This is a genomic window from Pseudomonas sp. BF-B-26, from assembly GCF_019956495.1.
In the GTDB taxonomy this organism is placed as follows: Bacteria; Pseudomonadota; Gammaproteobacteria; order Pseudomonadales; family Pseudomonadaceae; genus Aquipseudomonas.
Genome location: NZ_JAHBDP010000063.1, coordinates 1 through 51,269, shown reverse-complemented (window position 1 = coordinate 51,269; position 51,269 = coordinate 1). Strand labels below are relative to the sequence as shown.

The following is a 51,269-nucleotide window of genomic DNA, read 5'->3' as shown; positions in this document are numbered from 1 at the left end:
CTAGGACCTGGATGTCACTGATCAGCGGCATGGGTGTTCCTTATGGCTGGAAAGCACGGTTAAAGGTAGCCGTGAGTTTGAATACGCCGCCGCCCACCGGAGTGGGAACGGGATTTTTGCAGGTGAACAGTCCGAGCTGGCCGAGCGGGGTTGTCCAGGCAAAAGCTTTTGCCCCCGCGTGCCGATCAAGGAACACCATGATTTCCAGAACTTTGGCCTTTGGGCCGCTGTAGGTAACCGGGTAAGCGTCCACCTTGTTGTTCGGACCGTCGCCAGACTCCTGCTTGTAACCGTCGCCAAACTGCGCGGTGCGCACCCGATAGGTAATTTCGGGTGCATCACCGTGCTGAGTTGGCCAGGTGAATGTCTCAATCGCCATCAGGCTCTCCCGTTAACGTTGCGGAAACTCACGCCGCCAGCACGCCACGACTCGGCCACGGCTCTCTCTGCTGCGGCCTTCATCTGCGTCTGGAGGTTTTGCGAAAGCGCCTGCTGGTCGAGCTGCATCCCTTCAGAGCTGCGATCTGGAATCGCTACGGTGACCGGTGCATTGATGCTGATGTTCGATCCGCTGCTGCCACCGCTCAGCGCACGCACGCCGAGATGACCGCCGGCAGTCCGGGTCAGCGGCATGATCGCCTCCGGCCCGGCCTCGCCCATCAGCCCTGCGCCCTTGGCGAACGGGAAAATGGTCGGAGAACTGACCACGCTATTCGAGTAGGCGCTCAGGCCTGGCGTGTCGAAGACATTACCTTTGGCACTGGCCACCGGCGTAAAGCCTGAAAGGTCGCCGCTGTAGCCAGCCTGAGTAGATCCCGCCGAAGCGGCGGTACCGCTGCCAGTGAAATAACTGGTGGCAGCCCCGACCAAGCTACCCAGCAGCGCCGAACTGGCCTGCCGTGTAGCTATGCGCGCCATGTCTGCGATGATCGACTTCGTGAAATCACCGAACGAGGCCTTCCCCGTCATGGCGAAGTTGACGATCGCGTCTTCCATCGAGCTGAAGGCGTTGCTGAACAAGCTTTTCGTCTGTCCGGCAACATCCCGCGCCGACTCCAGGTAGTTCTGCCACGCCGACGACGCGCCGGCGCTCCAGTTGCCCTGAGCGGCGGTCATCTCGTCGTAGTTGGATTGCACGGTGTCGTGCAGATCCTGCTGGGTGGTTTTCAGCGCCTCCAGCTTCTGGGTGTACTCGTCGAGGCTCATGCCGCGCGAGCCGTCGCCGTACTGGTTGGCCAGTTCAAGGCTCTGCTGGTTGAAGCGATCATCGATGCCGTTCTGCTGATCCGTCAGCCCGCGCTGGCGGTCACCCTGGCCAAGGCCAGAAGCCGCACGCAGTCCTTGCTGTCGAAGCGTCTCGACCTGCTGTTGCAGCGCGCTGGTGTACGTGCTGACAGCCAGAGTCTGCTTGCGCAGGCGACCTTCTTCGTTGGTGGCGATGATCGACAGTTCGCTGTCGCTATCCTGCTGCGCCTTGACCATGGCGCTGCGGGCATCGGCGATCTTCTGATCGATCTGGATGACCTGCGCCGCGGTTGTGCCCTTTTTTGCCTTGGCCGCTTCGAGTGCATCGATTTCCGACTGGTAACTCTGGGCAACCTCTTCCGACTGTTGCTTCAGCAGGCTGACGCGCTGCTCGGTGTAACTGGCCTGAGAGATCACCCCAGCCCGCTGCGATGCTTCGAGCTCCTTGTCCGCGTTTTTGTAGTAGGCCAGGGTTTCGGCCAATACATTCTTCGCGTTGTTGAAGCTGGTCAGGTCAGCACTGCCTGCGGCAGCCTTCGGGTCCTTAAATTTGTCGTTGAGGTTCGCCATGTTCTTGGCGACTGCTGCCGGATCAAGCCGAGAGTCTTTCGGGTCTACCTTCCGGATATCATCAAGGCTTTTCTTGTAATCCTTGATCGCCTCGGCGCGCTTCTGCTCATTGGTCAGCGAAGACTTGGTGATCGCGTCCACTTTGGACATCGCCACGACTGCGCTTTGCTGTGCCTTGGCCTGCTCGCCGTCGTACTTGGCAATGTCTGCTTCAGCGGCCTTCTGGTCCTCCAGCATATTCAGCCGGTTGCGGTAGAGGTCGATCATTTCCTGCTTGTTTTGAAACAGGCCAACATCCCCAGACTCGGCCCGGGTTAGATCACGTTGAGCCTGCTCAATATCGGAGCCGATGTTGCTGCGACCGATGTTTTTCAGGTTGTCAGCCGCACGCGCAACTGCGTTGTAACCCTTCTCCCAGAAGCTTAGGTTTTCGAGGATTCTCGGCGTGCGCTCGTTGATGGCATCCGCATATTGCTCGGTCGCCAGCTTCACAGCACCTGCGTGGTCGCCCTGCTCTTCCAGTGCTGCGATCTGTGAGTAAACCGAGGCGGTCAGGTAGTGGTACTGCTCGTTGAGTGCAGCAGATGCCTTCACCGGATCGTCGGCAAGCTTCGAGAACTCGGCGACGGTTTCGCTGACAGCCTTACCCGTCGCTTCCTGCATAGAAACGGCGGCCTGGGTGATGCCGGTGAAACTCTCGCCCGCGATCTTGCCGTTGTCAGCCAGCAGCGCGAGAACAGCAGCAGCTTGGCCAGTGGTACCCACCGTAGCGCTTACCTGTCGGGCCATTTCGCCCAGTTGACCAGCGCTAACACCGGCGAAACTACCGGTCATCACCAGCGACTTGTTGTAGGAATCCTGCTCTTCACTGCCCTTGTAATAGGCAACAGCCAGAGCGCCGACGGCGGCAGTGGCCAGTGCAATCGGCGCAAGGATGGCAAACAAGCCAGCAGCTGATGCGCCTGCACCTGCGCCCAGTTGAGCCACGGCACGAACACCGCTGCCCCAATCACCGGACGACAACGCGTTGCCCAGCTGAACGACGTTTTCCTGCGCCTGGCGGGTGCCAAGCTTCAGCCGGTCGAAACCGGTGGCGGTTTTCTCCAGCGCCGCATAGTTTCCGTCGATCTTGCTCAACGCCGCGTTGTACTGGTCCTGGCTGATCCGGCCTGCGTCGAGGTGCTTGCCCAACTGCTCGACTTGGGTGTCGAGCTTGCCCATGGCCGCGCGTGCCGGGTCGATCGCGCCGAGCAGACTATTCAGGGCCTTCTGCTCGTCCAGGGTGGACTTGGCCAGGGCCACTTGTTGTTTATCGAGCTGCGCGGTGATCTTGGTGAATTCGGCCTCGCCATAAGCGCCGGTCTTGGTGAGTTTCGCCAGACTCTCGCGCTGCTTGGCCAGTTCCTGCGTAGTGGTCGCGCCTTTCGACAACGACTTCTCCAGCGCTTCCATCTCTTTCATCAGGCCAACGGCGGATTGCTCTGCACGCTCACCGGACTTGGTCAGCTTATCGAGATCGGTCGCAGCCTGGGCAGCATCAGCCGAGTCGACCTTAATGCCGAGTTCTGCAATGTTCATCGACTCACCTTGAATAAGTGCCCGTTTTCACGGGCTGTTGTCGCGGGCTTGGGCCATGACCGCGATGGCTTCCGATTCCATTACGCGGATGTCCTGAAACACACCTGGGCGATCCTTCGCCGAAACACCGACAAGCCTCATCACGTTCGGAAGGACGCCGTAATCGAGTCCAGTTGCGCCGCATGCGCCTGTGCGCCACTGAGTCCCCATCGAATCCATGACGAGGAAGGCCTTCCAGTTGTCCGGCCAAACTTCGAAGGTTTCGTCGTAGTCCTCTGGCGAGAAGCCGAACATCGCCATTTGCTCGGGGTCGCCGTCGGCCTCGTAGAGCGCGCGGGCAGCGGCGGTCAGTTTCCCAGACGGGCCTTGCCGAAGGCTTCGCTGTAGGCCTTCACCACGGCATCTGAAACACCGACGCAGCTCTTCACTAGGGCTGTGATCGACTCATCGTTGAGCTTGTCGTCGAAACCCCAAGACAAAACCAGATCCTTGATCTGATCGGCTCCTTGCTCAACCTCGGCGGCAGTCACGTCTACCAGAGTCGGCTCCGTGCCCTTGAAGCGTTCGCCAATGGCTTCCGCTTTTGCCTTCCAGGCATCGAACAGTTCAGCCAGCGCCGTACGGTCGCGATATTTGAAGGTGAACGGCACCATTGCTGGTTTGCCGCCCACCTGCGGGATGGCCACATCGACGGTAAACGTCGGCTTAGGCGCGATGGAAAACTTTGCCATGGGAACCCCTTAGGCGTTGTAGCGAGTTGGGCGGGAGGCGAACGACAGCGTGATGGTCCGCGTCATGATGTTGTTGCGGCTCAGCGTCGGGGTCGCGGTGATCGACACGTAGGCGTAGTAGTAAATGGTCGCGCCGCCTGGGAGGTTCGCGCGCACCAGACGCGGCTCTTTGTCTTCGTCGGCAGCCTCGACCAGAGCCACATAGGCTTTAGATGGATCATCGGCAACCGGCAACGTCATGCTGCTGGCCGACTTGGTGGTGGGCAGTTGACGGTCATCATCGTCTTCGAGGAAGCCGTAAGTGAGGAATTGCTGTTCGCCGCCGTTGGCAGCTGGCTCAGTGATTTGCGCGATCTGCGTCCAGCCAGAAGCGGCACGGACAGAGCCTGCACCTGAACCGACCGGGTAGTTCTTCACGCTGGTGGTATCTACGCCTTCAGCCGCAAACTCGCCGATTTCGGAGTCGATGACGCGAGCCGGTCGACCGTTCAGCTTCGCCCAGGCGGAATCAATTACGATCACGTCGCCATCGGCCAGGCCGTGGGCGGCAGCGGTCAGCACCGCCGGTTTGGCGTTACTGATAGCGGTGAACGCTTTGGAAGTGCTCAGGATGGCTGCGATCTCGAACGTGGTGCCGTTGGGAATCTTGACGCTCATGGGTTTTCCTCTTTGCAGAAATGACAAAACCCGCTCAATGGCGGGTTCTGGGTTTGCCCAACGGGCTAATTCAGTTGGTGTCGGCTCGGTACAAGAACGAAACCGGCACCGTATAGGTGGTGTCGTCTGGAATGCCGGGGCCTGGGTCAACCGGCGTCATGGTCACGACGGTCAATGCGCCTTTCGTGTTTCGCTCGTACAGAGGGAACAGCGCGGCGATCTGATCAGCGATCACGCCCGCTGCACCGCGGTACTTGCCCGACGGCGTCACGATGCTGACCTGGAACACGCCCGTGTACAGCTTGTGGTCGCCGCCGAGCGTGTTGCTCGCGGTATCGGCCGGCAGCGTGAACGCCTTCAGGTAGGTCACGCCGTTCGCAGGCGTATACGCTTCATTCTCGACGACGACCTTCAGCGGCACCGGCAATGCTTTCGCCCAGTTGATCAGCTTGGCCTCGTAGATTGAGGCAATGATGTTGTGGCTCATATCTGGTTGTTCCTGATGGTCTCCTGCACGATCTGCTGGAAGCGGGCCACGGTGATGCGGACCATGCCGCCGGGTGCCTGGGTCGAATGCCCGAACTCAAGCGGAATGGCATACGGCAAGTTGTTGATCAGGTAGGCAGTCTGTCCGGCGGTGAAGTCGCTGACAGCCGAAACCAATGCAGCGATTGTTGCTTGCCCGCCTGGATCAACCTCGTCAAAGGTCACGCTCTCCACTACATCAATGGAGAGGTGCCAGTTCGCCCGGAACCGCCCGCCGACGTAGCCTTCAGGGGCCACGATATCCATGCTGTCGTTCAGCTTGCGCCCTGGCTTAAGTCGACCAGCCTTTGTCAGGTTGGCCGGATCGCTGCGCAGGTCACTGTTGTGATCATCCACGGCCTTGTTGTATTGGCTGGCCACTGCGTTCTGCGCCCATATCTCGGGATTACCCACGGGTGACATGCGGATAACGCTGCTGCCGACCTCGATGATGATCTCGCGCAAGCTTGCATCAATGGCTTCCGTGGCTTGGGCCGCGAACTCGGCGAGGCTCATGGCGAAGCTGCCGGACTGCCCGGAGCCAGCCCGGCTCACGATCGCACCTGCAGTTCGTACAGAATCGGCGTGCCGGCTGGGTTGATCTCTTTCAGCGGTGGGACAATTGACCAGGTGCGGCCTTGGACGACGACCTTGTTGAGCAGATCAGGCGCCCACGACAACCCCTTCGCGGCGATCTTGAGCTTCTTGTCGCCCTGCTTGATGAGGCTGTTGGTTTGGAATTCTTGGCCGGTGAAATCGAGCAGGATGCCTTGGGCGGTCTGCTCGGTGATGGTGTCAGGCGGTGCGCTACCGGTGTCGGGGTCGTACTCGCCGACGGTGATGGCCCGGATGGTCACGGGCTGGCCGAACTCTGTGATCATCTCCAGAGCCATCACGGCCATTTCGTCGTAGAAGGCCATGGGGGCTCCGTTTTAGCTATGCGCGGACAGCAAACAACCCGCGTCGTTGAAGGTAGTCGGCAAACTGCGTGGCGCTCGGCCGATCCGGGGCCGCCGGCAACAGCCGGCCACTGGTGTTCGAGATCGTCGCGTACTCGCGATCAACTGCGCCCTCGACGCGCTCCCGGGTGATCGCACCTTTGCGCTTCTCCACCGGATCGATGTCGTCCTGATGAATCTCGGCGGCCAAGGCCATCTGGCCGTACTGGATACGCGCGGGCAGGTAGTTGTCGGGCTTGATCTGGCAGTCCAGTTCAACCCCGCGGCGCGGCCAGGCCAGAGCCTGATCGCTGTCCGTCTTGCGCCCCTTCCAGGTCATGCCATCCATCGCCAAGGCGGCCCGGCGAAGCAACGCCTCTTGCGCGGGCTCGTCCGCAGGGATGGTCACGCCGAACTTGCCGGCGTACAGGACCAGGTCCGCGGCGCTCGCGTAGCTTTCGGCGTCTGGCTTGCCGGTGCCGTCCTCGATGATGAGTGTCATGGATCAACTCGCTGGATTGAGCTTTGAATGAATGGCCACCGGATTGCCGACAGCCAGCAGTATCACGCCTTGGGCAGGTCGGCGACGAGCTTTTCCAAGGATTCTTTCGAGGCGTTGGTCCGGTAGGTCACACCCGCAGCGTCAAGTTTGGCCTTCAGGGCTTCGGCTTCCACGCCGTCATCCACCTTCAACTCGGCGAGCTCGTTGCGCAGCGTCTCGTTTTCCGCTGCAAGATCGTCACGCACACCGACCAGATCGGCCATCTGTAGGCGAATGCCATCGAGCGCATGAAACAGCCGGATTGCGAGCTCACCGGTTTCTGGCTTTTCAATTTCGCCAGCGTCGAGCCCGTCGATTACAGCGCGGACCATATTGCTTTCGATCTGCAGTTTGCCGATCAGCTCTTGCAGTTCAGTCAAGTTATCAGCGGCTCCTACAACCAGTACCTGGCGCGATTCGGTCTCCTTCAGCGTCACTTCGACGCCGACACTCTCGTAGGCTTCAACCACCTTCGGCCATTCACCGACGACAACAACCCCGGTCACGTCCGCCTCTGGTCGGTCGAAGTGTTCCGGGTTGCGATAGCGCTTATCTGGATCAAAGCCGGAGCTTTGAGTGGAATATATGAGTTCCATGGAAATCTCCATAGCGGCCATCTCTGGCCGCTGTCTGGGGTAAGCGTTAAGGAGTGGTCGTCAGGGTGATCATCACACCGGCAGTGACCTTGTCGCTGTCGGAGTGCTTGACCCAGTTGGCTGCCGAACCAACGGCCGCCAAAGTTGGGTTCGCGCCGCCGACGGCGTCCTTCCAGCTGTAACCCAGCACGTCGATGTTGACGGTGCCCTCGGCGCGGTAGCCGATACCGAGGTTTTCCTCGTCGTCCACGTTGTACGAGCGGAAACCTGGGGCTTGGGATTCGGTGATCACCACGGCATTCGGCAGCAGGCCGAAGATCACGTCCGCCGGAGCGGTGTCGGTCACCAGTACCGGCTTGCCGAGGGTGCCCGGCAGGCCGCCGTAGATCACGACACCAGCTTCCTCGTAGACCTTGTTGGCAATGGCCTCGTCGACAATGTCGAAGTAAGCGCTGGAGTGCATGACCCACAGAGCAATGCGACCGAACTTGTCGCCGAACTTGCGCATGCCACGAGTCAGCGTCTTCTTGCCATCGGTTTCGATGTTGGCGGTGACCACCATGCCGGCGTTGGAGCTGATAGCGGCACGCAATGCGGCGGTGGCGTATTGGATGAAGCCTTCCAGGGTAGCGTCGGCCACATCAGCGCCGATGATCTGGGAGAACTCATCTACCGGACGACCGCGGCGTTTGAACGCCTCTTCGGTGGTCTGGTACGGGCCGTACTTCCACGGCGCTTTGACGCCGACAGCTTCGCCGGCGCCGATCTTCTTGGCGGTTACCTTGCCGACGGAGTTGACGTCGCGGTGTTCCAGCGAGCCGCCAATTTTGTAGAACGAACGCTTGCGGAAGTCGCCTTCGATCAGTTCGTTGTCGAGAACAATCGCCCCGTTGGACGAAGCGTTGAACACATCGAGGTTGTCCTGGACACGCTCCAGGTATGCGGTTTGCGCCTCATCGTTGTAGATGATCAGGTCGCTGTTAACGGTTGTAGCCATGTGTGAATCCCCTTACTTAGGCAATTGCAGGTATGCGGTTTGGCCGTGCTTGCGCTGGAAGTCGCGCTTTTGCTCGGAGGTCATTTCGGAGCGTTTGAATGCAGCCTGGCCGCTACCCCCGCCCGGGGCTTGTGTCCCTGAAGCCCTTGGCCACAGGTGAGGCGCGCTTTCGCGCAGTGATTCCGCCCATTCGAGCGGGGTCAGAGGGGTCTTGCCGTCTTTCCCGAGGATGGTCTGGCCAGACTCATCGACGGCGACCGCTTCGCCCTCTTCATTCAGTGAGAACACGCCCTTGGCGCGCAGGATGATGTCGTCGGTTGCTTCCGGCAGAGCGCCGGCTTTCAGTGCTGCGCCGCGCACAGAGTCGCCCAGGACTTTGCCTTGGAACTTGGCGGCGAATGCTTCGGCCTTTTCGGCCCGAGTGGTAATTGCTTTCAGTTGCTTGTCGGTATCAGCGCGCAGGCGTTCGGTCCGACGGTTGAAGACTTCGTCCACCTTGCCCTCGGTCAGCAACTTGGTTTCTTCGTCCTGGCCGGCCCGACTCAACAGGCCTTTGACGGCGTCGATATCGATTCCTTCAAACTGGGTTTCGAACTGGGTCAGCTTGCCGGTTGTGTCTTTCAGCTTACCCAGCAACTCGCTGTTTTTGGTTTTCAGCCCGGAGACGGATGCTTCAACGGCAGTCGCGATAGCGGCCTTGATTGCCGGATTTTCCAGGTCGATTTCGGTTTCTTCTGCCACGTTGATGCACCCCTTGGGTTTAGTCGGCCCGCTTTGCAGGCATAAAAAAGCCCCGACTAATGCCGAGGCTTATATGTGCGTCACGCTTCGCGACGACTGTAATTGTGACGCTCTAAAGGCTTACCACTCCAAAACCTTGCCTCCATCTGAAACCCAGAAAACGCTGATATTTTGTCGTTTAAAGAAAGTCTGTAGATGAGTTGTTCGCCCTCTGTACTCCGGGGTGTCTGGCAGAGCAATTGCTACTTTGTTCGTATTTTGAGGTGCCTCAACTTCATTCAAGGAGGTCAATATTGCACTGGCAACGTTACCCCAGGATCTAGCATGTTGACTGCCCGTCCCTGCCTCCCCTTTGCACTCAATGACTAGGCGCTCTCCACTGATGGGCTCAATACCCTCAACGTCATATCCTTGGCGGGTTCCCATCTTGGCATCGACAGACGTGTAGCCCATTGAAATAAGGTAATCCCGCATTGAGGCTTTAACGTCATCTTCAAGTATTGGCATGTTGATGCTTTGAATCCTTGGGCAAATGGATGTTGTTGTAACTGACTGGCATAACGAGCGTTTTATATCAGTCTCGATACTCGTCTAGCTATATTCCAGCCTTCTCAAATGCCAACGGCTCTAGCTCTTTCATCTGCGCGAGCGTCAACGGCTTGAAATTCCGATCAAGCTGCAGTTCGGAAAAGCGCTCGAGAGACAAGCCGCCTTCACGGAACAGCCTCGCCCGCATTGGTCCTATTGCCTGATCCTGGAATGCCGCTGGCTGCTGCTTGAGCCAGTCGTAATAGCTGAGGTCTGCGCTAACCTGCTTGCCACCGTCCACTCCAACCGAAGCCCGTGTAGCGCCTTTTGCGAACATATCGCTCAGCTTGGTCAGCAGAATGAACGTGGTGCGGCAGTTCGGGTGGAATGGTGGACGCGGCCCTGAGTCGACCGGGAACCGCTGCTTATCCATCGAGCGGCAGGTCTGACTGGTCTTGCTGTCCAGGGTGGCGACCATTTCAATTTCGGTCACCACGTCGGTATTGGTCTTGGCCACCTCCATGCGAGCCTGTGACGACACATGCTGAATGGCGGTGTGGACGACCGTGCTGGCGTTGCGGCTGGTCGTTGCTAGGACGCCGTCTTTGTACCTCGCAGCCTTGGTGCCGCGAATGTTGCGGATCACCTGGAAGTTCGTCTGCCCCTCGAAGAAGCCCTGCCGGATCGTGCCAGTGACGCGCTCACGCTCGGCAGTGGTCCAACCTTTGATGAAAGCCTTCAGCAGCTTCCCGCCGCCGGCGCCGCGTACGCTGAGCGGGTTCGTCAGCACTGCTGTTCTGATGGCCGCTGCTGTGGGAGCCGCGACATCGAGCGACACGCCGACCGGCGCCGACCTGGCCAAGCTCGTCGCCTCAAACTCAGCTTCGTAGTTGGCAATGTCGATCAGGTCGAGGTTCAGTTGCACGCTGTAGCGGTCGAAGATGCCCAGTAACAGGCTGTCGACTTCCTTCAGCAGCGTTTCCAGGCGCTTGACGTTGTACTCGGTCAGGTCCGACTGGGTGAGTCGGTCGCGGATCGAGCGGTCAATCTCCTTGAGGAAAGGTGCAAACTTGCCGACCTCCCCCGTCTTCAGCTTTTCGAGGAAGACCGCGTGCCGGATCGTGGCGTCAAGGATTGCTTGGTTTGCCGCCATTTGGTGTTACCTCATCATCCAGGCCCAAGCCATCGCTCTGCTCTTGAAGCTCGCCATCGATCTGCAGGTCTGTACGCTCCGGGGCAATCAAGCCCAGTTTGCGCAGGTAAGACCTTAGATCCGCCTTCGCGAACCCACCGTTCTGCCACAAGCCAACCAAGGCCGTGATCATCTGCGGATCAGCCGTCAGCTCGACGAACTCCTGATTAACCTGGTATGCGACCTTGTCGGTGATGCCCATGTAAAGGCCGCACCACATGATCGCCCGGGTGTATGCCTCGCTGACGTTTGCCACGCAGCCGGCGAGCACCGATGTCGACGCAGATTGATCGCCGCGAGATTCGGTAGCCGTTTTGGCCGCCAATGAAGCGACGACCATTCGTGCGCCCAGCTCGATCATCATCTGGTTCTTGTCGGCCATGGCCTCCTTCACCAGAGTGTTCGGCAGTGGTTGCGCGTACCCAAACTGGCCGCCAGCCGGAAGCAGCATCGGCGCCCGAGAGCCAACGTAAACGCCGTTTTTCTCCATATGGTCGCGCCACTGCTCATCCAGGCCGGATATCCATGGCTGAGCCTGACCGCACCAGAAGACGCTGTCTTCGTAGTCAGCGCTGTTGCGGTAATGCCCCAGGTTGATCATTGCGATGTCGTACAGCGGTGACTCGTCGATTGTTGGATCGTTGTTCTGTGCACCGACGAATGTGAACGGGATTTCTTTGAGGCGCCCGGTTATGCCCTCCGGAATAAATGTGTTCGTGACCTCAAGTGGGCCACCACCTCTCGGACCAGAGCGACGCCAAACTCGGCAGACAAAACCTTCAGGCTCAAGCGCAAGCTCACGAAACTGCTCGACCACCTTGAATCCGAAGCCGTCCTCAACCTCCGGCATCTCACGCAGCACGACCAACGTCAGCACGTTGTGGCCGTTCACCATGCCGGTGCGCCAGTTGATGATGTCCTCGGCGCAGTACGACAGGATCACCGAGTGACCACCAGCATCGTCATCTTGGTGGTAATCGACGTATAGGCCGTGGCGGCCCGCCTCAAGCACCTTTTCCAGCGTACCTTGCGAGTGTTGGTAGATGCTCACCCCGGAGCCGTTGGCGTTGTCCTGCAGGTACTCCAGCTTCTTCGGCGCGGTGAGCGTCGGGTCTTTATGGAAGGCCAGGCCCAGCAAGCCATTGCGTGTGTGGCCGGTGGCGTTTTTGAACACCGCCCGCTCGCGGTAGGACTTGTTCCGGTCGATGTTTTCCGGCGACTTGTCGTGTGCGTTGATGTACGGCAGCCGAGAAACAACCCGATGCTGGCCGGCGCAAATATCGCGCACGGTAGCCCAGCGCTCCAGCACTTCGATGTAGTCCGCCCGCTTGAAGGAGACGTCGTTGCTCATCGGGCGTATCCCATTTTGATAGCGGTGACCGGCTTGATAATCGGGTACTCGCGGTGAATGAAGTAACCACCCCCATCGTTGGCGTGGTCGTTGCCCTGGCTCTTGTCCGGCTCGCCGTTGGGCGCCCAGATCTGTTGCTCAAGGCCGTCGGCATAGGTCGGGCATGTGAACGGGTTGACCAGGTAACGCCGCTCACCCTGCGCGTTGCAGAACATGGCGTTCATGGCGTTGATCCGATCCTTGACTGGCGGGTTAGCCGCCGGCGCGATAACTGTGAAACCCGCCTGCTTGAGCATGGCGATATCGGTGACGCTGGCGTTGACCGACTTGCGCGAATCACCAGAGGCATCCGGGTAGATTCGGATCTCGCAGGTCTTCTTGTAGTCGTTGCCGGTGTGCTCCCAGTAGCGCTCCTTGATGCGACGGATCATGTCTGGCGTGTCGTAGCCATCCATCAACTCATCGACTGCACGGGGCAGACCCTGCTCCCGTTTGACGTGAGTAATCGCCGCCATCTTGCCGACGTTGAAGTCCATGCCGATGAACAGTGGTTCGCCCGCCTGCACGGTGTCGAAACACTGGTTCAGCTTGCGGTCATACGTGTGGTAGATCGAGCCGGACGTCAGGTTGACGAACTGGCCGTTCAGGTAGGCGAGGATCAGCTGCGGCGGATACGACTCCATCAACGATTCGATGTAGTCGCCTGGCAGATTCAGCTCGTTGTCGAACGTGCTCGCCTGCACCAGGCCGTACATCTCATTCAGCTTCGGCTTGTCGCGCAGCTGCTTCACGAACTGGAGGAAGACGAACTTGAAGCCTTCCGGCGTCGTGGTTACGTCAACACCGTTCTTCAGTCCGGGCAGGTTGTAACGCATCCGGGCAATGATCTTGCGCCAGGCCTGCTGCGCCTTGATCGACGTCAGCACGTCCAGCTCATCCACCAGCGCATGGCCGATCTTGAAGCCGACGATGGTCTGCGGCTTCTCCATCGACCGGCAAATGACAGTGCCGCGATACTGCCGGCCGCTGTAAATGTGAACCTCGTGGTTCGCCTGGTTGATCTTGGTCTTCAGTCCCCAGTCATGGGCCACCTCTTCCACCGTTGGATAGAAGATGTCCCGGATCTGCGGGTAAGTCGGTGCGAAGTAGCCAGCGTTCACGCCGGGCCACTCCATGAAGTGTTTGCACAGCGCCGAGCATCCCACCCAGGTCTTACCTGAGCCGAACCCTGCAACGAATGCGCGGAACTTGTGTGGCAGCGTGAGGAAGTGAGACTGCGGAACGTTAAGGCTCGGCATTCGGCTTCCTCGCATCCACTACGTCGACCTGGATACGGGTCGGAATTGCCGGCTCGTCGTCAGGCTCATCCTTGCGATTCCGGTTGACGTACATGTCACCAGTTTCTTTCGCAGCCTGTTCCAGAATCTGCATGGCCAAGCCGATGTTCTTCATCGTCTCGGCCTTCTCCACGAAGCGGTTCATAGCACGGAGGCGGAAGGCACGATTGGCGATCGGGATATCAGCTGTCTCTTCGCGGAAGCGCTTGCGGGTGTCGTGAAACAGCGTCACCCACTTCTTCGCCAGATCTCTTCCGGCGCGCTTGGTGGGGTCTTGGGCCTCGCACTGCTGACGAGTGACTTCAATGCCGAATTCTTCTCGGACAGCCGCTGCAACCTGCGAAGGAGTGTCGAAACACGCCAAGGCCTGAACCATGAAGCCTTTCACCTCATTGTTCAGGGCTGCCATAGGGTAAATTCCGTCTTAGGTCTGTCAGGGGTCAGGCCGATCTGAGCAGACAGGTTCCGCAGGCCCTCGATATATTCAATTTCCCCACCTCAGCAGGACTGTTTGCGGCATCCACCAACGCCTGAACGTCAGGGCTTGCACCGTAACGGCGGACGACACCGACGAACTCTTCTACGTCGTGTCCGCGCATCTCAAGCTTCGGCGCTCCCTCCTTGGTGAAGGCTGGTTGACCGTACTTATCGTTGGCGTGGGCGATGTGATAAAGCTCGTGCTCTATCAGGGCGCAGAAGTCAGCGTCGCTGCATGTCGAGCAGTAATCAGCAGCCAAGGTGATGATGAAGGCCGGCACATCCCCGAACCAATCACGCATCTGCTGTTCCATCCGGGCTTTCTGCCAACCACCGGCGCGGAACGCCACTTGCTCGGCCTGGCCCAAGACAGTGCGGCCTTGCTTGTTGAAGCTCGACGACGCCCACATAACTTGGATGTCTGCATCCAGTAGATGGGCATGGTCTTCGTTATGAATGCTGCCGGAGTCAGCCAGGATCTCGGTCTGGAGCCAATCCCAGACCTCAGGCGCTGGAGTTAGGCGAATATTGAGGTCGGACTTTTCGGAAAGGTCAATTGGCGAGGGGGATGGGTACGGCCTGTTCAATCGGCGCCCTCCATTCCAATCAATTCAATTTGTATTCAATCGCGTTTATAAGGTTCTATGCATGCGCATTAGGCTGGAGCCGGCGTGGAACACAAAGCCGCCAGAGCAAGCGTAGTTTTATGAATTTCGATAGCGCTGTTAGAGCTTTCAATTTTCACTGCGGATGTGGTTATTGATTTTGCGATAAGTGCACGCTGACTGGAATAGAAGCTTGTATCAAGCGGACCGTCTTTAGCATTTCCCAAGGTTGTGCTTGCAACGCCTGCAAGACCGGCAGCTACACCTCCGGCAATACCGCCTGTGCCAGCCGCAGCCAATATCGCTCCTGTGACTCCCAGCACCCCACCAGAGAGGCCGATCCCAAGTCTCCAGCTCTCAGCTCTTTTTGAGTTTTTTTCGTAGAGATTGTGAACATCTCGGCAGAACACGCTTACCTCTTTATAATCTTCTAACGCTGCATTCATCTGCTCATCAGTAGTGTTTTTATTCTCAAATGCGAGTTGGTACTTTGTGACTTTTGGGTAGCTGTCAGCGCCGGCTCCAAAAGTAGACTCGACAGACATAGAGCAGAGTACGGCAATCGCAAAATTCATTTTTTTGGGCATGGTATTAGCCTCTCCTTGACTTCGAAATCAAGCAGAGCCTAGCGATCTTTTCAGAACTTTCCACAGGCTGCGTATGTAATTTATTCAACTTAGTGGATAACTTCCGGTAACACATCGATCAGCTTCTGCTCACCCAACCGGAGTAATGCTAGCGACTGCATGTCGTCGGCCATCGGGTCGAACCCGTACACGTCGATGCGGCCGCTCTCTGTGAGCACGCCGATCACACCCACCGAGCAGGCTTCACGCTCACCCGACTCAAGGTCATCGGCAATCTTGCGCAGCGTACGGACAGCGTCTTGCCATCCTTCACGCTTAAACTCCAGAACCTTGACGGTCATTCAGCTCACCATGATGTTGGTCTGCATTAGGGCGTGCCCGTGCAGGAGCGATACGACCAATCCTTGAGGGAGGCCGGCGGCCTTGGCAGCGTCAATCGCTTTGGCAATCGTGCTATCCAGCTCAGTGATCGCTTGGTTGATGGCGGGACTCAGCGGCAGTGCGTGATGCAGGCGGGTTACGTTGGTCATGCTCACTCCAATGTCGCGACACAATTTACTGATTCGCGAAACGTGTCGCGGGCTACTTGATGCTCTGGGCGGCCGTGTAAGCAGCCTCACACGCGAACCCAGCTATTCGGCTTCGATCAAGCGCCTCTGCCAGTCTTCCCGCTGTTTCGTCAGCGCTTCTACGCAGGTCGGCGAGCAGAACGGTAAGGTCGACTCTTGCCTTGCTTCCGCTGGCAACCTCGGCAGTACAGGACTTTCGGCTGGCAACGAGGTCGGTGATTTGCTGCTGCAGGCTGCGAGCCCGGCCATCAGCAATAACAACGGCAGCCGTAATGTGTTCAGTCTTGGCTTTCGCATCATCGGAGACTCGGTTGATGTCATCAGTGATTTGTCGTTGCAGGCGAAGAGTGTTGCCAAGCGACGTCACCCTGGCATTGGCCGTGTCCCGCTCAATTGCAACGAGCTGACGATCAGCCTTCACGGTATCCAGCCGCCACGAGAGGTAGCTGATGGATGCCAGCGCAGCCAGGACAACCCACAACCAGATCGGGACCATCCGAAGAAGAGTCACGGGGTCTTTCTCTCTGATGCCTTGCCGACCTTGTCGCAGGTCATGCAGTGCTCGCAGTTCAGCGTCCGGCAGAGCCATGCTTTCACCGGCTGCCAGTACGTGACCATGAAGATGTGGCGGACGCCGGCCAGGGCCAGAGACACATGCAGCGTCAGCCCTGCTGTGGTCGGGCCGAAGAAGATGTTCTGACTCCGAACCATCACCACGAAACCGCTGATGGCGATCGTCGAGTAGATCAGCTTGCCGAGGATACCGTCCCTGACTTTGCCGCTCAGTACGCACCAGGTCGCCCACAACGAAATCAGGCCGACCGCGATGGAATTGATCAGTTCGTAGTTCATGGTGGATTGCCTCCCCCGAACCGCTGGCGGATGAACGCCCAGAGATCAGCGGCTTTGATGGCTCGGGTGATTGCCGCGATCAGCGATCCGCCGAAGGTGCCGAGCAGGAAGCCGATACCGGCAACGCTGCGAGGCTCGACAACGCCAAGGTAGGTGCTGACCAAACCCGTCAGGTAGTGGGCGCATGCAGCGCCCGAGAAGATGAAGATCACCCAGGCTTTCCGGTCTACCAGGTCGTCCCGGTGCCACCAGCTCGCAGCGATTGCCCCGAATAGCCCTGCTGTAAACCATGTATCCAACCTGTCGAGCAGGCGGTAGAGAAGCTCCATGCGCTCGACTCCGTTGGCATGACGTGAATTGAATCAGCTCCAGCAGCACTCCCAGCTCGGAGCAATGGGCGTGGTGGAGTCGAAAACGAAAAAGCCCCGATCAATGTCGAGGCCCTGAATAGGTTTGCGTGTCTTCCCACGCTGCCAGCCAAAGACCTTCACTGCGTCGACGCCCCTTTGCGTCGATCTCGCAGATCCAGTCTCGCGCAACCCTGGAGCATGTACGGCCAGGGTGCGCGGGCTGCCGGTGTTTTCTCGTGTCACTGCACTTGCCGGCTTATCAGTGTCCAGGCCTTCCCGAAGGTTGCCCTGGCTACAGGTGAAATTGAGGCAATAAAAACCCGGCGCTTGGCCGGGTCTAAAAAGTATGAGAACTCAAGATTCTAGTTGATGCAAAATTCTACGGATCTCTCCAGCATCAATCGTGGCCTGCATTGACTCGAAGAGTAAGACCACGTTGGAGCCTTGTAGCACATCGTAAAGCTCATCTCCGAACTCGGTTCTCCGTACCGCCCCAAGAATGCCAACGCCACGATTGGGATTTGAGGCATTCTCAATTAGGCCAACGAACTCCATTTGCTCTGCTAGCTGTTCCGCCCAATGACGAACATCTTCCGTTGACGGAAGGTCGCTTTCTCCAAGACTCTCGAGATGTCTGCGGTATGCAGACCCCGCGAGTGACGGAGTAAAGGATTGCCCCTCATTGGCGGAGGCCAGAATTCGTTTAACCAGCTCCCACATCTCCATGCACATCACTCCCTTGAAATTAGGATGACTGTGCCATGACTGCGGAAAATAAAAAACCCGGCTCGATGGCCGGGTTCAGGTATTCGTGTGCGTGTTGCGTGAATTGCGCACTATGGGAAAAGTACGCGCAATTCCCCGTCATGTCAATATGTTTATGCCGCCTCTTCTTCTTTTTCCGAGTGAATAACCTGCCATACCGGTTGTTGAGCCTGAATATCCACTTCCTTGATCACTTCTTTCAGGGATTCCCACAGTTCGAGCCAGTCGCGCGTCCAGTTCTTCGGATCGATCGTCACCCCGAAGAAGGTTTTCATCTCCGCGGCAACCCTTGCCGGCCCCCACTCTGCCGCCCCGACGACCTCGCCCTTGTACGATTGCAACGCCAGAGTCACCAGGTACTGCGCCTTCACGCGCTTGGCCGATGTCAGGTCTGGCAACTTGGCGTGGGCGGTGATCAGCAGCACAGCGTTCATGACGTGGCGCATGGTCATTGCCGGGTGGTAGAGGTAATGCCCAAACTGCTGCACCTGGAACGGCAGTGTGTCGATGGCACGCAGGACCTTACCGATGGTGGCTAGATGCGCTGCGCGTGCGGTGGATCGGCCAATCGGTGTGCGGCGCGTCTCACTGATGCTGATTTTCTGTCGAACGATCTGGATACGTTCTTCCTTGTCATCGCCCAGGGCGGCAAACACGGCCTCATGGCGACGCATGCGGTTGCCGGCCTTCACCGGTGCCGATTCAGCCTTGTCGATTGCCACAGCGCTGATCGACGCGTTCGATTCGTGCTGCGACTCTGTCCATACCTGTCTTGCGTTGATCAGCTTCATGCTGCTTCCTTTTTTAGTTCTTTGGTCTTCGCCTGGTAATCGGCCTTGATGGTTTTCAGGTCTTCAATGGTGTAGCGCTTCGGGTCGTGCGGCCCCTCCAACCAATCCACCTTGTCAGCGCCGATGCGCTTCACCAGCTCGATGCGGTAATTCACGATGTCGCCGGACTTGTGCGTGTTGCATGGCGAGCATTGCCGGTGGCAGTTCAGCGGTTCGAATCGCAGCGCCGGATTACTCCCTACAGTCCGGTAATGCCCGGCGTCGTACTTGCCCTGGTGGTGTCGGCCGCAGCTGATGCACGGCAGAGCCGCGTCACGCTCACGAACCCAGGCGTTGAATGCGGTTTGGGCCTCTTTCATGTATTGACCCTTGGGCTTGATCCGCTCCTTGGCTGCGCGGATTTCCTTGCGGCCGATATCGGCCAACGATTTGCGCGCCTTTTCCTGATTCACATCCTTGATGGCCAGGCCGCACTTGGGGCTGCACACGGCCTGACCCAGGCGCTGCGGTGGGAAGCTGCCCCCGCACGCCGGGTTCTTGCACTTCTTGGGCTTGGGTTGTTTGGCGATCATGCAGCCTCCTTGCTGAGCAAATCGGTAAACACCACGCCTTGGCCGGTGAAGAACGCGGCGATGCGGTCGGTGTAGTTGATGCCTTGGGCACGGTTGAACAGGCTGGTAACGGGGAAGCCATCCGGACCGAACAGCTTGCACTCGCCCATCATGGCCAGCTTCTCCTCGTAGGGCAGGTGGCGCATGACCCGGTACCACGCAGCCTGGAACCCCGAGTCCTCGTTGAGCAGGATCTGCACGCCGAAGTGCAGCTTGCAGTAGCGCCGCGCATCCGCCGCATCGCCGATCTGGGTCATCTCGGCAATGCGCTTGTACATCCCGAACCACAATGAGTTCTGGTCAAGGGTGCGGTCCTTGCCCGGGCGAAGCGACACCACGACGAACTTCTTGTCCTTGTACATGGTGGTCAGGCTGGTGATGGCCTCGGTGAGCTTGGCCTGGCTGTTAACGCTGATTTTGTCAGTCATGTCCGGCCACCCTACTTGCCAATCCATCGATGGCTTCCCCCACCAGCTTTGTCAGCCGTTCGTTCTCGGCCAGCAGCTCCAGCGCCACTTCCTCGACGGTCTTCTCGCCAAGGAAGTCTTGCAGCGCTTCGGTGTTGCGCTTCCAGTCAGCGCAGTCGGCTCGAAATGAGGCTGCTTCAGCCCAGAGCAACGCCTTCAATTTCTCTTTGTCGATAGCCATCAGAACCCCTCCTTGCCGCGCTGAGATTCCCACTCGAACGGAATGACGATTACCCCGCCCTCCCGCAAACGATCCGCACACCGCTCGCCGATCGCGGCCGGCAATGCCTTGGCATCCAGGTTGGAAACGATCACCGTCGGGCGCTGTTCCTCGTAACGGCCGTTGATGATTGCGAACAGCGTGGTCAGCTCGAAGTCGCTGGGCTTTTCCTTGCTGACGCCGATCTCGTCGAGGATGAGCAGCGACGGGCTGACGAGACTCGACAGGATCTGGCTTTCGCTCTGCTCGCTGGTCCGGTCGTACGTGGCGCGGATCGCTTGCAGCACGGCGCCGACAGTGCGGTACACGGCGGTGGCGCCCGATCTGGCCATGATCTCGTTTGCGATGGCCACGGATAGGTGAGTCTTGCCAGTGCCAGGCTTGCCCAGCAGCAACAGGCAACGGCCCGACTCGGCGATCAGCGAGAACTCAGCAGCGTACCGGCGGCAGGTGTTCAGCGCCTTGTGCTGCTCGGCTGTGGTGGCCATGTAGCCTTCGAAGGTTTTGCCAGCGAAGCGCTTCGGGATCAGCGCCGAGCCAAGCTTGCGCTCCATGGCCATGCGGAGCATCAGCGCCTTACTTTGGCGCTCAGACTCTTCCGTCGCTTCCTGGGCAATGCGGGAGCACTCGGGGCAGCCGGTCTTCAGCTCGCGGCCGATGACCGAGAAAATCTTCTGCTCGAATTCACCGTGGGTTTCGCAATCGGCGGGCTGGATGCGAGTTCCTGGCGGAAGCTCGGGGGTCGGTTGTACTGGTTCAGAACGCATAGCTACCGTCCTCCCGCTGGATCAGTCCGTCGGTGTAGTTGCGGTCATCGAAGCCGGTGTGACGGGACTGAGCGACCGGTGCCGGGGCCGACTCGGCCATGCGCTTGATCACCCAGGACGCCTTGAATCCCTGCCACCCAGAAGTCAGCGCCTCGGTGATCGCGTCGGCGGCGGTGATCCCGGCTTCGACGCACTTGGCCAGTTCAGCGTTGACGGTTGACCAGACGGTTGCGGTGACGGCGGCGCGCTTGGCCTTGCGTTGGGTTAGCCAGTCGGCCAGCAGTTGTTCAGGGACGTTGTGCGGGTTGTCGGCCAGCAGCTGGGTCATGCCGAACGGAGCCTTGCGATCAGGCTTCGGTTGTTCCGGTTGCTCTTGGGGCGGATTAATCTCTTCCGAAGGAAGAGTTAATAGGGGTTCTTTCTTTGTATAAAGAAGGCAAGTTGCCGTTTTGGTCTCACTCGCATCAGGTCTCAGTGAGACGATTTGGGCTGAGTGAGACGATTTGGTCTCAGTGAGATTTACAGGTTTTTCCTCATAGAAGGACCACTCGCGAATAGGGGAAATCCCGATATCACCTCGGCTTCCCCCTACCCGGAAAATGATTCGACGCTCAAGGAGATGACTGATCGCTTTCGACGTGACGTCTCGGCGCATGTTGGTCTGCTTGCCGATATCGTCGGCGGTCAGGCGCTTGGTTTCGAGTTGATAGCCGATGGTCTGCCGTGCAATGGCCATGAGAACGCGCAGTTCGCGCGCTGGCAGGTCAACCGTAGCCAAAGCCTCCATCAGGCTGTTGTCCATACGGGTGAATCCCCTGCTGCTGTTCAGCTGGATGATGTTGTCGGGGGTCATTGCTTGACTCCCTGAGAGCGAATTTTGAGACGCGACACGTTTTGCGAATAATGAAAACGTGTCGCGACACTAGTTGGGGTATTTACAGAAGCGCTAGAACTCTGCATGATTCGCCTCACAGATGCTTTACGTTGTACGCAGTTGAAGAAACCGCCGGGCCTGGCGGTTTTTTTTCGCCTGCGTTTTGTGTGAATTCGATATTCATCAGGCGGCCTTCAGCGATTCGCGCAGCACGTGCAGCGCGTCGATGGCTTCCTGGATGGCTTTATCGCCCTGGGCTTTTTCGTGCTGGCTGATGTGGTTGTCAGAGGCGGCGTCGAAAATCAGCCGGCCTACGTCTCCGCACTCGGCGGTCAAGTGGCATAGGGCAGCCATGAGTGGCTTCGGCTCTGGGCGCTTGCGCAGCACAACGTCACATTCGAACTGGTTGGTGAGTGCGCTCAACACGCTCAGGCGCCCTTCAAGTGGCAGATGAGTCAGAACCATCCCGAGCATCTGGATATTCATCTTGTGATTCGCCCGATTTGGGTTCGCACAGTCCAGTAGCGTGGTTTCGTTCACGCCCATCCGCTTAGCCAGCGCAGTACCACCGTCGGCCTTCACTTCCCGGTGCAGCGTTCTTTCAAATTCTTCCATTGCGAAATCCTCTCTTCTTCTCGCGTGGCACCGAGCCACTACTTCCGCGATCATTCGTTCATCAACTGATCAGGGATGAACCCGTGACCCTTTCTTCTTCCAGTCCCGAACCAGGGACCAGCACCAAATCTGAAAACTGTCACCGGCCTGCCCTTCTCGCTCTCCAGTCCCTAATAAGGGGCGGAACTCATCGCTTGATGGCGAAGGTCAGGATGTTGCTGTCGGGCTTTGCTGAATCACACATCGCCTTCTTGAGCCCCGGCATCGCCATTCGCACAAGTTCGGTGGCCAATGCATCTGGGGTGATCCCCATCTCAAGCGCCCAACGCGCCAGTTCTTCAGTTGTGTTCTTCCTGAGATCCACTACTGCGTCGGGCATAAGTCCCCCTCTGTTTCCTTTTCAGGCCTGTCGCTTCTCAAGCTCAAACGGCAACTCACCCAGGGTTCGCCTGACCTCAAGCGCCGCTTCGATGATTTCCCGGCTGAGCACGCTGTGTTGCAGCTTCATGTCGCGAGCCACGTCCTTGAGCTCTTGGAAGACTTCGTCATCGAGCCGCACCTTCAATTGGTGCTCGTGCCGATGCGCTTTGTCGTCGTAGGCCATAGGTTCACTTCCGCTTTCGGGGTGACGGTGCTGGGTTAGGCGGCGGATTTTTTTAGGGCTGCCTGCGCCGGGAAGGACTTGAGCTCATGCGCTTCAAAAGTCCCGTCCGAGTTGCAGGTGACTGAAATGTTTCGCTCGGCCGCGATGGCTTTGCTGATTGCGGCAGGGCTGACCCCCAGAGCCTTGGCCGCAAAGGCCTGCCCTTTCGTAGCAACCAGCTCTGTAAGAGGGATCTGCTTCATTCTGGATTCTCGAATGGTGTTTTCGAGAACGATATTAACCGCCGGTTAGGTTTCTAGCAATACCGCCGGTTGCCGCAAATAAATTAACCAACGGTTAAATTTCACGGATGAGCAAAAAGAAAGAACTGTCCCCAGAGCTAAAAGCTGAGTGCGACGCCGCGAAGGCGCTTTTCGTATCGAAAAAAAACGCCCTTGGCCTCACTCAAGCGAGCCTTGCAGAAGCAGCTGATATTTCTGCTGCCGCTGTCGCCATGTACCTGAACGGCACCAACCCGCTGAACGTAAAGTTTGCGGCGGTACTGTCTCGCCTGCTTGATGTACCTGTTGAGAGATTCAGCAAGAGACTTGCGAAGGAGATCAGCGGGCTCACCAGCGGTGCTGAGCGCACGAACGCTTCCGTGCCAGGTGCGACAGCTTCAGACATCGTTCGTCAAATGCTAGAGAAGCAGGGGAAATCGCTTTCTGAGACTGCGCGCAGACGATTACTTGCAGCCGCTGAAGCCGACGATGGCGGAGGCGTCATCGAACTCGACTACTACCGACCTGGCGTGGTGGGTGACGAGGTTTGGATTGCCCATTACGACGTGCGGGCTGCAATGGGTGGTGGGCAGATCCCTCACGACTATCCCGAGATGTTTCAGGACGTCCGCGTGAGTCCCCAGCACCTGCGCGAGATGGGCGTTGAATTCAAAGAACACTTCCACCTGAAGATGGTTACGGGCTGGGGCCAGTCCATGGCGCCGACGATCAAGCACCGCGACCCGCTCTTGGTCGATGTCAGCGTCCGCGAGTTCTCAGGAGATGGGATCTACATGTTCTCTTGGGAAGGTCACCTGTACATCAAGCGTCTTCAGTGGATTGGTGATGATCAGATCAAGATGCTTTCCGATAACGATAGGCATCCTCCGCAAACGATCAGGGCCGATGAGACCTTCATCCATGCACGAGTGCTGCTCGTTTGGAATGCTCACTTGGTATAGCGCTATACCACGCCGCGGCACGGTAACCATAATTTGAAAGGAATCAGCAATTGAAATCAAATTGGCAGAAAAAGTCGGGGCCATGGGGGCGGGACTTATTGATAAGAAAAGAGTTCATCGGAAACTCTGATATTGTGTTACTCGGCAGGACATTAGTTACACCACCCTCTTCACTTAGTTTTTTTGAAAAAAACTACCTGCAATTTTTTATGTTCATATCCGAATTAGAAACGCTGTCAAAAACATCAAAAATTCTTATTGACATGAACCATGTTTACGAAGTTAAAACGGCAGCCCTCTTAGTCCTGTATGCAACCATAGAGATCATACAGCTTAGAACCGAAGACAAAGATATTATAAAATTCACAACATGTGGAAATAAAAAAGTTTCCATATCACTATGGCAAGCGGGATTCTGGGATATAACAAATCAAAACGAATTGATGCCAGAATACAAAAAATTAAAAAAGGAACTGGAAATCTGCACTGCGTCACTTGCAGCCACTAAAGCTGGTGATGAAAGCCAACTGAGAAAAGTTGTTGAGTATGCTCAAGCGACAGTTTTAGAATCTGGCTTGGATGATGAATCAGACTTGCTAGCATATAATGCTATTACAGAGTCTGTGAGCAATGTCTGGCAACATGCTTATGATGAGGCATTTTTTGAAAACGGAATAGACGTTGAGCTCGCTCACTGGTGGATCAACGTTGAACGTATTCGCGATCAGTTCTTCATCGTAGTTTACGACCGCGGCGCCGGAATACCCTATACGCTCCAAAAGAAGTCTTGGTATAAGATCGCACTTGTAGACGCTCAAGGAACAGTGCACGAGATTCCTGCTGACGCACTTAGTATCAAACTTGCAGTTGAGTATGGGAATTCTAGATTTAAAAATGACAATAGGGGTAAAGGGCTTTCGGAGGCGAAAGAATTCGTTCAGTCTAACCCTATGGGAACTATGCTTATCTACAGTGGTTTTGGAGACTTTGCTTTTTACAGCGAAAGTGATACAACCGACCTGAGGGAGCTTCCTCTGCGCTTCCCTGGCACATTGATACAATGGAATTTGAGACTGGAGACAAAGAAATGAGCGTGCCGCACACCATATTTGTCGCAACCGAGTTCGGTGACATGCCTCATGGGCGAAACGATAAGGACGGCAAGCTGAATGGTGAAAAATTTCGGAAAGAACATCTTTTGCCTGCTTTAGCCGAGCATGAAGAGGTCCTAGTTGATTTTGATGGAGCAAAAGGCTGTGGCTCTTCATTTGCAGATGAGTCCTTTGCCGGTCTCATAGATCATGAAGGATGGACAAAAGACGAAGTAGTTCGGCGCATAACTTACAAATTTAGATTCAAGAGCGTAATAAAAAACATTTATAAATATATTGACGAAGCAGAGGCAAGGAGGCTGGAAAAGTGCTGAAGACATTATCTGAGCTGTCTCAAGCAGGCCTATTTACCGCTGCGTTTGCATTAATTGGCTGGATCTTCGTTTACTTAAACTCAAGATCTCTCGCACGACAAAGCGAAGTAAACACAATCACTGCATCAATTGAAAAAATGCTTCAAGAGGTTGCTGACGAAAACAATAAATTCTGGCGGGACACAGCGGCGGCAGAGGATCATGCTAAGCCTCGGCTATTCAATGCATTCATTAATTTTAGATGTGATTTTATTGAAGAAAAGATCCAATTTCTCAATAAGAAATGCGAATCTGCGTTTTTGGATATCGACCACGCTAGATTTGAAGATTGCATAATTGATCTTATTGCTCAAATCAGGGATCGCTCCACGTTCGACTCGGAAATGGCTCAGCAAGTCGAAGATAAGGTGGCCAGGGTATTAGAGATCAACTATCTAAGCATGACACTTTACACGAATATTTACGACTTCTTACGGACACGCTACATGTCTGGTAGCAGATTCACAAAAGCTCCTTATTAAAACTTAGCAACAAAGCTTCGGGTAGGAATCTATACAAGCTTATAGCTTTATATGGGAAGTCGCCCGCCAAAAAGCGGGCTTTTTTGTGCCCGTCAGAATTGCGCCGGTTCTTCGACTGGCTCATAAACCTCTACCGTCCGATCCTCTTCCGCGCTCGCCTCCCACTTTAGCGTCACCGACTCATCGTCGTTGACTGCCATGTCGATGCCATCCGTCTCGTTTAACAGCCCCACCACCTCCTCCCACTCCCGATCTCCATCCGTGTCCAGGCGATGGATCGTCACCCAGCGCTGAATCTGCGCTACAGGGTGATTGATCATCGACGAGACGCGCAGCCCCAGCCGTTCAATCCCGCTCATCTCCAGCCGCTCTACCTGCTTTTCTTGTTTTTTCGCCTTTGCCATCTCGCCTCCTAAACACTGGTTATATATACAGGTTACGTAGAAGCATACGTCATCACATCGCAAAATAAATTAACCGCCGGTATTGACTGGATATAAACCGCCGGTTAACTTACATCCATCGCAACCCAGTCCCCACATCGGGACCGGCTGCGAAGGGTCGAGAGATCCGCTGCTCTTTAACAGCTCAGGATCCTCGCCATCGACTACCCCGGGTTTCAGCCGGTAAGAGCGAGCAATAAATAGTTGATGCCACGCCAGCTCTGGAACTGGCCGTGCTCACCTGATGTGAGTACGCGAAACCACGCAAGCCAGCCGTACCAGCACCGAACACGAAATGTGCGACGACGGCCAGAGATATGAATCCGGCAATGCGCGTGGTGGAGAAACGGAAATTTTCACTGATGCACCTGGTGACGGGTGCATTGGGAAAACAACCGGAGCAACAGAAATGGATCAACCAGCGACAACAACGAAATGCACCCGCTGCGGAAAGCCTGCCGATCCGGTGGTTTACAAAACCATCATCGACCAGGCCTACGACCCGGTGCGCCAGAAGAAATACGTTCGGCAGCAATCCCTGCCGTTCTGCAGCGAGGAACACGCAAACCACCACCAATGGTCTTGCGAAGGCTGAAGCATCACCTCTGTCCATTCAGCGAGTGGGCAGACGGATGCAGATGAAAGCGGACGTGGCCTCGGACCAGCGGGAGCTGAGGCATTCAACAAATAGACGTAGCGGCCTTATTTGGCCATCTGCATCCCCAGCACCAGGCCGCATCGGAGAGTGATCGAAGCGTGCCCAAGCGGGCTGCAGCGCTAGGATCGCAAAGCCCCGGAAATGTCCTGAGCCGGTATGAGCGAGACGGCCAACACTATAAACGCGGCGGGAAACAAGCAGGGGTTGCGCCCTGGTGTTTCGATCACTCTCCGATGCGGACGAATCCCCGGCTTATACCGGCCACCTGCATGCAACAAACCAGAGAACGGCGAGCGCCCGCCAAAATGCCAACGGCGCGCATTGAAGGATGACCATCATGAAATAGACCAACGCTTCCCCGCGTGGCACAGCAAGCCTGAAGGCTGCGCCCAACACCCATACAGGCAGCGGACAGTAGGCCGTCGATGCCACCGCGCATCGGCCGGGTTTCCGGTAGGCCACCCCAGCGCACGAAGACAACTTGATGCTGCAAACCCAGGCCGTCGCCAGTAGCGGGCCTGGGCACCCTTCCCGCCCGATAAATCCCGCATGCGACTTCCCACGGCGCCCTCCGGTAGCTGGCCGTGCTGCGAGGTCGCAGCCGAGTTTTGTTGGATCAACCACAGAGGTATTCGCGATGCGCCCAGTAATGACTCGAATCGGCAATTCCCGCTCCGGCTTCAAGAGCGCTGGTAAAGCGCTGTTCCATCACTGGGGTGTAGACACGATTGAAGCTGATACCGGCTTTGGAAACTACACCGTGGCGGTCGTCGAGTATCCGGACGGCCGTGTCGACATCTTTCCCCCGGCGAACATTTTGTTCCTCGATGTGCAGGACCAGGGTCAGGCGGTCATCGACACCTTCACCGGCGAAGCGAAAGTCACTTAACCCGCCACTCTGGAGGCGACCATGGCAACCAGCTATGCAGACGGTGCGCAAGCCCGCGAGTGGGATAGGCGCTACGACGCGTGGGGTCGCGAGAAGAAAGCGAAGCCCGACGAGTTCCACGACTACGAAGCCTCCGTACAGATGCGCACTCAGGCGCTGGCTGATCGTGCCGCCCGTGCAATTGAAGAGCGCAAAAGCCTGAAGCGGCGCATTACCGCAACCATGGCTCAAATGGAAATGGTGTGTCCGCCAAAAGGAGGCGCAGCGTGAGCACTCAACAACGCGACCACGATACGGCGGTCACCTGGATCGAAGGCGAGATCGACAACATGATCCGCGATTTGGGCCAGCCAAACGCCAGCTCGGCGGCGACATCGGCTATCACTTTGGCCTACCTGCTGCGCGTCATCGACGACGGCGAGCAGCGTCACTACAGGGCGCGCATCGACCAGATCTACGCCACCTATAACGAATCGATCCGGCAAGGAGCTGCAGCATGACGACCGCACCAGTTAAATCACTAATCGACGAGCAGCTCGACGAGATCGAATCGAAGCTGATCCTGCTGGGTTTCGGCCTACCGTTCAACGAGGTGATTGGCAAGTCTCGCGAAGCTCTGGTCGCCAGCCTACCGCGCCGTCTGGCGGCAACCATGAAAGGCGGCCGGATCGCGGTGAGGGTTCGGCCATGACTTCCTATCAGCGCGCAAAGCGCTTTTGGTTCTGGCGAGGCTCAGCCATCGCCCTACTCTTCTTCACCGCCTGGATGCTGGCAAGCGCCTACTCCGGCCAGCTCACTCAATAACCCACACCTTCAAAGCTGCGCACCGCGCCGCAAGGAACTGTCATGTCCGCAAATACTAAACAAGCACAAGAATCGCTCGAAATGAGCGAAACCGACGACGTACAAAAATCTGTAGTTCCTGCGGTTGCCGTCACCGACATCGCCGAATATCGGCCGCACGAGGAACAGATCGTTCGTCTGGAGACCACTTACGCGAAGCTGGTCGTTGACTGCTCGACCAGCGAAGGTTTGGCGAATGCGAAGGAAGTTCGCGTTGATATCCGCGACGTGCGCTACGCCCTGGCGAACACCACCAAGACGGCGCTCGTTCCATATCAACAGAAAGTCAAAGATGCCCAGGCTCGCGTCAACCAGGTTAAGGAATTCGGCGAGGCCCTGAAGGATCGAGTCCTGGCAATCGAGGCGCCTGTTGACGAAGCAATCAAGGCCGAAGAAAAACGCGTAGCTGACGCCAAAGCCGAGCGCGAGCGTGTCGAGGCTGAACGTGTCGAAGCTATCCGGACGAAGATTACCCGCTTTAGTTCTGTCGCTGCTGCATATGCAAGCCGCAGCGCTGCTGATGTCGCAAGCGTCCTGCAAAGCGTCAAGGAGTCGGTGATTCTGCCCGAAGAATATGCTGAGTTCGAAGCTGAAGGCACCATCGCTCGCGACAACGCTATTGAGCAGCTTGAAACGCTACACAGGTCTGCCGTTGAACGAGAAGAGGCTGCCGCCAAGCTGCTGGCCCAACAGAAAGAACTTGATGAGCTGCGCGAGAAGCAGCGCATCGCCGATGAGAACGCGGAGAAGGAACGCCAACGGATCGCAGCAGAAGATCGCCAGCGCATTGCAGATCAGCAAGCAGAATTGAACCGGCAGCGCGAGCAACTGCAGCGCGATCAAGACGCTCAGCGCCTAAAGGACGAGCAGAACCAACGCGACCAGGAAGAACTGGCTCGCCTGCGCGCACAAGCTGCCGCACCGGCACCACTAACTGCCGTGACTCCGGCTCTGGTTGCAGAGAAGGTTGAAATCGCCCCCATCTGCACACATGCGGTCGCCTCTGAATCGGACGATGTGACCACGACCGCGCCATCGGTTGACGACATTGTCGAGGTGGTAGCCCTAGGCTTCGACGTGGACCTCGGCACTGCTCGCGCTTGGCTTCAAGCCATCCGTTTCTAACCACCCTTTCCATCTAAAGGTCGACTCACTCCTTGTCGGCCACGGAGAGCGCAATGAACGATTCAGACACCCAAGCACCAACCGGCCTCGCCACGTACCACGATCCATCGCACAACGCAGCAGCGCTCATTCTCGATCCAGGCACCATGAAGTCGATGAGCGACCTCGCGCTGATGATGTCGAAGGGCGTGACAACAGTCCCCAAGCATCTGAAGGGCAATCAAGCTGACTGCATGGCGGTAGTGCTACAAGCAATGCAGTGGCAGATGAACCCTTTCGCTGTTGCGCAGAAGACGTTCATCGTCAACGGCGGCGCCCTGAGCTACGAGGCGCAGCTCGTCAACGCAGTGATCACCGCCAAGGCACCAGTCAAGGGTCGCCTGAACTTCGAGTGGTTCGGCAGCTGGGAAAACGTCATCGGGAAGATGCGCGAAGTCACCAGCAAGACCAAGAAGGACGAGGACACTGGCGAGTTCAAAAAGTACCGGGTTCCGGGCTGGAGCTTTGACGATGAGAAAGGTCTCGGGATTAAAGTTTGGGCAACCTTCAAAGGCGAAGACGAGCCGCGCGTTCTGGAGCTACTGCTCACCCAGGTCCGCACGCGGAACTCTACGCTTTGGGCGGAAGACCCCAAGCAACAGATTGCCTACCTGGTGACGAAAAAATGGGCGAGACTCTTCTGCCCTGACGTCATCCTCGGCGTCTATACACCCGATGAGTTCGAAGACTCGTACGGCGGCGAAATCGATATCACCCCTGCGAAGCAGGCTTCAAACACCGCCGCCGCTACCGCTGTGTCGTTCGGTCCGAAATCCCCCTCACCGGAAATCGACGGAGTATTCGCCGACCTTTTGGCCGTCGCGAAACAGCAGGACATCGACGCCTATGCGGCAGCTTGGGCAGGTCTCAAGCCGAAGCAGCGCGCAGCAATCGGTCTGGAGTGCCATGAAGCGCTCAAGTCCATGGCGGCAACTGTTGATGGCGACTTCACAGACATAACTAGCACCCACGACGACCTGTCTCAGGCCGAGGAAGCGGCGTAGTGAGAACGGAACTTCAAGGCACTGAGAAGTGGAATGCAGACCGATCTGGGCGAGTAACCGCCAGCCGGTTTAAAGACGTGGTGGCATGGGGTAAGCCCGACAAAAATGGCAAGCGCGAGCCGATGCAAGCGCGTACCTCCTACATGCGCGAACTGTGCTTCGAGCGACTGGCAAAGAAGTCGAAACACAACGTCAGCAGTGCTTCCATGAAGTGGGGCCACACCGAAGAGCAGAAGGCGCAGGACGCCTATGAGATGTTGACCGGCAACATCGTCGTACCGTCCGCGTTCATTGTCCACCCGAAGTACGACTGGCTCGGCTGCTCGCCAGACGGCCTGATCAACGATGACGGGGGCACCGAGTCGAAGTGTCCATTCAACGAGGCGATACACGTCAGGACTTGGCTCGAAGGCATGCCGGAGGAACACATGCCGCAGGTCCAAGGCTGCATGTTCGTTACGGGCCGGAAATGGTGGGACTTTCTGTCGTTCGATTCTCGCCAAGATGAAGAGTGCCAGCTCTACATCGAGACGATTCACCGCGACGAAGACTACATCGCAAACCTGCACAAAGAGCTGGTCCAGTTCAATCTGGAGCTGAATCGCATGGTCGATGAGGTCGCGGACAAGGCCCGGGCGCAAGCCCATCGCTTAGGAGCTTGAACATGATCAGCAATCTTAAATACGACATCGAGTTCCGGCGCGAGAAAGCGTTGGAGCTTTCCAGCCAGGTCGAACAGCACCTGGCCGCGGGCGGGCGTTTCACCAGATCGGAGCCCGCTCAAATCAATCCACCACCTGCTGAGCGTTCCACAAAGATCGATCCAGACACCGTCCTCAAACGCCGCCCCAAGGCGATGACACGGGCTGAGCGGTTGGCGCTTCGCAAAATGGCGGACTCACTATGAGCAAGCGCAAACCCAACAACATGCGCGCCCGAGTCGAGCGATCGTGCCGGGCACTGCTCAACACCAACCAAGTCGCAGTGGTGAACATCGATCCCAGCGGCCATCAGGGCATGATCAATTACAAGTCGCTGAAGAACATCGCGCCCGGGAAGATTGGCCAGGCCGTGTGCGGCATCCCCCACCGCTGGACGATCTACCTCAGCGCGCTCTGTATTGATGCCCGCGGCGACCGCTACAGCAAGTCGATTGAGGTGGCGCCGGACGGCGTCTATCTCTCCGACCATCTGGAAGACGTGATCGAGCATTGCTACAAGAATTTGCGTGACTCCGCCAATCAAAGCCAGATGGTGGCTTCTGGTTGGATCGCGATTCCTGAATCCATATCGCTCGACGAGGCTCACGCTGCGCGGATATTTGAAGCGGTCGGAGCCTGGAATCAGGTCAAGGTAGCAGCGTGAGACGCTTCCGCGTGCAGCAACGCAAACGACAAACCTGGCTGGCGATGCCGGCCAGCGGCATAGAAGAGGTTGGCCATGGCCAAGAGTGGACAAGAGCGATCGGCGAAGGCCGCCGAGAAGCGGATCGAGTTCGACGAGAAGGAACTGCGACATCGGGTCAGGCTCGGCACCCGGCAGAAGCTTGATGAACTGATGGCCTGGAACGGCATCACGGAAATCAACGAGGCGGTACAGAACCTAATTCTGAACGCTCATGCGCTCGGACCAACCCTTTCATTTCAAGCAATGGAAAGTCCGCGCCACAAAGTGCAGATTAGTGAAAACGTGGCGCGGATGTTTCGGAATGAAAGCCTGGCTGAGCTTAGGCGCGAGCCGGGCGACGAAGTAGTTACGCCGCAGGCTTAAAGAAAGTACACATCCTCTGGTTTGAACTCGCGCCGTATAGAGTGAGACTCAGACGGACAATCGGAATGGCCGACAAGCCCCTTCCAGAATTCATCATCAAACCAGTCCAGCAGATAGAAATAATGGCACGCGCTGATCAGAGAGCCTCGGTCCCACTCTGCACCAGGATGACCTGTTCCATGAATGCCGTAGTGATCCTCAAGCTGATAAAAGGAAATCTTTTCTTTCTTCAGCCACTTGTCGTCGAGAAGTTTTGCCAGCTCAGCGATTTGCTCTTCACCGACGGGGAAATATTCCTTGTACGGCTCATGCCACGGAGCGGAATCATTACCGTAGGGATAAACGCCGTTATCCCAAGCGTATGCATACGCCGGCGTGATGTTCTTGGTCGCAGATTCGCTTGTAAAAAGGGTAAGCAGTTGAAACTTTTGAAGGTTGAAAAGCATTTCCGCTGTAGCTGACATCTTTCGCTCCTTACCGGCTCCATGCCGGGCCGAACACAAATACCCCAACCCAAACCAAATTGCCACCACCGGTCACGGAGGGCGGCGCCTGCATTGGAGATTCAGCTATCTCCTCTTACTGCAACGAAATCGCCCCATACCTTGACAAGTGGCAGCGCATATCCATCTAGTCGGTAATGTGCATTTCCGAATAACTTTGCTTCTAATGCCTAGGCGTCAGGCACAACGAAACGTAATTTCATGGAAGCAACGTCCCAGTCAATGTCAAAAGAGACGAATATGTCAGAGACACATACTCTCCGATAACTACATGTAATTTTTCGCGAACACTATTAATCATCAATGGATAGCCTTTGCTAGCAGCCTCGAGATATAGCTTCTCGGCCGTGACAGCGCCCGCTTTATGATAATCAGAGCTAAAACTAACCCGATAAAAAAGTTTAAATGCTTCCTTGGCTCCATCGGGATCAGTTGAAACTTTTAACGAATTGTCATTTACGTAATCACACAACTCTTCCAGCAAATCAATAAGATCACTAGTTTTTCTATATCTAGTCTCCTCCGGATTATCGATACTCATATTCCAAATTGCTTTCCTTTCAGCGCTTACGGCTGGGAGGTTAAGTCCCGATAACAATCGCTCGACAGGCATCTTGCATCTCCTTGGCTCAAAAATAGGGCCACTAAGCAATAGCCCACAAACACACTTCACGCCAGCTGACGAGGCAGGCGCCTGACTGGAGATACACCGTGGACAAGAACACGAAGATCCTGATTCCGGAAATCTCCGGCGAATGGACGGAGCGCCTGCGCTCTGGCAGCACCAACATCTGGAATCACGCGTTGCACGGCAAGCCACATCACAACGGGCGTCCCGAAGTGCGCCTGGCCCCACCCGAGGTAGGTCTGTACGCCGAGCGTATCGACGGCGCCTGGTACTGGGTTTCTGGCTGCGCGAAGTGCAACGGCACAGGCGAACAATGGAGCTACAGCGTTTGCGATAAGCACGACGTTTGCCGGCTGTGCAGCATTCACCGGTCAAAGCTGACAGAAACGCCATGGGGGCACCCTGATGGCTGGACCTGCAAACCCTGCCAAGATGCGGAAGATGCCCAGGCCAAAGCCGCGGCGCTGGCAAAGGTCGCCGAGGGCGAATACGACGAGTGGGATTATCGCTGCCAAGACGAGTGTAAGTGCCCGCACTGCGCCACAGTCATCCACATTGAGTCGGAGGACTATGGCGACAAGAACATGGAGTGCGATACATGCGGCGGCCAATTCGAATTGACCACCGAGTATTCAGTGACGTTCACGACCAAGGTGATTGGCGAACGCATTACCGGCTAACTCACCCTCACCTATTGCGCCGAGCTAAATCCGATTGGCAGCTCATCACCAAAACCCCAAACAGCGGTTCCGATAATCACCAGTGCGGTTGAGAGCTTCACGAAACGCGAAATCTGAGATCCGTACTTGTTCCTCGCTATGCCGAATGAGTTCCCAGCGAAAGATTCGTCATTGAAGACATCGGCCATATCTCTTGCTTTCAAGCCAGCCAAAAACGATAGCCCGGACATGATCGCCCCGCTTCTGGCTATCCACATACTTGGCTTATCAAGTCCGTAACAAATCGCAATTGCGGCAATTGGCGCGGCGATTGCCAGCGACGCATAAATGATGAAGGGCGTCCTTGAGCGGAGCACTGCCTTCTCGTAAGGGCACAACTCGACCTTTTCCATGCAGCCCCGCATTCGCTCTGATTGAGCAGAACAAATACCCCACTTCAACGAATCACGCCAGCCGGCGAGGCAATCGGCTGTCTGGAGCAGTTATGAATCCCTACCTGATCACGGGCCCGGCCCAGATCGGCATCAGTGGTGGCCGCACGAGCGGGCACATGGTCTACAAAATCCTCGAAGCGCATGGCGGTACTTTGCCGCCGGACGTGCACTTGTTCTTCCAGAACACCGGCAAGGAGCGGGAGGAAACATTGGTGTTCGTCGATCAGATGGCGAAGCGCTGGAACATCGTGGTTGTCTGGATGGAGTGGTGTCGTGTGTACGGCCAGCCGGATGACGCTCCCTGGTATCGCCTAGTCGACTTCGAAACCGCTAGCCGCAACGGCGAGCCGTTCACAATGATGCTCGAGTATTACGCCGCGTATCGAAAAGCAGAAAAGAACCTGGCGCCGGTGTTGCCAAACTTCTCGAACAACATGTGCACCGCTTACCTGAAGGTGAAGATTGGCGAGAAGCACATGCGCGCACTGGGATACACCGAGTGGGATAGCGTCGTCGGGATCCGCTACGACGAGCCGAAGCGTTATCACCGCATGATGGCCGCCAATGATCGAGGCGGCACCCGCTGGGACAACCTTTGCCCGTCTTACACGGCCGGTATCACGAAGGAAGACGTGGCCGCGTTTTGGTCAGCCCAGCCCTTCGACCTCGGCATGGATTCTGATTTCGGGAACTGCGACCTGTGCTGGAAGAAGAACGAAGGAAAGCTGATCAAGACCATCATGGAAGACCCGTCGCGGGTTATCTGGTGGTCAGGCACTGAAGAGCGATTCGGCCAAGTATTCAGGCAGGATCGAGCTGACTACAACACGATGGGCTGGTCCGCCGAGCAACGATCCCGGCAGACCGACTTCGATTTCGATTATCTCGCCGAAGACATCGACTGTTTCTGCGGCGATTGAACAGCCGCCGCATATTCAGGCGTAGATAGCTGTTGATGTCGTGATTTTTGGAACTGGATCGGCAACTCGGTTCACAGCCAGCCACTGCCGTGTTTTCTGCACATCGAACTTCTGGCCTTTGTTATTCATGGTCACAAACAGAGTGTCAGCCACTCGATAACGACCACAACCATCCGCACAGTTTCTTTCATGAAAGTCGCCAATAGGCTGAACAGTTTCAGCATCCGCGCCGCAAATTAAGCAGGTCATTTTGCATCCTCCTTGTGAATGACCATTCAACTGTAGCCGATCCCTCACCACCTTCCACCGCCCGGGCATGACCCGGCATAGGACGCCCCATGCCTACAGCAATCGATTTGTTCGCCGGTCTCGGCGGATGGTCGACCGGTGCCCGCAGCGCCGGAGTAGAAATTCTTTGGGCCGCTAACCACTGGCCCGTTGCGGTCGAGTGGCACAGCGCCAACCATCCGGACGCGATTCACATCTGCCAAGACCTGCACCAGGCGGATTGGTCGAAGGTTCCAGCCCACGACATCATGCTGGCCTCGCCGTGCTGCCAGGGACATTCGAAAGCCCGCGGCAAGCAGTCCGGAAACGCGCAGCATGATGCGTCACGGTCCACAGCATGGGCTGTCGTGTCGGCTGCCGAGTTCCACCGACCGGAAGTGGTGCTCGTCGAGAATGTCGAAGAGTTCACGGACTGGGCTTTGTACCCCGCTTGGTCGCAGGCGATGTCGGCACTCGGCTACATGATCGCGCCGCATGTCGTTGATTGCGCAGATCTCGGGGTGCCCCAGCACAGGGTGCGCCTGTTTCTGGTTTGCACCCGAAGCAAGGCACCGCTCAACCTGCAGTTGCACCAGCGCAGGCATGTCCCGGCCTCATCCTTCATCGACTTCGACGCTGGCAAGTGGAGCCAAGTAGTGAAGCCTGGCCGAGCCGAGTCGACTCTGCTCCGCGTGAAGAATGGCCGCGAACGCTTCGGTGATCGATTCATCATGCCCTACTACGGATCCGGCTCGGGCCTGACTGGCCGCAGTTTGGAGCGCCCGATCGGGACCATCACCACGCTTGACCGGTGGGCTCTGGTGCGCGGCGATGAGATGCGAATGCTCTCGGCGAATGAGGCTCTTGCCGCCATGTCGTTCCCGGTCGACACGAAGCGTCCGGACAATCATCGACAAACCATGCACATGGCCGGCAACGCGGTACCGCCGCTGGCTGGACAACGAATTATCGAAGCAATGCTGGAGGCCGCATGAAGCGCATCTACCTCAGCGGGCCAATGACCCGGCATACCGATCTGAACTTCCCAGGCTTTCACTCAATTACTACCCATCGCCACTCAGTTAGCGACGGCCGCTTCACATAGTGGCTCGGCATTCTCACTGTGTATCGTGAGTTTAAAAATAGTGTATCAAACCATACAAAACCTTAAACCTTATTATTACGCCTTAGCGAATAAAACATATTAAACCTTCCAACCAATATATACTGCAACATTATTATCAAGGAAAATGGAATCAACATATAGTACAGCACTTCAAGAAGCCTCACATTCAAAAGCACAAATCTCGGCGACTCACCCTTAGCGTAGCTCCTAAGAATTATGCCATATACTTCATCCACCTCCGGATTTTGGGTTCTATAAGTTCCTACTGGCATTGCAGCGTTTACGCGATCATAAAAGCCTCGTTCATCCGCGTCTGTAAATATCAATAAAGACTCAAAAAGCACAAACAATACCGCATAGAAATAAAACGCGAAAAACACAACCCTTAATAAACGAAGTTTCATACCTCATCTCCAAGCCCAGCACAAGACTAGGCACCCACAACACAACATTTAACAACACTCTTTAAGGCCTTTATTTTACCGGGGATCTTTCGTATCGAGCGCGAAAACCACCCATAAAAAACATGCCCCCCCCTACAGATCGAGATCAACACACCCAATTCTGTAGAAGTCCTAACAATGCTAGTCAATACCACCATTTTGTCCAATTGCTGCCTCTAGCCGAAAGCTATTTTGGGGCACCGTAATCCCCCTAAAGAGGCAACTCCATAATTTGCTGCTTCCTAGATTAGAGATCCGACCAGAAGCAAAACGTCTCACCAGCCCCACTCGTCATCTATTCAAAGTCAGCCGCTATAGCGGCAAAGGAACAGTCATGCCTGAAATCAAGGAACGGCCAATCTTGTTCTCGGCCCCGATGGTGCGCGCCATCCTGGAAGGCCGGAAGACGGTCACGCGGCGGCCGGTGAAAGGTGGGCAGATTCCGACGGAGGATCCCGCTGAAGAAGGCAGACATCGCTGGAGTGCAATCGCCCAGCGCGACCCACGCTACGGGTTCTGTGTTTTTGGGTCGACGGAGGCGGAGTGCGCCAAGGAGCTGGCCGAGTTCGCGCTCTGCCCCTACGGCAAACCCGGTGAACGACTTTGGGTGCGTGAGACAACCGCCGAGGATTGCCGCGGCAGCATCTCGACCGCGACTTATACCGCCGACGGCGCCCCCTCCAATTTGGAGTGGTGGTATTCACGCCGATCCTGCCCTTCGATCCACATGCCCCGAGTCGCCTGCCGCATCCTGCTTGAAATCACCGCCGTCCGTGTCGAGCGGTTGCAGGACATCAGCCGCAGCGATATCCGCGCAGAAGGGCTTGAGTGCCCGCCAGAACTCGCCAGTGATGACGTTTCGCCGAACTACCGCGACTGGTATCCGGCGGCATGGCGGGAGTTGTGGGAATCCACCGGCGGCAACTGGGACGCAAACCCTTGGGTCTGGGTCGTCGAGTTCAAGCAGGTGACGCCATGATCGCCCTCGCCTGGTTCACCTACGTGTACTGCTACAAGGGGCCGCGGTGATGAATATCTACCGACACACCTTCGCGGCCGTCTGCCCATCCGACGGCGAACTGATCATTTACCAACTGGAAGTTCGGTCGACGATGATGATCCGCGTCGAGCGCATCAAGGCCGCGACGGCTGTGATCCAGAAAGGCTGGCACGAACAGATCGCCGACCGCCTGGCCGAGGACATCGGCGGCGATCAAACAATCATTGCGACGCACCAGGGCGTCGAGATCGAAACAGTGAGGCTCAGCGGATGATCGCTTATCACGGCACGCCAATCGGCGGAACTCGGCAGGACGGAGCCCGATTCCTCGCCGGCCGGCATGCGCTGGTGCCGTTCCCGCGCCAGGACGACATGGGCATCGTCGCCGATGTTTGCCAATCGTTCGTCTTCGACAACGGTGCGTTTTCAGTCTGGAAGAAAGGCGGCACGCTGGATGTTGACGGGTACACACGCTGGGTAGAGCAGTGGTACCGGCACCCGGGCTTCGACTGGGCGCTGATCCCTGACGTGATTGATGGTGATGAGGCAGCGAACGATGCGCTTCTGGCAGCCTGGCCGATTGAATTGCGCGGTGTACCGGTCTGGCATCTGCATGAATCACTTGAGCGACTCGCACGCCTGGCTGTCACCTGGCCAACGGTGGCCATCGGCAGTTCCGGTCAGTGGGCAAGCCCGGGCACACCAGCTTGGTGGAAACGGATCAGTTCAGCAATGGACGCAATCTGCGACGACCAGGGTCGCCCAGCATGCCGGCTCCACGGATTGCGCATGCTCGACCCCGCGATCTTCCAGCACCTCCCCTTCGCCTCCGCTGACTCCACGAACGCCGCAGTGAACGGCGGCAGCATCAGCCGGTTCGGAATGTACGCACCGCCCACCGCAGGCCAGCGCGCCAACGTCATTGCCGACCGGATCGAAGCACACAATAGTGCTCCGATCTGGCAGCGTGAAAGCCAAGTAGAAATGGCTCTTTAGATGCCATCTGGCACCGCAGTTGCTGCTACCTGAAGCATCGCGGTTGCCGCTGCCGCGCCGGCAGCCCAGCTATTCCAAAGCGACTGCCGCTTCAGCGTCGCCGCCAAGTCGTTTCCGCCGAAGATGATCGAACCATCTCGATACGTCATGTTGCCAGCCGACCTCCTCTCCTCGGGAGCTTGGACTTTGGCGAAAGCGGACATAACCCAAAAGAACGCGGACAGCATTCCAGTGATCAGTGATGCGAGCGTAAGCAGTTGTTTCATAAACACCTCAAAAGTTAGAACTCCTATCTTAGCTCGGAGAAACTTCACGCCTCAGGCATCTAGAAAATGCAGCGTCTGCGTCCCCGCAAAAATCATCCAGCTGCAAACCCATAATTGACAACTCACAGCCTGCCGGTGAACAGCGGGCGAGGATTCCCTATGTCCGCATTAAACCGCTTCCACGAAACAGCCAGCCATGCACTGGAGCAGATCAGCACCAGCCTGCCGCCCGGCGCCAAAATCTGCCTGGCCATCTACACCCCCGAAAAGCCAAAACTCGACATCGTCCTGCAGGATAAGGGGTTGGACCTCAACGAGGTGCTTTCCACGTTGCGCCGACGCGGCCTGAGCATTGACGGCGACAACGCCTACAAGCGCGACCTCTGCGATTCGATTGTTGGGGCGATGGCCTTCGGCGCGCAGAACCGTAACCCGCCGCCGGTTGGTCACTGGGGCCAGCGCTTCTGGGACGTAGGCCGTGAAGAGCGTGCGCTGACTGAAGAGTTGGTCGCGGCGCTGAAGCTCACCCGCGAGAACCTTCGCGCTTGCCAAGCAACCATCCACCTGTGCGGCGGGTTCGACCCAGCCTATGTGAACGATGCCCAGGCCGCGATGAAGATCACAGACGCCGTCCTGGCCAAAGCCAACCAATAACCACCTTCTGCCGCCACGCGCGGCATGGACAGCTCATGAGCATTCAATTTTTATCGCATGAAGAGGTTTGCGAGCTGACCGGCGCGCGCACCAAAGCAGGACAGATCCTGAACCTCAAGAGGAACGGAGTCAGGCACACCATCAAGATGAATGGTTGGCCAAGCGTGACTGTGATGGCCGTAACCGCCGTCGGCATGTTCGAGCCAGAAAAACCCGCATGGAAATCACGCAAGGCAAGCTGAAATGGGAAGACGACCAAGTAAACCCGGTTCTATAGCCCGGCTGCGAGAGCGCAAGAAAGCCAGCGGCCGGGTTTTCTACTACTACGACACTGGCGGAAAGGACCGCAAAGAGATTCCGCTGGGCAGCGACTATGGCTTGGCGATCATGGAGTACGCAAAGTTTGAGCGTGATCGGACCGCGACCGACTTGGTCGCCAAGGTGATCACCTTCCGTTACGTCGCCGAAAAGTACATGGTCGACATCGTCCCCACCAAAGGCAAAGCCACCCAGTTAGACAACAAACGGGAAATGAAGAACCTGATTGCGTTCTTCGATGATCCGCCGGCGCCACTGGAAACGATCGAGCCGCTTCATGTAAGGCAGTACCTCACCTGGCGGAAGGCGGCTCCGGTCAGGGCGAATCGTGAAAAGGCACTGCTCAGCGCAATTTGGAACTACGCCAGGGACAAGGGCTACACGTCTCTGGCCAACCCCTGCGCTGGAATCAAGGGCAATAAAGAGACCGGGCGGGACACATACGTCGAGGATGAACTGTTCAAGCGCGTTCACGACAAAGCCGATATCGGCCTTCAAGACGCCATGGACCTTGCCTATTTGACCGGACAGCGAGTGACCGACACTCGACTGATGGACGAGCGGGATGTCCGCGACGGCCAAATTTGGGTGCTTCAGGGAAAAACAAAGGCCAAGCGGCGAATCGAGGTTACCGGTGAACTCAAGGTTTTAATTGATCGAATCATGTCCCGAAAGTCCGGGCACAAGGTCCGCTCGACGCGGCTGATCGTGTCAGAAGATGGCGCACCGATGACGGTGGCGATGTTGCGCAGGCGTTTTGACATGGCCAGGGAGGCCGCGGGAGTATCCAAGCCGGAGTTCCAATTGCGTGATTTGCGCGCAAAGGCCGGTACGGACAAAGCAGAATCCAGTGGCGACATCATGCAGGCCAAGGATCAACTTGGGCATACCACCGTTGTTATGACGGAGCAGTACATCCGCAACCGCAAGGGCAAGAAAGTCTCACCAACTAAGTGAATTGCGGACCAACTCTAAAATAGCGGACCAGAAACAAACAAGGGTTTGCATCAGCTTTCGCCCGCAAACCCTTGATTTTAGATGGTGCCCGAAGCCGGAATCGAACCGGCACGCCCTTACGAGCGGGGGATTTTAAGTCCCATGCGTCTACCAGTTTCGCCATTCGGGCGGTAGCGCGGTGAAGCAGTCTGAAGACCGTCAAATAACGATCTGGCAGTTCTGACGCCTGTGCAGCAGAGGGGGAAATATATACATCCCGCTCCGGTGAAGCAAGTTTGCGACTGGCCTTTTCAAGACTAAATCTTGCAGGACAGTGCAAATAAAAAAGCTCCGTAAATCATAGATCTACGGAGCTCGTTTAAAGTGGAGGCCGAGGTCGGAATCGAACCGGCGTAGGTGGATTTGCAATCCACTGCATAACCATTTTGCTACTCGGCCTCAAACATCTGATGTCATGTAGCACAACACCAAACGCGTACAAACTTGGAGCAAGATTCGTGATCTAACTCCTTGAAAACATTGAGCTTTTTCAGCGGTCAGTGCTTTCGATGGCGTGAATTATGTACTGATTTCCCGAGGCTGGCAACCCCTTGATTTCAAAAAAAATTCCGTCAGGTGGTTTCTATGTTTAAAGGGGTGCTCAGCCCTTTAGGCCGGGATCGTCCGTCACGTCTTTTACCGCGATCAACGGATCAATACCCCAGTCGCCATGCAGATACCAATCGTCTCCGATCATTTCGGCTGGATGCATTGTCCTGTCGGAGCCATTGCCGCACGCCAGGGAGTTGGCTGGACAGTATCTGTCGCAGCCCCAGCAAATGCGCTCGGGATGCTTGGGGCTGATGGGAAAATTCTTGGCCATGTCGATCCCCGGTTTGTCGCTAGGATGTGCCTCCAACCTACATCCCTCGCGCAAAGGTGACCTTGATACGGATCAAGGTACGGCTAAGCTTTGCTCTGCCGGGAAATCGGTTACGTCATAGCGCTTTTCCGGCCCTTGGGCAGCCACATAAAAACACCTGGAGATGCTTCTTATGCCTGGTAAAAAAACACCTGCCGGAGAACAGAGCCCTGTTCGATTGTCGACCTGGGATGATGAAGTCGCGGAAAAATCACTCGATGCAGAAGCATTTTCCTCTCCCCCCGAATTGACCAATGCAGAACTGGTCCACCTTCGTGTCCGGGTGATTGCCCTGGAAAACCTGGTCATCGCGTTACTGACGCAAGGTTCGGATCAACAGTTAGCCATCGCCCGCGAAATGGCCGACTACATTTCACCCCGGCCCGGTTTCACCCAGCATCCTTTGACGATTCACGCGGCTGCGCAGATGAACGATTGCGTCGACCGCGCCGAGCGATTTCGAAAGCGCTCCCAGTCATAGGCTTAATCGCTGAAAACTTGATAACAATCATTATTATTCGCAGGAAAGCTTCCTACACTCGGGTTCTTACTCGTTAGTGCCCAGGAAGACATCATGCGTACGACCTTTTCGCTGTCACTCGCCCTGCTCTTGCTCACACCGTTGGCTCAGGCCAAGGAATACCCAATCGGGGAACCCCAACTGTGTCCGGGGCTGGAAGTCGGGGCGGTGTATTTGCAGCCGATTGAGATGGCACCTGCCGGAATGATGCGGGCCACCGCGGATTCCGATGTGCATCTGGAAGCCGACATTCGTGCCACGGCGGACAATCGACAGGGCTTTCAGGAAGGCAGTTTCGTGCCTTACCTCAATGTCTCGTTCAACCTGAAAAAACAGGGCAACGAGAACGAACTCAAAGGTGATTTCCACGCCATGGTCGCCAATGACGGCCCGCACTATGGCGACAATGTAAAGCTGCTCGGTCCCGGCAAATATCAGCTGACCTTTACCGTCCTGCCGCCCGGCGGTCATGGTTCCCTTGGTCGCCATACCGATAAGGAAACCGGCGTAGCCCCCTGGTTTGAACGCTGCGAATTGCATTACGAGTTCATCTACGCCGGTATCGGTAAAAAAGGCGGCTATTGAATGAAGCGCCTGCAGATTGCCTGGCTGTTGCTTGCCGGAGCAGTTGCGCCGTTGACGGCTTATGCCGAGTTACCCAGCTATGAGCTGAGCCTGCGCGATGGCCACTTCTCCCCTGCCTTGCTGGAGGTTCCGGCCGGTCAGCGCTTCAAGGTCATCCTGAAAAATATCGGTCAAGGCCCAGCCGAATTCGAGAGCACGCCATTGCGGGTTGAAAAAGTACTGTCGCCGGGCGTGACAACCTTCGTGGTCATTCACCCCCTCAGGCCCGGCCACTACCCCTTCTTCGACGAGTTCAATCCGCAACTGCCCGAGGGCGGCATCCTCGCGAAATAACCCGTTCAAACACGGAGTTTTCATGAATCAATCAATGTTCATTGTCTGGCGCGAAAGCGTTGAGGCGCTGCTGGTGATCGGCATTCTCCAGGCCTGGGTCAACCGGCAGCCTCAGGGAGATCGACTGGCGAAGTACTTGTGGGCAGGCGTCGTGCTGGGGCTGATGCTCTCGGGCCTGCTGGCGGTGTTGATTCTGTTTGCCGGTGAGGCCATGAGCGGCTCAGCCAGTGAATGGTTCCAGGCCGCACTCGCGCTGGTGGCGAGCCTGCTGATCGTGCAAATGGTCGGCTGGATGCACCACCACGGGCGCACGCTCAAGCACGATTTGCAACGACACGCCGATAGCCACCTGGCCCGGCAAGGTGGCGCAGGTCTGTTACTCCTGGCCATGCTCGCCGTCAGCCGCGAAGGCAGTGAAACGGTGGTCTTTCTCTATGGCGCTGGCGCTCAGTTACGGGGTCCGCAGCTCGGTTTGTTTGCCACCGGCGGCGCAATGGGGCTGGTGCTGTCTGCGCTGACCATTGCCCTGCTGAACAGCAGTCGCCGGTTCATTTCGTGGCAGCGATTCTTTGCTATCAGCGAAGCTGTTTTGCTGGTGCTCGGCGCGGCATTGCTAGTCAGCGGCACCGAGCGAATCGGCGGTCAATTACTTGCCATGGATTTGCCGGAAGTGATGTACAGCCTCGTTGGCGATGCGCTTTGGGACAGCAGCGCATTACTCAGCGACAGCCATGGATTGGGTGGTTTCCTTGCCGGTTTTGCCGGTTATCGCGCGACGCCCAGCGGCATGACGTTACTGGTGCTAGCCGGTTATTGGCTGGCCGTCGGCGGTTGGCTGCGTCAACGCGCTGCGGAAAAAGTCCCATGCCTGAGCTGAGTCGCCACAATCGTTTACTCCAACGCCTGGGCGACGGCATGCGTCGCCATGCACGTGTCATTCGTGCCGTGCAATGGGCCGTTGTACTGTTCTACGCGTTGCTGTTGGTGGTACCGGCGGTGTTGCCGCTGCCGGACAGCCAGGTACGGATGCTCGATAACCTGACCCTGTTCGCGCAGTTTTTGTTTTGGGGGATCTGGTGGCCGTTCGTGCTGCTGTCGATTGTGCTGTTCGGACGACTCTGGTGTGGCGTTCTCTGTCCGGAAGGCTCACTCAGCGAATGGGCCAGCCATTACGGCAAAGGTTTGGGTGTGCCGCGCTGGTTGCGCTGGGGCGGCTGGCCAACCCTGGCGTTCTGCCTGACGACCCTCTACGGCCAGTTGATCAGCGTCTACGACTACGCCCAGGCGGCGTTGTTGATTCTGGGTGGCTCGACCGTCGCCGCGGTCGTCGTCGGGTTGATGTTCGCCCGGGGCAAACGCGTCTGGTGCCGTTACCTGTGCCCGGTCAGCGGCGTCTTCGCCCTGCTCGCTCGCCTGGCTCCCGTGCATTTTCAAGTCGACGAACAACGCTGGATGGACAACGCCGCACCGCGCCTGCTGCCGCCCAACTGCGCACCCTTGCTCGATATCCGTCGCATGCAAGGCGCGAGTGACTGTCATGCCTGCGGACGCTGCAGCGGACAACGCGGCGCTGTTCAGCTGATCGCTCGCTCCAGCAACCAAGAGGTTCTTCACGCAACGGCGCAGACGCTGTCACCGTGGGACGCGCGCTTATTGCTGTTCGGCGTGATCGGCCTGGCCATGGGCGCGTTTCAGTGGACGGTCAGCCCATGGTTCGTCGCCCTCAAACAAACCCTCGCCCAATGGCTAATCGAGCACGACCAACTCTGGGCCCTGCAGGACAACGCACCCTGGTGGCTGCTCACCCATTACCCGCAGCTCAACGACAGCTTCAGCTGGCTCGACGGTTTCAGCATCGTCGTTTATCTGGGTTTGAGTTCGATGGTGTTAGGCACGGCGCTGATGATTCTTCTGCGACTGACGGCTCGACTGGCGCAAGATCCTGCACTGTATTGGCCCCTGGCGCTGACACTCACGCCCTTGGGTGGTGCGGGATTGTTTCTCGGGTTGTCGGCCACAACGGTGAAATTGCTGCGCTATGAAGGGCTGTTGCTGGAGTGGGTACAACCGGCCAGGGCCTGTTTGTTACTGGCCGCGATGGGCTGGAGCCTGTTGCTGGGATGGAAACGGCTGGATCGCGAAGGCATTTCCCGGGTTCGCCGCTGCGCTGGCAGCACTTGCCTGTTACTCGCCATCGGCTTGGTGGGGTTCGGCTGGTGGTTGCTATTCTGGGGCTGGAACTGAGCCCCCGACACAACCACCCACCGGATCAACTAGACCTTAAAACGCGCCACTGTCTGGTGCAGCACCCCGGCCATCTGCGCCAAATCGTGGCCCGCAGTGTGAGTATGTTGGGCACCCAGCAAGACCTGCTCGGACAAGTTGCGAATGCCCATCAGATTGCGATCCACCTCCCGCGCCACCAATGCCTGCTCTTCCGTGGCACTGGCAATCATCATGTTGCGCTCGTTGATCTGCGAGATCGACCGAGTGATTTCGTCCAATGCATCCCCCGAGCGTTGCGCCACTTCCAGGGTGGCTCGAACCAGGTTGCTGCTGCTTTGCATGGCCGTCACTGCATGGCCGGTATCAAGACGAATGTTGCCAATCATCTGCTCGATTTCCTGGGTGGACTCTTGCGTGCGATGGGCCAGGGCGCGCACTTCATCGGCGACCACGGCAAAACCGCGTCCGGCATCTCCGGCACGGGCCGCTTCAATGGCCGCGTTGAGGGCCAGCAAATTGGTCTGCTCGGCGATGCTGCGAATCACCTCCAGCACCTTGCTGATGTCCTGCACCCGGCCCGCCAGTTGCTCGATGCGCTGTGAGGTGTCGATGACGCCATCGGCCAGTGCGCCGATTGAAACCACGGTTTCCTGAACCTGTTCACGCCCGCGCTGTGCGGTTTGCTCGGACTGCCGCGAGGCCTCGGAGGTGCTGACCGCATTGCGCGCCACTTCATCGACCGCAGCTGTCATCTGGTTCACTGCGGTGGCTGCCTGCTCGATCTCCAGCCCCTGCAATTGCAGGTTGCTGCTGGTCTGGCTGCTGACCGCACTCAGCTCTTCGGAGGAACTGGCGACCTGGTCCACCGAAGTCGCGATGTGCTTGACCATGGCATTCAGACTTTGCTGCATCTGGTGCATGTTCATCATCACGCTGCCACCGGCACTTGAGCTCACGGGCACCTGAATCGTCAGGTCGCCCTGAGCGATCTGACTCAAAAACCGTGCGGCATCGTCCGGCTCGCCGCCCAATGGCCGGGTCACACTGCGCGTGACGATCACGGCGGCGGCAATGACCAGCGCCACACAGAACAAAAACAACCCGAGCATATTGCGCCGGGCATCGCTGTACAGTGCCTGCGCCGACTGCTCCCGGTCGGCGAATATTTTGCCTTGCAGCGCCATCAACTGATCCAGGCTGCCATAAACCTCGCGTTCGGCCGGCACAACCTTTTGCTTCAGCTGTGCCATGGCGTCATCGAAGGCCCCTTGCCGGATCAACACCTGCACTTGAGTGAACGCGGCAACGTAGGCTTCGCGATTCTTTTTCAACGCGGCATAAGCGCTTTTGCCCTCTGGCAAATAGAACAACGGCTCAAGTGTTTCCAGTGCCTGGGTGATCCGTTTCTTGGTGGCGTCGATTGACTGCTGCACTTGCTGATTGTCTTTATCGATCAGTAAATCCCGGGTGTTCCTGGCGTTATCGCGCACACCGGTGGCAATGACCATGATCGGATCGATCTTCGGCCAGTCCTGCTTGACGATTACTACCGCCTGCTCCTTGAGCGTTGCCAGATCGTGCAACGCGTAAAACGCCATGCCCATCAATGCCAGCGGCGCGATTGCAAAGCCGATGACGATACGTTGTGCTGTGGTTAATTTGGCCATATCAAATGCTCCCCGTTTGATACCTGCCGATTGGCAGCGCATTTGAAAACCTAATGGTGGATGTCCCTGCTAAACGTTAAACCTCAGCCTTGGTTACCCCCGTAACACGAAGGCTGGAAACAACTCGCGCATGGCTTCCCATAAGTCAGGAAGCAAGGCCTGTGCCGAAACACTCGGCAGCAGCGGATCGAACATCCGCTCGGTGCGAACCAGCTGCACGGCGAAGCGCTTGACGCCGAGTTCGCTCAAGCGCTTGGCGAGGATCAGCAGTCGCGCCGGCTCGAACAGATGCCAATGCACGGTGGTGCGACATTCGTAGTCGACACCGCTGGCCAGCAGATGCTCAAGACTGCGCCAGTTGGCGGTTCCGCTGCCTTCGACCCGAGTGATCGCCTGGCAATCCTCGGGCAACGCCTTGACATCGAAACCGACCCAATCGGCCCCGGTCAGCGCCTTGGCAAATGCAGCAGGCTTGATCCCGGCGCTGTGCAAACCGATGCGAAATCCCATCGCCCGCACCTCATCCATGGCGGCGAGTAAACCGTCCTGCAAGGTCGGCTCACCACCGCTGAACACCACCGCATCGAGCAGGTCCTGGCGCCGTTGCAGAAACGCCAACACCCGCCGCCAATCCACCTCGTCTGTGCCACGAGGCGGGATCAACTGCGGGTTATGGCAGTACCGACAACGCCAGGCGCAACCCTGGCAAAACAGCACGCAGGCGAGCTGTCCCGGATAGTCGATAGTGGTCAGGGGCACCATGCCCCCGACCCGAAGCGTTCGACTCATTGGCGCCCGGCCAGTGCCGCGCCTTCAGTGAAGTGCACGCGCTCGCGGTGCTCCGACTGTTTGCCCGGATTGAACGCCGACACAGGGCGGTGATAGCCCATTACCCGGGTCCAGACTTCGCAGCGTTGACGTTGAGCCTGGGGCAATGTTTGCGATGCAGTCATGGTGAAGCTCCTTGCAGTTGAGTGGATCGAAATCAATGAACGGTGCCGAGCTTCTGCTCTTGCAGCAGCAGGACCTCGTCGCACTTGGGGCAGAACTCATGCTCGCCATCCAGATAGCCGTGCACCGGGCAAATGGAGAACGTCGGGGTCACGGTCAGGTACGGCAGGCGGAAGCGGCCAAGGGCTTTGCGCACCAGTTGCTTGCAGGCCTCGGTCGAGGAAATCCGCTCGGCCATGTACAGGTGCAAGACCGTGCCGCCGGTGTATTTGCATTGCAGCTCGTCTTGAAGTTCCAGGGCCTCGAAGGGGTCTTCGGTGTAGCCCACCGGCAGTTGCGAGGAGTTGGTGTAATACGGCGCTTGCGCGCTGCCAGCCTGGAGGATGTCGGGGTAGCGCTTGAGGTCTTCCTTGGCGAAGCGGTAGGTCGTGCCCTCGGCGGGCGTCGCTTCCAGGTTGTACATGTGGCCGGTTTCTTCCTGGAATCGCAGCAATGTGGCACGCACATGATCAAGCATCTTCAAGGCAAACTGCCGGCCGTGCTCGGTGTGCATGCCCTCCTCGTCGCCGGTGAAATTGCGCAGCATTTCATGCATGCCGTTGAGGCCGATGGTCGAGAAATGGTTACGCAGGGTTCCGAGGTAGCGCTTGGTGTACGGGTACAAACCGGCATCCATGTGGTGCTGGATCACCTTGCGCTTGACCTCCAGGCTTTCCATCGCCAGTTCCATCAACGTGTCCAGGCGCTGCAGCAAACCGCTGGTATCCCCCTTGAACACATAGCCCAGCCGCGCGCAGTTAATAGTGACGACGCCGAGCGATCCGGTCTGTTCCGCCGAGCCGAACAAGCCGCCGCCACGTTTGAGCAACTCGCGCACATCCAGCTGCAAACGGCAGCACATCGAGCGCACCTGATTGGGTTGCAGGTCCGAATTGAGGAAGTTCTGGAAATACGGCAGGCCGTACCGCGCAGTCATCTCGAACAGGCGATCGGCGTTTTCACTGTCCCACGGAAAGTCGTGGGTGATGTTGTAGGTGGGGATCGGAAAGGTGAACACCCGCCCTTTCGCATCGCCGGCCTGCATCACCTCGATGTAGGCGCGGTTGAGCAGCTCCATTTCAACTTGCAGGTCGCCATAGGCAAACGGCATTTCCTCACCGCCGATGACGGGTATCTGCTCCCGCAAATCCTGCGGGCAGACCCAGTCGAAGGTCAGGTTGGTGAACGGCGTCTGGGTGCCCCAGCGCGAGGGGACGTTGAGGTTGTAGATGAACTCCTGGATCGCCTGGCGCACCTCCTGAAAACTCAGCTGATCCTTGCGCACATAGGGCGCCAGGTAGGTGTCGAACGAGCTGAACGCCTGGGCGCCGGCCCATTCGTTTTGCAGGGTGCCGAGGAAATTCACCATCTGCCCCAGGGCACTGCTCAAGTGCTTCGGCGGACCGGCTTCGACACGCCCCGGCACTCCGTTGAGCCCTTCGTGCAACAGGGTGCGCAGGGACCAGCCCGCGCAGTAACCGGCGAGCATGTCGAGGTCATGTACATGCAAATCCGCCTCGCGGTGAGCCTGGCCGATGGCCTCGCTGTACACCTCGTCCAGCCAGTAATTGGCGGTGACTTTGCCCGACACGTTCAACACCAGGCCGCCCAGGGAATAACCCTGATTGGCGTTGGCCTGGACCCGCCAGTCTTCACGGTCCAGGTATTCGTTCATTGATGTCGCCACTTCGACCATGGTTCGGCGGTCGCGGCGCAAGCGCCCGTGCTGTTCGCGGTAGACGATGTAGGCGCGCATGGCGAGGAAAAAACCGGCGTCCATCAACACCCGCTCAACACGGTCCTGGATTTGCTCGACATGCAGCCTTGGCAATCCTTCGAGCCTGGCCAATACCGCGTTGAGCAAGCCTTCAACCTCAACCTCGCCGTACTCCCCCGTCGCCTTGCCGGCGGCGATCAATGCCTGACGGATCTTGTCGGCATCGAAGGCGACCTGACTGCCATCGCGTTTGTGCAAGCGGTTACATCCTACTGCGATCAGCGTGCTCTGCATTTGGCCTCCAGACACTACATATAGACTTGAATAAGCTTAAAACCACAACATGCAGTGAAGGCTACGGACAAAGTGCTGATCTGCAATTGATCGATATCAAGATTTGCCGGCAAAAAAAAACTGCCCGAATGCGGCGGGGGATCTAATGTGGGAGCGGGCTTGCTCGCGAAGGCGGAGTGTCAGTCAACATTGATGTCGACCTGTCTCTTATACATACACATCT

The 51,269-nt window shown here is 57.2% G+C and carries 75 protein-coding genes and 2 tRNA genes (1 of these 77 running past the window's edge); 29 read left to right on the top strand and 48 right to left on the bottom strand.

Annotation, left to right across the window (positions count from 1 at the left end):
* From KGB03_RS10240 to KGB03_RS10070, 35 genes are all read right to left on the bottom strand, one after another.
* Positions 1-31, bottom strand: partial view of a phage minor tail protein L gene (locus KGB03_RS10240; protein WP_223527001.1) — the 5' end (the start) only. 719 nt of this gene lie to the left of the window's left edge; the window shows 31 of its 750 coding nt (coding positions 1-31); its start codon is at positions 29-31; the stop codon falls past the left edge of the window.
* A gap of 9 nt (positions 32-40) precedes the next feature.
* The gene (locus tag KGB03_RS10235) at positions 41-379 is read right to left on the bottom strand and encodes a phage tail protein (RefSeq protein ID WP_223527000.1); all 339 of its coding nucleotides are present in this window, start codon (positions 377-379) and stop codon (positions 41-43) included.
* Entirely contained in the window at positions 379-3,393 is a 3,015-nt protein-coding gene (locus KGB03_RS10230) for a phage tail tape measure protein (protein ID WP_223526999.1), read from the bottom strand. The genes KGB03_RS10235 and KGB03_RS10230 overlap by 1 nt, the downstream gene beginning before the upstream one ends.
* Before the next feature lie 27 nt (positions 3,394-3,420).
* On the bottom strand, positions 3,421-3,693 hold the full coding sequence (locus tag KGB03_RS10225; protein ID WP_123368085.1) for a DUF1799 domain-containing protein: 273 nt from the start codon (positions 3,691-3,693) through the stop codon (positions 3,421-3,423).
* A gap of 47 nt (positions 3,694-3,740) precedes the next feature.
* Complete coding sequence (locus KGB03_RS10220; protein ID WP_223526998.1) at positions 3,741-4,124, bottom strand: phage tail assembly chaperone; 384 nt, start codon at positions 4,122-4,124, stop codon at positions 3,741-3,743.
* Positions 4,125-4,133: 9 nt separating this feature from the next.
* Positions 4,134-4,781, bottom strand: a complete 648-nt coding sequence (locus KGB03_RS10215; RefSeq protein WP_223526997.1) for a phage tail protein — start codon at positions 4,779-4,781, stop codon at positions 4,134-4,136.
* A 70-nt stretch (positions 4,782-4,851) separates the two neighbouring features.
* Positions 4,852-5,268 (bottom strand): phage tail terminator-like protein, encoded by a 417-nt coding sequence (locus KGB03_RS10210; protein WP_223526996.1) that lies wholly within the window; start codon positions 5,266-5,268, stop codon positions 4,852-4,854.
* On the bottom strand, positions 5,265-5,861 hold the full coding sequence (locus KGB03_RS10205) for a hypothetical protein (protein ID WP_223526995.1): 597 nt from the start codon (positions 5,859-5,861) through the stop codon (positions 5,265-5,267). Before KGB03_RS10205 ends, KGB03_RS10210 begins: the two co-directional genes overlap by 4 nt.
* Positions 5,858-6,226: a hypothetical protein gene (locus KGB03_RS10200; RefSeq protein ID WP_223526994.1), complete on the bottom strand. Its 369-nt coding sequence runs from the start codon at positions 6,224-6,226 to the stop codon at positions 5,858-5,860. The genes KGB03_RS10205 and KGB03_RS10200 overlap by 4 nt, the downstream gene beginning before the upstream one ends.
* A 16-nt stretch (positions 6,227-6,242) precedes the next feature.
* On the bottom strand, positions 6,243-6,746 hold the full coding sequence (locus KGB03_RS10195) for a DnaT-like ssDNA-binding protein (RefSeq protein WP_223526993.1): 504 nt from the start codon (positions 6,744-6,746) through the stop codon (positions 6,243-6,245).
* A 62-nt stretch (positions 6,747-6,808) separates the two neighbouring features.
* Complete coding sequence (locus KGB03_RS10190) at positions 6,809-7,381, bottom strand: hypothetical protein (protein WP_223526992.1); 573 nt, start codon at positions 7,379-7,381, stop codon at positions 6,809-6,811.
* 46 nt (positions 7,382-7,427) lie between these two features.
* Positions 7,428-8,378: a major capsid protein gene (locus tag KGB03_RS10185; RefSeq protein ID WP_129444632.1), complete on the bottom strand. Its 951-nt coding sequence runs from the start codon at positions 8,376-8,378 to the stop codon at positions 7,428-7,430.
* A gap of 12 nt (positions 8,379-8,390) precedes the next feature.
* Positions 8,391-9,119, bottom strand: a complete 729-nt coding sequence (locus KGB03_RS10180) for a hypothetical protein (RefSeq protein ID WP_223526991.1) — start codon at positions 9,117-9,119, stop codon at positions 8,391-8,393.
* A gap of 595 nt (positions 9,120-9,714) precedes the next feature.
* Positions 9,715-10,800: a minor capsid protein gene (locus KGB03_RS10175; protein WP_223526990.1), complete on the bottom strand. Its 1,086-nt coding sequence runs from the start codon at positions 10,798-10,800 to the stop codon at positions 9,715-9,717.
* Positions 10,775-12,190 carry a DUF4055 domain-containing protein gene (locus tag KGB03_RS10170; protein ID WP_223526989.1) on the bottom strand — a complete coding sequence of 472 codons (1,416 nt, stop codon included), beginning with the start codon at positions 12,188-12,190 and terminating at the stop codon, positions 10,775-10,777. The genes KGB03_RS10175 and KGB03_RS10170 overlap by 26 nt, the downstream gene beginning before the upstream one ends.
* Positions 12,187-13,488, bottom strand: coding sequence for a terminase large subunit domain-containing protein (locus KGB03_RS10165; protein ID WP_223526988.1), 1,302 nt, complete (start codon positions 13,486-13,488; stop codon positions 12,187-12,189). The genes KGB03_RS10170 and KGB03_RS10165 overlap by 4 nt, the downstream gene beginning before the upstream one ends.
* Positions 13,475-13,936, bottom strand: coding sequence for a DUF2280 domain-containing protein (locus KGB03_RS10160; protein WP_223526987.1), 462 nt, complete (start codon positions 13,934-13,936; stop codon positions 13,475-13,477). Before KGB03_RS10160 ends, KGB03_RS10165 begins: the two co-directional genes overlap by 14 nt.
* A gap of 31 nt (positions 13,937-13,967) precedes the next feature.
* Positions 13,968-14,591 carry a putative metallopeptidase gene (locus tag KGB03_RS10155; protein ID WP_223526986.1) on the bottom strand — a complete coding sequence of 208 codons (624 nt, stop codon included), beginning with the start codon at positions 14,589-14,591 and terminating at the stop codon, positions 13,968-13,970.
* A 68-nt stretch (positions 14,592-14,659) separates the two neighbouring features.
* A complete protein-coding gene (locus tag KGB03_RS10150; RefSeq protein WP_223526985.1) occupies positions 14,660-15,196 on the bottom strand; it encodes a hypothetical protein in 537 nt (178 codons plus the stop codon).
* A gap of 89 nt (positions 15,197-15,285) precedes the next feature.
* Positions 15,286-15,537, bottom strand: coding sequence for a hypothetical protein (locus KGB03_RS10145; protein ID WP_223526984.1), 252 nt, complete (start codon positions 15,535-15,537; stop codon positions 15,286-15,288).
* Complete coding sequence (locus KGB03_RS10140) at positions 15,538-15,726, bottom strand: hypothetical protein (RefSeq protein ID WP_223526983.1); 189 nt, start codon at positions 15,724-15,726, stop codon at positions 15,538-15,540. It abuts the gene before it with no gap.
* A gap of 52 nt (positions 15,727-15,778) precedes the next feature.
* Positions 15,779-16,276 carry a DUF2514 family protein gene (locus tag KGB03_RS10135; RefSeq protein ID WP_223526982.1) on the bottom strand — a complete coding sequence of 166 codons (498 nt, stop codon included), beginning with the start codon at positions 16,274-16,276 and terminating at the stop codon, positions 15,779-15,781.
* A complete protein-coding gene (locus KGB03_RS10130; protein ID WP_223526981.1) occupies positions 16,273-16,617 on the bottom strand; it encodes a hypothetical protein in 345 nt (114 codons plus the stop codon). Before KGB03_RS10130 ends, KGB03_RS10135 begins: the two co-directional genes overlap by 4 nt.
* Positions 16,614-16,946: an MFS transporter gene (locus KGB03_RS10125; protein ID WP_223526980.1), complete on the bottom strand. Its 333-nt coding sequence runs from the start codon at positions 16,944-16,946 to the stop codon at positions 16,614-16,616. The genes KGB03_RS10130 and KGB03_RS10125 overlap by 4 nt, the downstream gene beginning before the upstream one ends.
* 375 nt (positions 16,947-17,321) lie before the next feature.
* Positions 17,322-17,693, bottom strand: coding sequence for a hypothetical protein (locus tag KGB03_RS10120; protein WP_223526979.1), 372 nt, complete (start codon positions 17,691-17,693; stop codon positions 17,322-17,324).
* 152 nt (positions 17,694-17,845) lie between these two features.
* The gene (locus tag KGB03_RS10115; RefSeq protein WP_223526978.1) at positions 17,846-18,523 is read right to left on the bottom strand and encodes a hypothetical protein; all 678 of its coding nucleotides are present in this window, start codon (positions 18,521-18,523) and stop codon (positions 17,846-17,848) included.
* Positions 18,520-19,095, bottom strand: a complete 576-nt coding sequence (locus KGB03_RS10110; RefSeq protein WP_223526977.1) for a recombination protein NinG — start codon at positions 19,093-19,095, stop codon at positions 18,520-18,522. The genes KGB03_RS10115 and KGB03_RS10110 overlap by 4 nt, the downstream gene beginning before the upstream one ends.
* A complete protein-coding gene (locus KGB03_RS10105) occupies positions 19,092-19,562 on the bottom strand; it encodes a hypothetical protein (RefSeq protein WP_223526976.1) in 471 nt (156 codons plus the stop codon). The genes KGB03_RS10110 and KGB03_RS10105 overlap by 4 nt, the downstream gene beginning before the upstream one ends.
* Positions 19,555-19,782, bottom strand: coding sequence for a hypothetical protein (locus KGB03_RS10100; protein ID WP_223526975.1), 228 nt, complete (start codon positions 19,780-19,782; stop codon positions 19,555-19,557). Before KGB03_RS10100 ends, KGB03_RS10105 begins: the two co-directional genes overlap by 8 nt.
* Positions 19,782-20,588, bottom strand: a complete 807-nt coding sequence (locus KGB03_RS10095) for an ATP-binding protein (protein ID WP_223526974.1) — start codon at positions 20,586-20,588, stop codon at positions 19,782-19,784. Before KGB03_RS10095 ends, KGB03_RS10100 begins: the two co-directional genes overlap by 1 nt.
* Positions 20,578-21,441 (bottom strand): replication protein, encoded by an 864-nt coding sequence (locus KGB03_RS10090; RefSeq protein ID WP_223526973.1) that lies wholly within the window; start codon positions 21,439-21,441, stop codon positions 20,578-20,580. The genes KGB03_RS10095 and KGB03_RS10090 overlap by 11 nt, the downstream gene beginning before the upstream one ends.
* Before the next feature lie 204 nt (positions 21,442-21,645).
* Entirely contained in the window at positions 21,646-22,077 is a 432-nt protein-coding gene (locus tag KGB03_RS10085; protein ID WP_223526972.1) for a phage regulatory CII family protein, read from the bottom strand.
* Between the two features lie 187 nt (positions 22,078-22,264).
* On the bottom strand, positions 22,265-22,456 hold the full coding sequence (locus KGB03_RS10080) for a hypothetical protein (RefSeq protein ID WP_223526971.1): 192 nt from the start codon (positions 22,454-22,456) through the stop codon (positions 22,265-22,267).
* A 21-nt stretch (positions 22,457-22,477) separates the two neighbouring features.
* Positions 22,478-22,681, bottom strand: a complete 204-nt coding sequence (locus tag KGB03_RS10075; RefSeq protein WP_223526970.1) for a hypothetical protein — start codon at positions 22,679-22,681, stop codon at positions 22,478-22,480.
* 35 nt (positions 22,682-22,716) lie between these two features.
* Positions 22,717-22,923: a Cro/CI family transcriptional regulator gene (locus tag KGB03_RS10070; protein WP_192416167.1), complete on the bottom strand. Its 207-nt coding sequence runs from the start codon at positions 22,921-22,923 to the stop codon at positions 22,717-22,719.
* A 107-nt stretch (positions 22,924-23,030) separates the two neighbouring features.
* On the opposite strand from KGB03_RS10070, the gene KGB03_RS10065 reads away from it, so the two are divergent.
* The 4 genes from KGB03_RS10065 to KGB03_RS10050 are packed head-to-tail and all read left to right on the top strand — an operon-like array spanning position 23,031 to position 25,850.
* Positions 23,031-23,903 carry a helix-turn-helix transcriptional regulator gene (locus tag KGB03_RS10065; RefSeq protein WP_223526969.1) on the top strand — a complete coding sequence of 291 codons (873 nt, stop codon included), beginning with the start codon at positions 23,031-23,033 and terminating at the stop codon, positions 23,901-23,903.
* Positions 23,904-23,953: 50 nt separating this feature from the next.
* Positions 23,954-24,994: an ATP-binding protein gene (locus KGB03_RS10060; protein WP_223526968.1), complete on the top strand. Its 1,041-nt coding sequence runs from the start codon at positions 23,954-23,956 to the stop codon at positions 24,992-24,994.
* Entirely contained in the window at positions 24,991-25,329 is a 339-nt protein-coding gene (locus KGB03_RS10055) for an STAS-like domain-containing protein (RefSeq protein WP_223526967.1), read from the top strand. The genes KGB03_RS10060 and KGB03_RS10055 overlap by 4 nt, the downstream gene beginning before the upstream one ends.
* Positions 25,323-25,850, top strand: coding sequence for a hypothetical protein (locus KGB03_RS10050; protein WP_223526966.1), 528 nt, complete (start codon positions 25,323-25,325; stop codon positions 25,848-25,850). The genes KGB03_RS10055 and KGB03_RS10050 overlap by 7 nt, the downstream gene beginning before the upstream one ends.
* Before the next feature lie 92 nt (positions 25,851-25,942).
* On the opposite strand, the gene KGB03_RS10045 is transcribed toward KGB03_RS10050, so the two are convergent.
* Complete coding sequence (locus KGB03_RS10045) at positions 25,943-26,254, bottom strand: DUF1654 domain-containing protein (protein ID WP_223526965.1); 312 nt, start codon at positions 26,252-26,254, stop codon at positions 25,943-25,945.
* Positions 26,255-26,588: 334 nt separating this feature from the next.
* On the opposite strand from KGB03_RS10045, the gene KGB03_RS10040 reads away from it, so the two are divergent.
* The 11 genes from KGB03_RS10040 (at position 26,589) to KGB03_RS09990 (ending at position 32,621) form a co-directional block, all read left to right on the top strand.
* Positions 26,589-26,888 (top strand): hypothetical protein, encoded by a 300-nt coding sequence (locus tag KGB03_RS10040; protein ID WP_223526964.1) that lies wholly within the window; start codon positions 26,589-26,591, stop codon positions 26,886-26,888.
* A 700-nt stretch (positions 26,889-27,588) separates the two neighbouring features.
* Positions 27,589-27,840, top strand: a complete 252-nt coding sequence (locus KGB03_RS10035; protein ID WP_223526963.1) for a hypothetical protein — start codon at positions 27,589-27,591, stop codon at positions 27,838-27,840.
* A 21-nt stretch (positions 27,841-27,861) separates the two neighbouring features.
* Complete coding sequence (locus KGB03_RS10030; RefSeq protein ID WP_223526962.1) at positions 27,862-28,110, top strand: hypothetical protein; 249 nt, start codon at positions 27,862-27,864, stop codon at positions 28,108-28,110.
* Positions 28,107-28,340: a hypothetical protein gene (locus tag KGB03_RS10025; RefSeq protein WP_223526961.1), complete on the top strand. Its 234-nt coding sequence runs from the start codon at positions 28,107-28,109 to the stop codon at positions 28,338-28,340. Before KGB03_RS10030 ends, KGB03_RS10025 begins: the two co-directional genes overlap by 4 nt.
* Positions 28,337-28,531: a hypothetical protein gene (locus KGB03_RS10020; protein WP_223526960.1), complete on the top strand. Its 195-nt coding sequence runs from the start codon at positions 28,337-28,339 to the stop codon at positions 28,529-28,531. The genes KGB03_RS10025 and KGB03_RS10020 overlap by 4 nt, the downstream gene beginning before the upstream one ends.
* Positions 28,532-28,686: 155 nt before the next feature.
* Entirely contained in the window at positions 28,687-29,808 is a 1,122-nt protein-coding gene (locus KGB03_RS10015; RefSeq protein WP_223526959.1) for a hypothetical protein, read from the top strand.
* A gap of 53 nt (positions 29,809-29,861) precedes the next feature.
* Positions 29,862-30,851 (top strand): RecT family recombinase, encoded by a 990-nt coding sequence (locus KGB03_RS10010; RefSeq protein WP_223526958.1) that lies wholly within the window; start codon positions 29,862-29,864, stop codon positions 30,849-30,851.
* A complete protein-coding gene (locus KGB03_RS10005) occupies positions 30,851-31,513 on the top strand; it encodes a lambda exonuclease family protein (RefSeq protein WP_223526957.1) in 663 nt (220 codons plus the stop codon). The genes KGB03_RS10010 and KGB03_RS10005 overlap by 1 nt, the downstream gene beginning before the upstream one ends.
* A gap of 2 nt (positions 31,514-31,515) precedes the next feature.
* Positions 31,516-31,758, top strand: coding sequence for a hypothetical protein (locus tag KGB03_RS10000; RefSeq protein WP_223526956.1), 243 nt, complete (start codon positions 31,516-31,518; stop codon positions 31,756-31,758).
* The gene (locus KGB03_RS09995; RefSeq protein WP_223526955.1) at positions 31,755-32,216 is read left to right on the top strand and encodes a hypothetical protein; all 462 of its coding nucleotides are present in this window, start codon (positions 31,755-31,757) and stop codon (positions 32,214-32,216) included. Before KGB03_RS10000 ends, KGB03_RS09995 begins: the two co-directional genes overlap by 4 nt.
* A 75-nt stretch (positions 32,217-32,291) precedes the next feature.
* Complete coding sequence (locus tag KGB03_RS09990) at positions 32,292-32,621, top strand: hypothetical protein (RefSeq protein WP_223526954.1); 330 nt, start codon at positions 32,292-32,294, stop codon at positions 32,619-32,621.
* Here KGB03_RS09990 and KGB03_RS09985 read toward each other — a convergent pair.
* Positions 32,618-33,085: a hypothetical protein gene (locus KGB03_RS09985; protein ID WP_223526953.1), complete on the bottom strand. Its 468-nt coding sequence runs from the start codon at positions 33,083-33,085 to the stop codon at positions 32,618-32,620. The genes KGB03_RS09990 and KGB03_RS09985 overlap by 4 nt on opposite strands.
* A 238-nt stretch (positions 33,086-33,323) precedes the next feature.
* Positions 33,324-33,737, bottom strand: a complete 414-nt coding sequence (locus KGB03_RS09980) for a hypothetical protein (protein ID WP_223526952.1) — start codon at positions 33,735-33,737, stop codon at positions 33,324-33,326.
* Positions 33,738-33,835: 98 nt separating this feature from the next.
* Here KGB03_RS09980 and KGB03_RS09975 point away from each other — a divergent pair, with 98 nt between their 5' ends.
* Positions 33,836-34,432, top strand: a complete 597-nt coding sequence (locus KGB03_RS09975; RefSeq protein ID WP_223526951.1) for a hypothetical protein — start codon at positions 33,836-33,838, stop codon at positions 34,430-34,432.
* A gap of 11 nt (positions 34,433-34,443) precedes the next feature.
* Here KGB03_RS09975 and KGB03_RS09970 read toward each other — a convergent pair whose 3' ends face one another.
* Entirely contained in the window at positions 34,444-34,824 is a 381-nt protein-coding gene (locus tag KGB03_RS09970; protein WP_223526950.1) for a hypothetical protein, read from the bottom strand.
* Between the two features lie 92 nt (positions 34,825-34,916).
* Between KGB03_RS09970 and KGB03_RS09965 the strand changes: the two genes are divergently transcribed.
* Positions 34,917-35,786: a hypothetical protein gene (locus KGB03_RS09965; RefSeq protein ID WP_223526949.1), complete on the top strand. Its 870-nt coding sequence runs from the start codon at positions 34,917-34,919 to the stop codon at positions 35,784-35,786.
* A 15-nt stretch (positions 35,787-35,801) separates the two neighbouring features.
* On the opposite strand, the gene KGB03_RS09960 is transcribed toward KGB03_RS09965, so the two are convergent.
* Entirely contained in the window at positions 35,802-36,035 is a 234-nt protein-coding gene (locus KGB03_RS09960) for a hypothetical protein (RefSeq protein ID WP_223526948.1), read from the bottom strand.
* A gap of 89 nt (positions 36,036-36,124) precedes the next feature.
* On the opposite strand from KGB03_RS09960, the gene KGB03_RS09955 reads away from it, so the two are divergent.
* The 4 genes from KGB03_RS09955 (at position 36,125) to KGB03_RS09940 (ending at position 39,618) form a co-directional block, all read left to right on the top strand.
* Positions 36,125-37,048 (top strand): DNA cytosine methyltransferase, encoded by a 924-nt coding sequence (locus KGB03_RS09955; RefSeq protein WP_223526947.1) that lies wholly within the window; start codon positions 36,125-36,127, stop codon positions 37,046-37,048.
* A 908-nt stretch (positions 37,049-37,956) separates the two neighbouring features.
* Positions 37,957-38,601 carry a hypothetical protein gene (locus tag KGB03_RS09950; protein WP_223526946.1) on the top strand — a complete coding sequence of 215 codons (645 nt, stop codon included), beginning with the start codon at positions 37,957-37,959 and terminating at the stop codon, positions 38,599-38,601.
* Between the two features lie 49 nt (positions 38,602-38,650).
* Entirely contained in the window at positions 38,651-38,896 is a 246-nt protein-coding gene (locus KGB03_RS09945) for a hypothetical protein (RefSeq protein ID WP_223526945.1), read from the top strand.
* Positions 38,893-39,618 (top strand): hypothetical protein, encoded by a 726-nt coding sequence (locus KGB03_RS09940; protein WP_223526944.1) that lies wholly within the window; start codon positions 38,893-38,895, stop codon positions 39,616-39,618. Before KGB03_RS09945 ends, KGB03_RS09940 begins: the two co-directional genes overlap by 4 nt.
* Here KGB03_RS09940 and KGB03_RS09935 read toward each other — a convergent pair.
* Positions 39,615-39,884: a hypothetical protein gene (locus tag KGB03_RS09935; protein WP_223526943.1), complete on the bottom strand. Its 270-nt coding sequence runs from the start codon at positions 39,882-39,884 to the stop codon at positions 39,615-39,617. The two genes, KGB03_RS09940 and KGB03_RS09935, sit on opposite strands and share 4 nt — an antisense overlap.
* 159 nt (positions 39,885-40,043) lie before the next feature.
* On the opposite strand from KGB03_RS09935, the gene KGB03_RS09930 reads away from it, so the two are divergent.
* From KGB03_RS09930 to KGB03_RS09920, 3 genes are read left to right on the top strand one after another with little or no spacing between them, the layout of a single operon-like run.
* A complete protein-coding gene (locus tag KGB03_RS09930; RefSeq protein ID WP_223526942.1) occupies positions 40,044-40,538 on the top strand; it encodes a hypothetical protein in 495 nt (164 codons plus the stop codon).
* A gap of 35 nt (positions 40,539-40,573) precedes the next feature.
* Positions 40,574-40,780 (top strand): DUF4224 domain-containing protein, encoded by a 207-nt coding sequence (locus KGB03_RS09925; RefSeq protein ID WP_223526941.1) that lies wholly within the window; start codon positions 40,574-40,576, stop codon positions 40,778-40,780.
* Between the two features lies 1 nt (position 40,781).
* Positions 40,782-41,813 (top strand): tyrosine-type recombinase/integrase, encoded by a 1,032-nt coding sequence (locus KGB03_RS09920; protein ID WP_223526940.1) that lies wholly within the window; start codon positions 40,782-40,784, stop codon positions 41,811-41,813.
* An 82-nt stretch (positions 41,814-41,895) separates the two neighbouring features.
* Here the strand turns inward: KGB03_RS09920 and KGB03_RS09915 are convergent.
* The 3 genes from KGB03_RS09915 to KGB03_RS09905 form a co-directional block, all read right to left on the bottom strand.
* Positions 41,896-41,982: transfer RNA gene (locus tag KGB03_RS09915), tRNA-Leu, on the bottom strand.
* Positions 41,983-42,177: 195 nt separating this feature from the next.
* A tRNA-Cys gene (locus KGB03_RS09910) sits at positions 42,178-42,251 on the bottom strand.
* Between the two features lie 202 nt (positions 42,252-42,453).
* The gene (locus tag KGB03_RS09905; protein WP_140678200.1) at positions 42,454-42,675 is read right to left on the bottom strand and encodes a DUF3079 domain-containing protein; all 222 of its coding nucleotides are present in this window, start codon (positions 42,673-42,675) and stop codon (positions 42,454-42,456) included.
* A 172-nt stretch (positions 42,676-42,847) separates the two neighbouring features.
* Between KGB03_RS09905 and KGB03_RS09900 the strand changes: the two genes are divergently transcribed.
* The 5 genes from KGB03_RS09900 (at position 42,848) to KGB03_RS09880 (ending at position 46,396) form a co-directional block, all read left to right on the top strand.
* On the top strand, positions 42,848-43,195 hold the full coding sequence (locus KGB03_RS09900; RefSeq protein ID WP_218538922.1) for a hypothetical protein: 348 nt from the start codon (positions 42,848-42,850) through the stop codon (positions 43,193-43,195).
* Positions 43,196-43,288: 93 nt separating this feature from the next.
* Positions 43,289-43,819, top strand: a complete 531-nt coding sequence (locus KGB03_RS09895) for an iron transporter (protein WP_008153602.1) — start codon at positions 43,289-43,291, stop codon at positions 43,817-43,819.
* On the top strand, positions 43,820-44,152 hold the full coding sequence (locus tag KGB03_RS09890; RefSeq protein WP_218538923.1) for a cupredoxin domain-containing protein: 333 nt from the start codon (positions 43,820-43,822) through the stop codon (positions 44,150-44,152).
* Positions 44,153-44,174: 22 nt separating this feature from the next.
* Complete coding sequence (locus KGB03_RS09885; RefSeq protein ID WP_223526939.1) at positions 44,175-45,029, top strand: FTR1 family protein; 855 nt, start codon at positions 44,175-44,177, stop codon at positions 45,027-45,029.
* Positions 45,017-46,396, top strand: a complete 1,380-nt coding sequence (locus KGB03_RS09880) for a 4Fe-4S binding protein (RefSeq protein WP_223526938.1) — start codon at positions 45,017-45,019, stop codon at positions 46,394-46,396. The genes KGB03_RS09885 and KGB03_RS09880 overlap by 13 nt, the downstream gene beginning before the upstream one ends.
* A gap of 29 nt (positions 46,397-46,425) precedes the next feature.
* On the opposite strand, the gene KGB03_RS09875 is transcribed toward KGB03_RS09880, so the two are convergent.
* The 4 genes from KGB03_RS09875 to KGB03_RS09865 form a co-directional block, all read right to left on the bottom strand.
* The gene (locus KGB03_RS09875) at positions 46,426-48,045 is read right to left on the bottom strand and encodes a methyl-accepting chemotaxis protein (protein ID WP_223526937.1); all 1,620 of its coding nucleotides are present in this window, start codon (positions 48,043-48,045) and stop codon (positions 46,426-46,428) included.
* A 93-nt stretch (positions 48,046-48,138) separates the two neighbouring features.
* On the bottom strand, positions 48,139-48,834 hold the full coding sequence (locus KGB03_RS09870) for an anaerobic ribonucleoside-triphosphate reductase activating protein (RefSeq protein WP_111450189.1): 696 nt from the start codon (positions 48,832-48,834) through the stop codon (positions 48,139-48,141).
* Positions 48,831-48,998, bottom strand: a complete 168-nt coding sequence (gene nrdD / locus KGB03_RS31100) for an anaerobic ribonucleoside-triphosphate reductase (protein WP_008153595.1) — start codon at positions 48,996-48,998, stop codon at positions 48,831-48,833. The genes KGB03_RS09870 and nrdD overlap by 4 nt, the downstream gene beginning before the upstream one ends.
* Before the next feature lie 32 nt (positions 48,999-49,030).
* A complete protein-coding gene (locus tag KGB03_RS09865) occupies positions 49,031-51,046 on the bottom strand; it encodes a ribonucleoside triphosphate reductase (RefSeq protein WP_134102506.1) in 2,016 nt (671 codons plus the stop codon).
* Positions 51,047-51,269 lie beyond the last annotated feature (223 nt).

Coding starts and splice junctions, on each gene's coding strand:
- KGB03_RS10110 (WP_223526977.1), bottom strand. CDS start 19,095: ATGATCGCCAAACAACCCAAGCCCAAGAAGTGCAAGAACCCGGCGTGC.
- KGB03_RS09980 (WP_223526952.1), bottom strand. CDS start 33,737: ATGCCTGTCGAGCGATTGTTATCGGGACTTAACCTCCCAGCCGTAAGC.
- KGB03_RS10000 (WP_223526956.1), top strand. CDS start 31,516: ATGATCAGCAATCTTAAATACGACATCGAGTTCCGGCGCGAGAAAGCG.
- KGB03_RS09940 (WP_223526944.1), top strand. CDS start 38,893: ATGATCGCTTATCACGGCACGCCAATCGGCGGAACTCGGCAGGACGGA.
- KGB03_RS09930 (WP_223526942.1), top strand. CDS start 40,044: ATGTCCGCATTAAACCGCTTCCACGAAACAGCCAGCCATGCACTGGAG.
- KGB03_RS10070 (WP_192416167.1), bottom strand. CDS start 22,923: ATGAAGCAGATCCCTCTTACAGAGCTGGTTGCTACGAAAGGGCAGGCC.
- KGB03_RS10175 (WP_223526990.1), bottom strand. CDS start 10,800: ATGGCGGCAAACCAAGCAATCCTTGACGCCACGATCCGGCACGCGGTC.
- KGB03_RS10010 (WP_223526958.1), top strand. CDS start 29,862: ATGAACGATTCAGACACCCAAGCACCAACCGGCCTCGCCACGTACCAC.
- KGB03_RS10130 (WP_223526981.1), bottom strand. CDS start 16,617: ATGAACTACGAACTGATCAATTCCATCGCGGTCGGCCTGATTTCGTTG.
- KGB03_RS10170 (WP_223526989.1), bottom strand. CDS start 12,190: ATGAGCAACGACGTCTCCTTCAAGCGGGCGGACTACATCGAAGTGCTG.
- KGB03_RS10035 (WP_223526963.1), top strand. CDS start 27,589: ATGCGCCCAGTAATGACTCGAATCGGCAATTCCCGCTCCGGCTTCAAG.
- KGB03_RS10195 (WP_223526993.1), bottom strand. CDS start 6,746: ATGACACTCATCATCGAGGACGGCACCGGCAAGCCAGACGCCGAAAGC.
- KGB03_RS09985 (WP_223526953.1), bottom strand. CDS start 33,085: ATGTCAGCTACAGCGGAAATGCTTTTCAACCTTCAAAAGTTTCAACTG.
- KGB03_RS09895 (WP_008153602.1), top strand. CDS start 43,289: ATGCGTACGACCTTTTCGCTGTCACTCGCCCTGCTCTTGCTCACACCG.
- KGB03_RS09905 (WP_140678200.1), bottom strand. CDS start 42,675: ATGGCCAAGAATTTTCCCATCAGCCCCAAGCATCCCGAGCGCATTTGC.
- KGB03_RS09870 (WP_111450189.1), bottom strand. CDS start 48,834: ATGAGTCGAACGCTTCGGGTCGGGGGCATGGTGCCCCTGACCACTATC.
- KGB03_RS10015 (WP_223526959.1), top strand. CDS start 28,687: ATGTCCGCAAATACTAAACAAGCACAAGAATCGCTCGAAATGAGCGAA.
- KGB03_RS09920 (WP_223526940.1), top strand. CDS start 40,782: ATGGGAAGACGACCAAGTAAACCCGGTTCTATAGCCCGGCTGCGAGAG.
- KGB03_RS09925 (WP_223526941.1), top strand. CDS start 40,574: ATGAGCATTCAATTTTTATCGCATGAAGAGGTTTGCGAGCTGACCGGC.
- KGB03_RS10185 (WP_129444632.1), bottom strand. CDS start 8,378: ATGGCTACAACCGTTAACAGCGACCTGATCATCTACAACGATGAGGCG.
- KGB03_RS10085 (WP_223526972.1), bottom strand. CDS start 22,077: ATGGAAGAATTTGAAAGAACGCTGCACCGGGAAGTGAAGGCCGACGGT.
- KGB03_RS09900 (WP_218538922.1), top strand. CDS start 42,848: ATGCCTGGTAAAAAAACACCTGCCGGAGAACAGAGCCCTGTTCGATTG.
- KGB03_RS10040 (WP_223526964.1), top strand. CDS start 26,589: ATGTGCGACGACGGCCAGAGATATGAATCCGGCAATGCGCGTGGTGGA.
- KGB03_RS09885 (WP_223526939.1), top strand. CDS start 44,175: ATGAATCAATCAATGTTCATTGTCTGGCGCGAAAGCGTTGAGGCGCTG.
- KGB03_RS10080 (WP_223526971.1), bottom strand. CDS start 22,456: ATGCCCGACGCAGTAGTGGATCTCAGGAAGAACACAACTGAAGAACTG.
- KGB03_RS10115 (WP_223526978.1), bottom strand. CDS start 18,523: ATGAAGCTGATCAACGCAAGACAGGTATGGACAGAGTCGCAGCACGAA.
- KGB03_RS09950 (WP_223526946.1), top strand. CDS start 37,957: ATGCCTGAAATCAAGGAACGGCCAATCTTGTTCTCGGCCCCGATGGTG.
- KGB03_RS09995 (WP_223526955.1), top strand. CDS start 31,755: ATGAGCAAGCGCAAACCCAACAACATGCGCGCCCGAGTCGAGCGATCG.
- KGB03_RS10105 (WP_223526976.1), bottom strand. CDS start 19,562: ATGACTGACAAAATCAGCGTTAACAGCCAGGCCAAGCTCACCGAGGCC.
- KGB03_RS10100 (WP_223526975.1), bottom strand. CDS start 19,782: ATGGCTATCGACAAAGAGAAATTGAAGGCGTTGCTCTGGGCTGAAGCA.
- KGB03_RS09865 (WP_134102506.1), bottom strand. CDS start 51,046: ATGCAGAGCACGCTGATCGCAGTAGGATGTAACCGCTTGCACAAACGC.
- KGB03_RS10230 (WP_223526999.1), bottom strand. CDS start 3,393: ATGAACATTGCAGAACTCGGCATTAAGGTCGACTCGGCTGATGCTGCC.
- KGB03_RS10160 (WP_223526987.1), bottom strand. CDS start 13,936: ATGGCAGCCCTGAACAATGAGGTGAAAGGCTTCATGGTTCAGGCCTTG.
- KGB03_RS09965 (WP_223526949.1), top strand. CDS start 34,917: ATGAATCCCTACCTGATCACGGGCCCGGCCCAGATCGGCATCAGTGGT.
- KGB03_RS10120 (WP_223526979.1), bottom strand. CDS start 17,693: ATGGAGATGTGGGAGCTGGTTAAACGAATTCTGGCCTCCGCCAATGAG.
- KGB03_RS10075 (WP_223526970.1), bottom strand. CDS start 22,681: ATGGCCTACGACGACAAAGCGCATCGGCACGAGCACCAATTGAAGGTG.
- KGB03_RS10200 (WP_223526994.1), bottom strand. CDS start 6,226: ATGGCCTTCTACGACGAAATGGCCGTGATGGCTCTGGAGATGATCACA.
- KGB03_RS10090 (WP_223526973.1), bottom strand. CDS start 21,441: ATGACCCCCGACAACATCATCCAGCTGAACAGCAGCAGGGGATTCACC.
- KGB03_RS10065 (WP_223526969.1), top strand. CDS start 23,031: ATGAGCAAAAAGAAAGAACTGTCCCCAGAGCTAAAAGCTGAGTGCGAC.
- KGB03_RS10220 (WP_223526998.1), bottom strand. CDS start 4,124: ATGGCAAAGTTTTCCATCGCGCCTAAGCCGACGTTTACCGTCGATGTG.
- KGB03_RS10150 (WP_223526985.1), bottom strand. CDS start 15,196: ATGCCCAAAAAAATGAATTTTGCGATTGCCGTACTCTGCTCTATGTCT.
- KGB03_RS10140 (WP_223526983.1), bottom strand. CDS start 15,726: ATGACCAACGTAACCCGCCTGCATCACGCACTGCCGCTGAGTCCCGCC.
- KGB03_RS09875 (WP_223526937.1), bottom strand. CDS start 48,045: ATGGCCAAATTAACCACAGCACAACGTATCGTCATCGGCTTTGCAATC.
- KGB03_RS10020 (WP_223526960.1), top strand. CDS start 28,337: ATGACGACCGCACCAGTTAAATCACTAATCGACGAGCAGCTCGACGAG.
- nrdD (WP_008153595.1), bottom strand. CDS start 48,998: ATGACTGCATCGCAAACATTGCCCCAGGCTCAACGTCAACGCTGCGAA.
- KGB03_RS09955 (WP_223526947.1), top strand. CDS start 36,125: ATGCCTACAGCAATCGATTTGTTCGCCGGTCTCGGCGGATGGTCGACC.
- KGB03_RS09990 (WP_223526954.1), top strand. CDS start 32,292: ATGGCCAAGAGTGGACAAGAGCGATCGGCGAAGGCCGCCGAGAAGCGG.
- KGB03_RS10235 (WP_223527000.1), bottom strand. CDS start 379: ATGGCGATTGAGACATTCACCTGGCCAACTCAGCACGGTGATGCACCC.
- KGB03_RS09935 (WP_223526943.1), bottom strand. CDS start 39,884: ATGAAACAACTGCTTACGCTCGCATCACTGATCACTGGAATGCTGTCC.
- KGB03_RS10215 (WP_223526997.1), bottom strand. CDS start 4,781: ATGAGCGTCAAGATTCCCAACGGCACCACGTTCGAGATCGCAGCCATC.
- KGB03_RS10145 (WP_223526984.1), bottom strand. CDS start 15,537: ATGACCGTCAAGGTTCTGGAGTTTAAGCGTGAAGGATGGCAAGACGCT.
- KGB03_RS10165 (WP_223526988.1), bottom strand. CDS start 13,488: ATGCCGAGCCTTAACGTTCCGCAGTCTCACTTCCTCACGCTGCCACAC.
- KGB03_RS10095 (WP_223526974.1), bottom strand. CDS start 20,588: ATGCGTTCTGAACCAGTACAACCGACCCCCGAGCTTCCGCCAGGAACT.
- KGB03_RS10045 (WP_223526965.1), bottom strand. CDS start 26,254: ATGGCAAAGGCGAAAAAACAAGAAAAGCAGGTAGAGCGGCTGGAGATG.
- KGB03_RS10190 (WP_223526992.1), bottom strand. CDS start 7,381: ATGGAACTCATATATTCCACTCAAAGCTCCGGCTTTGATCCAGATAAG.
- KGB03_RS09880 (WP_223526938.1), top strand. CDS start 45,017: ATGCCTGAGCTGAGTCGCCACAATCGTTTACTCCAACGCCTGGGCGAC.
- KGB03_RS10210 (WP_223526996.1), bottom strand. CDS start 5,268: ATGAGCCACAACATCATTGCCTCAATCTACGAGGCCAAGCTGATCAAC.
- KGB03_RS09970 (WP_223526950.1), bottom strand. CDS start 34,824: ATGGAAAAGGTCGAGTTGTGCCCTTACGAGAAGGCAGTGCTCCGCTCA.
- KGB03_RS09890 (WP_218538923.1), top strand. CDS start 43,820: ATGAAGCGCCTGCAGATTGCCTGGCTGTTGCTTGCCGGAGCAGTTGCG.
- KGB03_RS09945 (WP_223526945.1), top strand. CDS start 38,651: ATGAATATCTACCGACACACCTTCGCGGCCGTCTGCCCATCCGACGGC.
- KGB03_RS10055 (WP_223526967.1), top strand. CDS start 24,991: ATGAGCGTGCCGCACACCATATTTGTCGCAACCGAGTTCGGTGACATG.
- KGB03_RS10125 (WP_223526980.1), bottom strand. CDS start 16,946: ATGGAGCTTCTCTACCGCCTGCTCGACAGGTTGGATACATGGTTTACA.
- KGB03_RS09960 (WP_223526948.1), bottom strand. CDS start 36,035: ATGACCTGCTTAATTTGCGGCGCGGATGCTGAAACTGTTCAGCCTATT.
- KGB03_RS10225 (WP_123368085.1), bottom strand. CDS start 3,693: ATGGCGATGTTCGGCTTCTCGCCAGAGGACTACGACGAAACCTTCGAA.
- KGB03_RS10030 (WP_223526962.1), top strand. CDS start 27,862: ATGGCAACCAGCTATGCAGACGGTGCGCAAGCCCGCGAGTGGGATAGG.